Origin of the sequence: Geobacter grbiciae, assembly GCF_018531165.1 — a bacterium.
Lineage (GTDB): Bacteria > Desulfobacterota > Desulfuromonadia > Geobacterales > Geobacteraceae > Geobacter > Geobacter metallireducens.
On record NZ_JAHDIW010000012.1, the window covers coordinates 1 to 57,671 of the forward strand.

At 61.3% G+C, this 57,671-nt stretch carries 49 protein-coding genes and 1 riboswitch (1 of these 50 running past the window's edge); of the genes, 42 read left to right on the top strand and 7 right to left on the bottom strand.

Annotated features, from left to right (window positions below):
- Positions 1-117: 117 nt before the first annotated feature.
- The 6 genes from KJB29_RS13845 (at position 118) to KJB29_RS13870 (ending at position 8,867) form a co-directional block, all read left to right on the top strand.
- Complete coding sequence (locus KJB29_RS13845) at positions 118-873, top strand: hypothetical protein (protein WP_246561495.1); 756 nt, start codon at positions 118-120, stop codon at positions 871-873.
- A 30-nt stretch (positions 874-903) separates the two neighbouring features.
- A complete protein-coding gene (locus tag KJB29_RS13850; protein ID WP_004513999.1) occupies positions 904-1,617 on the top strand; it encodes a DUF4150 domain-containing protein in 714 nt (237 codons plus the stop codon).
- A 33-nt stretch (positions 1,618-1,650) separates the two neighbouring features.
- Positions 1,651-2,655 carry a T6SS immunity protein Tli4 family protein gene (locus KJB29_RS13855; protein WP_004514000.1) on the top strand — a complete coding sequence of 335 codons (1,005 nt, stop codon included), beginning with the start codon at positions 1,651-1,653 and terminating at the stop codon, positions 2,653-2,655.
- On the top strand, positions 2,656-4,713 hold the full coding sequence (locus KJB29_RS13860) for an esterase/lipase family protein (protein WP_004514001.1): 2,058 nt from the start codon (positions 2,656-2,658) through the stop codon (positions 4,711-4,713).
- Between the two features lie 48 nt (positions 4,714-4,761).
- Positions 4,762-5,775, top strand: coding sequence for a DUF2169 family type VI secretion system accessory protein (locus KJB29_RS13865; RefSeq protein ID WP_004514002.1), 1,014 nt, complete (start codon positions 4,762-4,764; stop codon positions 5,773-5,775).
- A 93-nt stretch (positions 5,776-5,868) separates the two neighbouring features.
- A riboswitch (cyclic di-GMP riboswitch) is annotated at positions 5,869-5,945 on the top strand.
- 171 nt (positions 5,946-6,116) lie between these two features.
- Positions 6,117-8,867 carry a hypothetical protein gene (locus KJB29_RS13870; RefSeq protein ID WP_011365648.1) on the top strand — a complete coding sequence of 917 codons (2,751 nt, stop codon included), beginning with the start codon at positions 6,117-6,119 and terminating at the stop codon, positions 8,865-8,867.
- 107 nt (positions 8,868-8,974) lie between these two features.
- Here the strand turns inward: KJB29_RS13870 and KJB29_RS13875 are convergent, their stop codons facing one another.
- From KJB29_RS13875 to nrfH, 3 genes are all read right to left on the bottom strand, one after another.
- Positions 8,975-9,925, bottom strand: coding sequence for a hypothetical protein (locus KJB29_RS13875; RefSeq protein ID WP_238378962.1), 951 nt, complete (start codon positions 9,923-9,925; stop codon positions 8,975-8,977).
- 193 nt (positions 9,926-10,118) lie between these two features.
- Entirely contained in the window at positions 10,119-11,585 is a 1,467-nt protein-coding gene (locus KJB29_RS13880) for an ammonia-forming cytochrome c nitrite reductase subunit c552 (RefSeq protein WP_215735040.1), read from the bottom strand.
- 11 nt (positions 11,586-11,596) lie between these two features.
- Positions 11,597-12,058: a cytochrome c nitrite reductase small subunit gene (gene nrfH / locus KJB29_RS13885; protein ID WP_004514006.1), complete on the bottom strand. Its 462-nt coding sequence runs from the start codon at positions 12,056-12,058 to the stop codon at positions 11,597-11,599.
- A gap of 291 nt (positions 12,059-12,349) precedes the next feature.
- On the opposite strand from nrfH, the gene KJB29_RS13890 reads away from it, so the two are divergent.
- From KJB29_RS13890 to KJB29_RS13930, 9 genes are all read left to right on the top strand, one after another.
- A complete protein-coding gene (locus KJB29_RS13890) occupies positions 12,350-13,807 on the top strand; it encodes an ammonia-forming cytochrome c nitrite reductase subunit c552 (protein WP_215735041.1) in 1,458 nt (485 codons plus the stop codon).
- Positions 13,808-13,878: 71 nt separating this feature from the next.
- Positions 13,879-14,805 carry a 4Fe-4S binding protein gene (locus KJB29_RS13895; RefSeq protein WP_215735042.1) on the top strand — a complete coding sequence of 309 codons (927 nt, stop codon included), beginning with the start codon at positions 13,879-13,881 and terminating at the stop codon, positions 14,803-14,805.
- A gap of 88 nt (positions 14,806-14,893) precedes the next feature.
- The gene (locus KJB29_RS13900; RefSeq protein ID WP_004514009.1) at positions 14,894-15,343 is read left to right on the top strand and encodes a PAS domain-containing protein; all 450 of its coding nucleotides are present in this window, start codon (positions 14,894-14,896) and stop codon (positions 15,341-15,343) included.
- 89 nt (positions 15,344-15,432) lie between these two features.
- Positions 15,433-15,960, top strand: a complete 528-nt coding sequence (locus KJB29_RS13905; RefSeq protein WP_215735043.1) for an HPP family protein — start codon at positions 15,433-15,435, stop codon at positions 15,958-15,960.
- Positions 15,961-16,022: 62 nt separating this feature from the next.
- Positions 16,023-17,138 (top strand): bifunctional molybdenum cofactor guanylyltransferase MobA/molybdopterin-guanine dinucleotide biosynthesis adaptor protein MobB, encoded by a 1,116-nt coding sequence (gene mobAB, locus KJB29_RS13910; RefSeq protein ID WP_215735133.1) that lies wholly within the window; start codon positions 16,023-16,025, stop codon positions 17,136-17,138.
- Positions 17,139-17,163: 25 nt separating this feature from the next.
- Positions 17,164-18,144 (top strand): GTP 3',8-cyclase MoaA, encoded by a 981-nt coding sequence (moaA, locus tag KJB29_RS13915; protein WP_215735044.1) that lies wholly within the window; start codon positions 17,164-17,166, stop codon positions 18,142-18,144.
- Between the two features lie 27 nt (positions 18,145-18,171).
- Positions 18,172-18,612 (top strand): MOSC domain-containing protein, encoded by a 441-nt coding sequence (locus KJB29_RS13920; protein ID WP_215735045.1) that lies wholly within the window; start codon positions 18,172-18,174, stop codon positions 18,610-18,612.
- Positions 18,613-18,842: 230 nt separating this feature from the next.
- Positions 18,843-19,034 (top strand): hypothetical protein, encoded by a 192-nt coding sequence (locus KJB29_RS13925; RefSeq protein WP_215735046.1) that lies wholly within the window; start codon positions 18,843-18,845, stop codon positions 19,032-19,034.
- Between the two features lie 89 nt (positions 19,035-19,123).
- Complete coding sequence (locus KJB29_RS13930; protein ID WP_215735047.1) at positions 19,124-19,564, top strand: GSU0071 family protein; 441 nt, start codon at positions 19,124-19,126, stop codon at positions 19,562-19,564.
- Between the two features lie 27 nt (positions 19,565-19,591).
- Here KJB29_RS13930 and KJB29_RS13935 read toward each other — a convergent pair whose 3' ends face one another.
- Positions 19,592-22,387: a phosphoenolpyruvate carboxylase gene (locus tag KJB29_RS13935; protein ID WP_215735048.1), complete on the bottom strand. Its 2,796-nt coding sequence runs from the start codon at positions 22,385-22,387 to the stop codon at positions 19,592-19,594.
- A gap of 495 nt (positions 22,388-22,882) precedes the next feature.
- On the opposite strand from KJB29_RS13935, the gene KJB29_RS13940 reads away from it, so the two are divergent.
- The 26 genes from KJB29_RS13940 (at position 22,883) to KJB29_RS14065 (ending at position 54,717) form a co-directional block, all read left to right on the top strand.
- Positions 22,883-24,154, top strand: a complete 1,272-nt coding sequence (locus tag KJB29_RS13940; protein ID WP_004514017.1) for an ATP-grasp domain-containing protein — start codon at positions 22,883-22,885, stop codon at positions 24,152-24,154.
- 42 nt (positions 24,155-24,196) lie between these two features.
- Entirely contained in the window at positions 24,197-26,926 is a 2,730-nt protein-coding gene (locus KJB29_RS13945; RefSeq protein ID WP_004514018.1) for a citrate/2-methylcitrate synthase, read from the top strand.
- A gap of 83 nt (positions 26,927-27,009) precedes the next feature.
- Complete coding sequence (locus KJB29_RS13950) at positions 27,010-27,453, top strand: CBS domain-containing protein (RefSeq protein WP_004514019.1); 444 nt, start codon at positions 27,010-27,012, stop codon at positions 27,451-27,453.
- Between the two features lie 27 nt (positions 27,454-27,480).
- The gene (locus KJB29_RS13955) at positions 27,481-29,184 is read left to right on the top strand and encodes an FAD-dependent oxidoreductase (protein ID WP_004514020.1); all 1,704 of its coding nucleotides are present in this window, start codon (positions 27,481-27,483) and stop codon (positions 29,182-29,184) included.
- Positions 29,184-30,218, top strand: coding sequence for a succinate dehydrogenase/fumarate reductase iron-sulfur subunit (locus tag KJB29_RS13960; RefSeq protein ID WP_004514021.1), 1,035 nt, complete (start codon positions 29,184-29,186; stop codon positions 30,216-30,218). Before KJB29_RS13955 ends, KJB29_RS13960 begins: the two co-directional genes overlap by 1 nt.
- Positions 30,215-31,063: a CoB--CoM heterodisulfide reductase iron-sulfur subunit B family protein gene (locus KJB29_RS13965; protein WP_004514022.1), complete on the top strand. Its 849-nt coding sequence runs from the start codon at positions 30,215-30,217 to the stop codon at positions 31,061-31,063. The genes KJB29_RS13960 and KJB29_RS13965 overlap by 4 nt, the downstream gene beginning before the upstream one ends.
- Positions 31,064-31,399: 336 nt before the next feature.
- Positions 31,400-32,179 (top strand): hypothetical protein, encoded by a 780-nt coding sequence (locus KJB29_RS13970; protein ID WP_011365650.1) that lies wholly within the window; start codon positions 31,400-31,402, stop codon positions 32,177-32,179.
- 691 nt (positions 32,180-32,870) lie between these two features.
- The gene (locus tag KJB29_RS13975; protein ID WP_215735049.1) at positions 32,871-33,212 is read left to right on the top strand and encodes a type II toxin-antitoxin system RelE/ParE family toxin; all 342 of its coding nucleotides are present in this window, start codon (positions 32,871-32,873) and stop codon (positions 33,210-33,212) included.
- The gene (locus KJB29_RS13980; RefSeq protein WP_215735050.1) at positions 33,190-33,543 is read left to right on the top strand and encodes a helix-turn-helix domain-containing protein; all 354 of its coding nucleotides are present in this window, start codon (positions 33,190-33,192) and stop codon (positions 33,541-33,543) included. The genes KJB29_RS13975 and KJB29_RS13980 overlap by 23 nt, the downstream gene beginning before the upstream one ends.
- 817 nt (positions 33,544-34,360) lie before the next feature.
- Positions 34,361-34,906 carry a cytochrome c3 family protein gene (locus KJB29_RS13985; RefSeq protein ID WP_215735051.1) on the top strand — a complete coding sequence of 182 codons (546 nt, stop codon included), beginning with the start codon at positions 34,361-34,363 and terminating at the stop codon, positions 34,904-34,906.
- A 72-nt stretch (positions 34,907-34,978) separates the two neighbouring features.
- Positions 34,979-35,761 carry a 4Fe-4S dicluster domain-containing protein gene (locus tag KJB29_RS13990; protein WP_215735052.1) on the top strand — a complete coding sequence of 261 codons (783 nt, stop codon included), beginning with the start codon at positions 34,979-34,981 and terminating at the stop codon, positions 35,759-35,761.
- Between the two features lie 2 nt (positions 35,762-35,763).
- Positions 35,764-37,017 (top strand): NrfD/PsrC family molybdoenzyme membrane anchor subunit, encoded by a 1,254-nt coding sequence (gene nrfD, locus KJB29_RS13995; protein WP_215735053.1) that lies wholly within the window; start codon positions 35,764-35,766, stop codon positions 37,015-37,017.
- A 146-nt stretch (positions 37,018-37,163) separates the two neighbouring features.
- A complete protein-coding gene (locus tag KJB29_RS14000; protein WP_215735054.1) occupies positions 37,164-37,955 on the top strand; it encodes a c-type cytochrome in 792 nt (263 codons plus the stop codon).
- Positions 37,956-41,567, top strand: coding sequence for a nitrate reductase subunit alpha (locus tag KJB29_RS14005; RefSeq protein WP_215735055.1), 3,612 nt, complete (start codon positions 37,956-37,958; stop codon positions 41,565-41,567).
- 4 nt (positions 41,568-41,571) lie between these two features.
- Entirely contained in the window at positions 41,572-43,026 is a 1,455-nt protein-coding gene (gene narH / locus KJB29_RS14010) for a nitrate reductase subunit beta (protein ID WP_215735056.1), read from the top strand.
- Positions 43,023-43,643 (top strand): nitrate reductase molybdenum cofactor assembly chaperone, encoded by a 621-nt coding sequence (gene narJ, locus KJB29_RS14015; RefSeq protein WP_215735057.1) that lies wholly within the window; start codon positions 43,023-43,025, stop codon positions 43,641-43,643. Before narH ends, narJ begins: the two co-directional genes overlap by 4 nt.
- The gene (gene narI / locus KJB29_RS14020; RefSeq protein ID WP_215735058.1) at positions 43,637-44,332 is read left to right on the top strand and encodes a respiratory nitrate reductase subunit gamma; all 696 of its coding nucleotides are present in this window, start codon (positions 43,637-43,639) and stop codon (positions 44,330-44,332) included. The genes narJ and narI overlap by 7 nt, the downstream gene beginning before the upstream one ends.
- 21 nt (positions 44,333-44,353) lie before the next feature.
- The gene (locus tag KJB29_RS14025) at positions 44,354-45,673 is read left to right on the top strand and encodes an MFS transporter (protein WP_215735059.1); all 1,320 of its coding nucleotides are present in this window, start codon (positions 44,354-44,356) and stop codon (positions 45,671-45,673) included.
- Positions 45,674-45,702: 29 nt separating this feature from the next.
- Positions 45,703-47,130 (top strand): NarK family nitrate/nitrite MFS transporter, encoded by a 1,428-nt coding sequence (locus KJB29_RS14030; RefSeq protein WP_215735060.1) that lies wholly within the window; start codon positions 45,703-45,705, stop codon positions 47,128-47,130.
- A 43-nt stretch (positions 47,131-47,173) separates the two neighbouring features.
- Positions 47,174-47,452, top strand: a complete 279-nt coding sequence (locus KJB29_RS14035) for a cytochrome c7 (protein ID WP_215735061.1) — start codon at positions 47,174-47,176, stop codon at positions 47,450-47,452.
- Between the two features lie 106 nt (positions 47,453-47,558).
- Positions 47,559-48,767 carry a molybdopterin molybdotransferase MoeA gene (locus KJB29_RS14040; protein ID WP_215735062.1) on the top strand — a complete coding sequence of 403 codons (1,209 nt, stop codon included), beginning with the start codon at positions 47,559-47,561 and terminating at the stop codon, positions 48,765-48,767.
- 1 nt (position 48,768) lies between these two features.
- Positions 48,769-49,749: a GTP 3',8-cyclase MoaA gene (gene moaA, locus KJB29_RS14045; protein ID WP_215735063.1), complete on the top strand. Its 981-nt coding sequence runs from the start codon at positions 48,769-48,771 to the stop codon at positions 49,747-49,749.
- 129 nt (positions 49,750-49,878) lie between these two features.
- Positions 49,879-50,781 carry a protoglobin domain-containing protein gene (locus tag KJB29_RS14050; protein WP_215735064.1) on the top strand — a complete coding sequence of 301 codons (903 nt, stop codon included), beginning with the start codon at positions 49,879-49,881 and terminating at the stop codon, positions 50,779-50,781.
- A gap of 54 nt (positions 50,782-50,835) precedes the next feature.
- The gene (locus KJB29_RS14055) at positions 50,836-52,215 is read left to right on the top strand and encodes a sigma-54 interaction domain-containing protein (RefSeq protein WP_215735065.1); all 1,380 of its coding nucleotides are present in this window, start codon (positions 50,836-50,838) and stop codon (positions 52,213-52,215) included.
- A 163-nt stretch (positions 52,216-52,378) separates the two neighbouring features.
- Complete coding sequence (locus tag KJB29_RS14060) at positions 52,379-52,579, top strand: cold-shock protein (RefSeq protein WP_004512312.1); 201 nt, start codon at positions 52,379-52,381, stop codon at positions 52,577-52,579.
- Between the two features lie 794 nt (positions 52,580-53,373).
- Positions 53,374-54,717, top strand: coding sequence for an OmpA family protein (locus KJB29_RS14065; RefSeq protein WP_215735066.1), 1,344 nt, complete (start codon positions 53,374-53,376; stop codon positions 54,715-54,717).
- Positions 54,718-54,811: 94 nt separating this feature from the next.
- On the opposite strand, the gene KJB29_RS14070 is transcribed toward KJB29_RS14065, so the two are convergent.
- The 3 genes from KJB29_RS14070 to KJB29_RS14080 are packed head-to-tail and all read right to left on the bottom strand — an operon-like array spanning position 54,812 to position 56,834.
- The gene (locus KJB29_RS14070) at positions 54,812-55,216 is read right to left on the bottom strand and encodes a hypothetical protein (protein ID WP_215735067.1); all 405 of its coding nucleotides are present in this window, start codon (positions 55,214-55,216) and stop codon (positions 54,812-54,814) included.
- A gap of 2 nt (positions 55,217-55,218) precedes the next feature.
- Positions 55,219-56,391, bottom strand: a complete 1,173-nt coding sequence (locus KJB29_RS14075) for a vWA domain-containing protein (protein ID WP_215735068.1) — start codon at positions 56,389-56,391, stop codon at positions 55,219-55,221.
- Positions 56,391-56,834 (bottom strand): YqaA family protein, encoded by a 444-nt coding sequence (locus tag KJB29_RS14080; protein WP_215735069.1) that lies wholly within the window; start codon positions 56,832-56,834, stop codon positions 56,391-56,393. The genes KJB29_RS14075 and KJB29_RS14080 overlap by 1 nt, the downstream gene beginning before the upstream one ends.
- Positions 56,835-57,182: 348 nt before the next feature.
- On the opposite strand from KJB29_RS14080, the gene aroF reads away from it, so the two are divergent.
- Positions 57,183-57,671, top strand: the beginning of a protein-coding gene (gene aroF / locus KJB29_RS14085) for a 3-deoxy-7-phosphoheptulonate synthase (protein ID WP_215735070.1). 531 nt of this gene lie beyond the right edge of the window; only the first 489 of its 1,020 coding nucleotides appear in the window; it begins with the start codon at positions 57,183-57,185; its stop codon lies beyond the right edge, outside the window.

Sequence of the window (57,671 nt, forward strand, 5' to 3'; positions counted from 1 at the left end):
AGATGCCATGAAGTTATCATCATGCTGCGACAGCAAATGTCACATCAGGCGTCAGCGGAAGATCGACGCTAATCAGGTAATTTTATCGATTATGAGCAGCATCTTTTCCCTTCTCTCTTGCAGGAGGCATTCCCCGGCCTCTCCCTTGAGCATGGCCAGAAGCCGATCGAGCTTGGCCGCTGCTCGCTTTTTGAACGGATCATCCAGGCCGGAGGTGAGCTTTTGGCGGGAAATGCTGAGCGTATTCTGGTCGGATGTGTCGATTCCCTCTGCGCTACTTCCTGGCTCATGTCAGTTTGTGATGAGGATGTGTTGAAAGACTCATTGACTCCCGAAGGGATCATTGCCGGAGAAGCGGCGGGAGCTGTTCTACTTGAACGGGAAGCCGCCGCGCGGCGGCGCAATGCGCCGGTTCTGGCCATTCTTTCGTCATGGGGACGGGGGACGGAGCCCAATCTGTGGCACGGTCCCATTCCCTCTACCGGGCGGGGACTCACCGACGCATTCCTTGAAGCGATTTCTCCTCACGGGGATGGAGGAAAAGGTGTCGTAACGGTCATCGCCGACCTTAACGGTGACCGGCACCGTGCCCTTGACTGGGCCTACACCGAGGGGCGGATTTTTATCGATGGTGATCGGGAGCCGGAACTGCGGCATCCCGCTTTCATCGCCGGGGATTGCGGCAAGGCCACGGGAGCGCTTCTCCTTGCCGACGCCTTGGGGCGTTTCGCCTTCCATCCAGGGTTTCGGGGGACCCTTGCCCTCAGCACCTCCGATGAATCGGGCGCCAGACGGGTCATCTGCCTGGAGCACGGTGACCACGAAGAACGGAAGGGCTTTATTGAACAGCTCCGTGCTCAACTTGCCGGTTAATATCCACGTCCGGCACAAGGAGAAAGAAGCATGTCGGCAACCGTAATCGTCAATGGTCAGACCGTCGTCCACAAAGACAGCGGGGGCGTGCTCACCACTGGCCCCGATGTCTGCCTTACCCCCATGGGGCCTTCGGTAGTGCCGATTCCCTACACCAATATCGCGGTTTCCGCCGATACCAGCCAGGGGAGTACCAGCGTTGCCATGGACAGCAACCCCATCATGCTCAAGGGGTCGGTTTTCTCCAAAAGTACCGGCGACGAACCGGGGAAGGTCGGCGGTGTTTCCTCCGGGATTACCAAAGGGAAGGCCAAGTTTGTCAACTATTCCAGTGATGTCTTTGCCGATGGGAAGCCGGTCTGCCGACGGCTTGACCCCATGGTGAGCAACCTCTCGGCTGCGGGAAACACCCCACCCGCGCCACTGCAGCAGGGAAATGCGAGGGCACGGGGCAAGCAGGCGCAAGGCCATCTCTTGTCGGTCGCCTTGGTGTTTGAACACCCCGATGTGGTCACGGGCCGGACGACCCAGCCGCTCGTCGATCTCAAATACTCATTGAACGGCCCCAAAACGATCACTGTAGCTAAGAGCGAACCCTACACTGGAATCCAGGAATACGTCCCGCAGGGTGGGTACGCCCTTGAATTTGACCGCAATGACCTCAAAGAGAAACTCACGGAAAGGTCAGTCAGTGAAAAACAATCATCCAAAGGGGCTGCGTTCAGGAATCACAAGACGAGCTGATTCGGACACAATTGTTTGAACCAAGAGGGATCCATGAAAACTGTATTCAGAAGAGCACTGCTTGTCATAACTGCAACTATACTAACCGTTTCCTTTACCGCGTGCAAAGGGAGCGCTGGAAACGGATCAGATCACAAAGAACCCGGGAAAGGAGCACAAAAGGGGATGAATACCTATAACATCGGACGGTTCTCCATTGATGTGCCGACAGAAATGAAAGAGGCGGGGCGAACCCATGAGTTCCGGTACGCGGAAATCGAGGAGTTTCTCTGGCCGAAGAACGTAGACAGGGAAGAGGCGCGCAAGGAAGCCTGGGCAAGGAGAATTGCGGAAATAAACAGCAATAGACCCCCGCGTGGAATAAAGAAAATCATTGTTGAAACCAAGGAAAGTCTGTCGGTAGGCAAGTGGTCCAAAGGAGTCTTGTATTACGGGAATGACATGAGTAGCAAAGACGGTTTCTGGATGATAATGGCAGATTATGGCCAAGTTGGCGCAATATTTATAATCAAAGGACTAATTGAATACGAGGAACCAATGTTTGATGACTTGCTCGAAATTGCCAGAAACTACGAGCCAATGAAACAAGATAAAGTCGATTCTTTTCATACTGCTTATGGAAACATAACACTTCCCTACCTCGAACAGGAATCCAGCTATGTTCGATTTGAAGGGCATCCTTTGGATTTGATGCTAGAAATAGAAATGACTGAAACCAATAATGTCGAAGAGTCAGGCCCTGTTGAGCGACTTGCTGCTGCAATATCAACAAACTTTGCACCGACGGTGGATGTAAAAAAAATTCGTGCCCGTAAGAAAAATGTGGCTGGACTTGAAGGGGAAGAGCTTGTCGTGAGGTTGACTGACGGCGGAGAATCGGAGTTACATTTCGGATGGGAATATGCCGGAAAACAAGACTCCGGGGAATACCCTCTGATTCAAATCGAGATGGAAAGTCCCGATGGGAGGGTTGAAGAGAAGTTGAAAGTTTGGGATGCGATTCTTGGCTCCATGAAATCGCTTTACAAAGGTAAGTAAATGTCAACAACCCTTAAGGTCAATCATGAGGAGTTAGTGCGACCGATTTCAGAGCTGAAAACTGATGCACGGCAGCGCATTGCTTTTGATCGCAAGGTCATTCCTATTATTTTCATCCCTGGCATCATGGGGAGCAGGCTAAAAAATCGTTTCAACAAAAGGATATGGGACCCTGACAGACCTGGTTGGATGCTTTGGAAATATGGAATATTCAAGGCTGCCACGGCTCAAACAAAAAAGGCCATGCTTGTTGGAAAGGAATTCTCTCCTGAATATCTGAGAGTAATCAATGACGATGGCAGACATAACAAAAAGTATTTTGCACACCAGTACGACACCCATCGGGCCGACCGCGGTTGGGGAGGGGTGTTGTGGAGCAGTTACGGGACGATCATCAAGGAACTGCAGACGCGCCAGTGGGACCGGACCGTAAACCTTTTTGCCGAATTTCCGGTTCATGCTTTTGGCTACAACTGGACTGCTTCCAACCGGCTGGCCGGTGAAAGGCTCGCCGGCTACATCGATGCCGTGATAACCAAATATCGCGGCATGGGGCGTCAGTGTGAAAAAGTAATCCTCGTCACCCACTCCATGGGGGGCCTTGTAGCTCGGGCCGCCTGCAAACTAAGCGGCGCCGACAATAAGGTTCTCGGTGTCATTCACGGCGTGCAGCCGGCCAACGGTTCACCGGCCGGCTATTGGCGGATGAAGGGGGGCTTCGAGCGGCCCCACACGATTCCCGAAACCGATCCGATGCACTGGTTGAAAACGCCCAAGCGCGCTGCAGCTCACAAATGGAACACCCTGGTTACCAAGGGAGTTGAGTTCGCCCCTGGAATCAGTTTCGGCAAGGGCAATATAACCGCATGGGTGCTCGGCACGGATGGGCGGGAAGTGACGGCACTACTCGGCAATATGCCCGGAGGCTTGCAGTTGCTGCCCAACAAGCGTTATCGAGATAATCACGGCTGTGCCCAGTGGCTGGTGCTCAGAGACGAATCGGGAAAGCGTCGGAATCTCCCGAAGTCGGACCCATACAAGGAAATTTACCGAGCGAAAGATGTCTATTGGCGTCTTGTCAATCCGGAGTGGCTAAATCCTGGAGAGAAAGTCAAATCAAACAAAAAATACCGCAGTAAGACTTCCTGGATTAATTATGGTGAATATCTAACAGAGGCCGAATCCTTCCACGACGCCCTTGGCGGCAAGGTCCATCCCAACACCTACCAGTTTTACTCCACCGGAATAGCCAGCCCTGATCGGGTGGTATTCACCCGGATGCGGGATACCCTGAGAAGCAAGGGAAAACGAATCATCGACATGGTTAAGGGAGATCTGCTCGGCAAGGGCGTCGGTGCGGCGGTCGATGCGGCCAGGGGAGAACTGACCAAGCCTGTGGCCGGCGCCGCCAAAACAACGCTGGCAAAGCCGTTTGCCGGTGGATCCTTGACAGAGTACGTACTGCACCCGAGCAAACTGGTGACCGCCGCGAAGGGACTTGCCGGCGCGGCAAAACAGGTGCCGGGCGCCATGGCCGAAGCGGCGAAGGGCCTTCCCAACGCATTGCCCCGGATAGCCTCCGGCATGCCGAAAGCCATCGGCATCAATGCCGCCAAGAAGGCTGCCACTACCGCTATCGGTTTGGTGGTTCGTGATGATAAGCGGTTCATCGATCGCGGCGGTTACCGCGACAAAGTCGATGAATCCGATCTCCTGGTGTTCAAGGAAAACGGTTCTCCGGCGGAGGTTGCATTCCTCATTACCCTGGAAACCCCGGATGGTGCCGGCGACGGAACCGTCCCCGAGTCATCGGCGAAAGCACTCAAACTTGGAGCCAACAGGACGTTTGCCATCGGTGACGTGGATGGCAATGAGGGGAAATTTGTCGAAAAGAAGGCCCCCCGCACAAAGCCCCAAATCCCGCCCGACTTCGATGAAGGGTGGTTTGACCGTGGACATGAACCAATCTACAAGACACGAAGCGCCACCCACATAACCGTTACCGCCATTGAAAACATGGTGCGAGAGTTGGGCCGGAAAGCGCTTGGCCTCCACTAATCCGCGTTCACGAGGTAGTGGAAGTAATAACCGATAATTGGTGTTCGTATGGACCTTCTCAATTCCACCCCCCTCATCGCCTCCCACAACATCCTTACCGACCGCAACGGCGCTGAAACCCTCCTCGTCGTCGTCAAGGGAACCTGGCGCATCGGGAGGAATGGGGCACTCTCGATAGCTGGCGAGCAGGTGCCCATTCAACTTGAGCCACGCTACCTCGGCGATCCCGCGGCATCGAGCCTCATCTACGATACGGACCTGATTCTGGAAAAGCCGGGCACCGACTGCATCCTTCTCGGTTACGCCTGGGCGCCTAAGGTCGGAGTTGGCTCTGTGGACGTCACCTTCGGGGTGGGGCCATTGCGAAAGACTGTGCGGGTCTTCGGTGAGCGGATCTGGATGAAGTGCCTGGGAATGGTCTCGATGTCAAAACCGGCGCCGTTCGAGAAGATTCCCCTCGTCTGGGAGCGGGCCTTTGGAGGGTCGGACACAAGCTGGCCCGAGCCGAAGGAGCACGAGTTCTGCTTGGAGAATCCGGTGGGGACGGGCCTTCTGGCACGAAAGACGAAGCTGGAGATCGACGGCTTGCGGCTGCCTAATCTGGAGGACCCGGCCCATCTCATCAAAAAGCCAACGGATCGTCCCAAACCGGTGGGGTTCGGACCGATCCCGCCCCATTGGTTCCCGCGGGCTGGTTATGCCGGCACCTATGACGACCAGTGGCGAAAGTATGTAAGCCCTCTGCCGCCTGACGACCTGGACCCGCGCTTCTATTTGGCCGCTGCGCCCGGTCTGACAACGGCCCGGCATCTTGCGGGCACGGAGCAGGTGCTTGTGGAAAACGCTTCCCGGGCCGGAAGGCTTCAGTTTCAGCTGCCTGGAGGAACGCCGAGCGTCTCGGTGCAGATCAGAGCGGCGGTCCTGGAACTGGAGATGCGGCTGGGCACGGTTATCGTCGAGCCGGATGAGGAACGGCTTGTCCTCGTCTGGCGCGGCCATCAGAACGTTCACGGAAAAATCCATGACGTGTACGGTGTCCGTGTCGGTTATGGTGGCCTGTAACCCATTAGTAACCATTGTGGATTTTTTTCTTGACGGCGCTGATATTAAATTGCTAGCTTGTGACCAATTGATTTAAGACAAATTCAATTGGATAGACGATAATACTCAACCATCCGCGAGGATGGGGCGGAAAGCCTACAGGGTCTCTTCGAGACAGCCGGGTTGCCGAAATATCTCACAGATATGCGGCCCCGGCTTTTTTGTGTCCAAAATCCTGGGTCGGAACCACAACCGGGATAAAAGGAGATCATGCGCCAGAAAAGAAAAATTCCCAGTACCGATCGATTGAGCGAAAGCAGAACGAGAACATTTTTTGAGATCAGGGGATGAAAGGAGTCAAAATGAAGATTGTCAGTAAGACGTCAGCGCAGTTCCTTTTTGTCGCGGCTCTGGGAGCAGGCGCTCTGACAGCGTTTCAGCTGAAGGGGACGGAGGCGCTGGCCTATCCCGCGTACTTCACGACCAATTGTGCCGGCTGCCATGCGGCACCGGTGGCCGCTACCTGCAATGGATGCCACCACCACGGCCCCGTGTCGCTGAAAGGCGCCACCAACAAAACGTCCTATGCCCCCGGAGAGTCCGTATCGGTAACCATCAGCGGCGGCAGCCAGAGCGGCTGGGTCAGGGCCATCCTGTATGACCAGAACAATCAGCAGGTGGCCATATCGAGCGGCAACGATAGCGGCATGGGGCACTCGACAACGTTCCCTGCGACCCTGAGTGCGCCGGCGCCGACTGTCCCGGGAACGTACACCTGGAAAGCTGCCTGGTTCGGCAACAGTTATGATTCTACCAATCCGACCGCGAGCGCCCATGGCGAGGTGTCGGTGAATACCAATTCGTTCACCGTTGTGGCTCCGGTCGACACCACCGTCCCGGTCGTGAGCGCCTTTACCCTTCCGGCCACTTCTACGAGCCTCACCGTTGCGGTCAGCTCCTTCACCGCCACCGACAACGTGGGCGTCACCGGCTACCTGATCACCACGAGCGCCACCGCGCCCGCAGCAAGCGCCACCGGGTGGAGCGCCACCGCCCCCACGAGCGTCACCGCTGTTGCCGGCAGCAACACCTTCTACGCCTGGGCTAAGGACGCAGCAGGGAACGTCTCCCTCGCCAAGAGCGCCAGCGTGACGGTCACCCTTCCTGACACCGTCGTCCCGGTCGTGAGCGCCTTCACGCTTCCGGCCACCGCCACGAGCCTTACCGTTGCGGTCAGCTCCTTCACCGCCACCGACAACGTGGGCGTCACCGGCTACCTGATCACCAAGAGCGCCACCGCGCCCGCAGCAAGCGCCACCGGGTGGACGGCCACCGCCCCCACGAGCGTGACCGCCGTGGCCGGCAGCAACACCTTTTACGCCTGGGCCAAGGACGCAGCGGGCAACGTCTCGCTCGCCAAGAGCGCCAGCGTCACGGTCACGCTCCCTGACGCCACCGTCCCGGTCGTGAGCGCCTTCACCCTGCCTGCGACCTCCACGAGCCTCACCGTTGCGGTCAGCTCCTTCACCGCCACCGACAACGTGGGCGTCACCGGCTACCTGATCACCAAGAGCGCCACCGCGCCCGCAGCAAGCGCCACCGGGTGGACGGCCACCGCCCCCACGAGCGTGACCGCCGTGGCCGGCAGCAACACCTTTTACGCCTGGGCCAAGGACGCAGCAGGGAACGTCTCCCTCGCCAAGAGCGCCAGCGTGACGGTCACCCTTCCTGATGCTACCGCCCCGGTGGTGAGCGCCTTTACCCTTCCGGCCACTTCTACGAGCCTCACCGTTGCGGTCAGCTCCTTCACCGCCACCGACAACGTCGGCGTCACCGGCTACCTGATCACCAAGAGCGCCACCGCGCCCGCAGCAAGCGCCACCGGGTGGACGGCCACCGCCCCCACGAGCGTGACCGCCGTAGCCGGCAATAACACCTTCTACGCCTGGGCCAAGGACGCAGCAGGGAACGTCTCCCTCGCCAAGAGCGCCAGCGTGACGGTAACGCTCCCTGACACCACCGCCCCGGTGGTGAGCGCCTTTACCCTTCCGGCCACTTCTACGAGCCTCACCGTTGCGGTCAGCTCCTTTACCGCCACCGACAACGTCGGCGTCACCGGTTACCTGATCACCACCAGCGCCACGGCACCGGCGGCATCCGCCACCGGCTGGAGCGCCACTGCCCCCACGAGCGTGACCGCCGTGGCCGGCAATAACACCTTCTACGCCTGGGCCAAGGATGCAGCAGGCAACGTCTCCCTCTCCAAGAGCGCCAGCGTGACGGTTACCGTCGCCCCTGCGGACCTCACCCTGACCATATCCGCCCTGGCCAACGGTTCGTACACCAACAAGGGAACCTTGAACATCAGCGGCGTCGCCATTGATGCCGCCGGCATCAAGTCCGTAACCGTCAACGGGCAGACCGTTACCGTCAATCCGGATGGTTCCTTCAGCTATGCACTGTCACTCCAGTCCGGCGCCAACACCGTAACGGTCGTCGCCACCGACAATGCCGGCACCCAGAAGACCGATATCCGCACCATAACCTATGACCCGGCCGCGCCGGTTCTGACGGTCTCCGCGCCGGCCGACAACAGCACCACCACCCAGTCGTTCATTACCTTGAACGGCACCATCAGCGAAACCTCCACCGTCAGCGTCAGCGTCAACGGCAGCGCCCCGCAAACCGCTGCCATCAGCGGCAACTCGTATACCGCCACCGTTTATCTGGTGAAAGGTGTGAACACCATCAGCATCAGCGCCACCGACCTGGCCGGCAACATCACAACCGCCAAGAGGACGGTAACCTACAGCGGCGTGAGCAATAACCTCGCACTTGCGGTTACCTTCCCCAATCAGGACATTACCACCAAGTATCCGTACCTGGTCCTCAAGGGGACGGTTGTCGACAACGAGAAAGTGGCCGTCAAGATTATCATGGACGGCAAGACCTACATCCCTGTAGTTGATGATGGCGTATTCATGCAGCGTCTCGTTTTCACCACTCCCAAGCTGTATGCCATTACCGTCATTGCCACGGATGCGGCAGGCAACAAGAGCACGGTCACTCGTAACGTGATTTACCGTCCCGGGTATGACCACGATGATGATTAATCTGTACCAGTAGTGACGTAGATGAAAAAAGCCACCCCCGACGGGGTGGCTTTTTTCTTTCGCTGGCATGACGGATAAGCGACACGCCGGGGCGTCCTCATGCCGCGTCAGTGGCCCCGTTCTTCCTCTCTCATCTGGCGCTGTTCCTGCTGTTGACCTCGTTTTTGCGGTTGCTCCCGGTTTTGCATTCTTTGTTCTTGAGGCCTGGGCGTCTCGCGCTGGATATCCCTCCGCTCCTGGCGCTGCTGGGGAGGACGTTGCGAGGGACCGCCCTGCTGCTCCGGTGCCCTCATCCGACGCTCTTCCTGCCGTCGTTCTCTCTGGCCGGGAACCGGCGCACTTTGCTCTCTCTGCTGTGCCGGGGCTCTCATCCGACGCTCTTCCTGTTTTCCCCGTTGCACGGGCAAAGTTTCTCTCGGGCCTCTTTGCTGCTCCGGGGCTCTCATGCGGCGCTCTTCCCGCTGTTCCCGCTGGGAAGTCGCGGGTGCCCCCTTCTCTCCCCGAGGCTGGAAGTGCTGGCGGACCGCCTTGTCGCGCGGCTGGTAACGATAATGCTCGCGGCGTATCGCCTGCTGCTGCTCCACCGTGGGATACCGATCTCCCGAATACTGCCGCTGGTAGACAGGCAGCGGGGCGCGGGGAGGAGCCGAGCCACGTTTCCACTTGTTCCACCCTCTTCGCTCATGCTCCCATTCGCGTCCCCAGTGCTCGCCCCAGCGGGGAGGGGCATCCGGCCGCCACCTGTGAAAGTACGGTGGGGGATGCCGGTAGTAGCGCACGGGGATACGGAGGATGTAGACCGGAACCACGTCCGGTTCCACGATCCACCAGGGGCCGTTGTACCAGTAACTGGCGTACCAGTCGTCGTCGTAGTAAATCCAATACAGGCCGTCATAGAAGAAATAGTTGGCAGCCACCCGCGGCGCGTAATAGACCGGGTAGCCCGGCACCGGGACCAGGTCCGGGTAGAGCGGCAGGTTGATCCCGATGCTTACATGGGGCAAGCCGATGCCGATGCTCACCTGGGCCGGGACCGAAGTCACCGAGCACAACAGCATCCACAGTAAAACGACTCCGCAGCAAATTTTCCGCATATCGTCCTCCATTTCGTCTGAAGCACAACAAGTTTATCCCCTGTTGCCAAGCTGTCAAACAGGACCTTTAGGCGGAAAACATCAGGTAACACAAAGGCCGCCCGGAACACCCGGACGGCCTGTGCTTTCTTAGCCCATGATCGGCGTCAGCAGCGGATCAGAACCGGACCTGCACGCCGTAGGGGTCCTTGATCTCCACCTTCGGGTCAAACGTCAGCTTCTTCTCGCCCCGTTGATCCAGGTACTTGTTCAGCTCCAGGTTGACGGTGAGCGGCACATCGACGCCGGCCTTGGCCAGGGCCTGACGGAGCAGGGCCTCGGCCTTGGTGGCGAAGGCGGTGGCGTCCCCCAGCACCCGCATGGCCTCGGTGGGGTTGTGGAAGCCGACGGAGTTCTCGGCGCCGATGAAGACGCAGCGGTAGAAGGCTTCCTCATAGAGATCTTTCGCCCGGTCGTAGAGGGCCTTGTCGATCTGTTTTCCCTGGGCCTGGGCGGCATGGACCTTCTCGAAGAGCTTGGCCACGGTTGCGGTGGCGTAGCCGGAGCGGAGCATGAGGGAGACGGTCCGGTCCTGGATGGCGATGACCTGGTCCCGGAGCCATTCGGGTTTTTCGGTGTGGCATTGGATGCAGGCCTTCATGTCATTCTTTAGGGGACTCATGACCCGGTGGTCCGATACCTTGAAGGCGCCGACCCGGGTGTAGGGCATATGACAGTCGGTGCAGGCCGCCCCGGCCTTCCAGTGGACGCTGTTGTTGGAGAAGAGCTCATACTCGGGGTGGCGGATGAAGCCCAGCTTGAAGCCGGTGACCGTCTGCGTCCACTCCCCCACGCTGGCATCGCTGCGGATCTGCTTGATGATGTTCTCGACCGAGATGTTCCCCATCTTGCTTCCCTGCCAGGGGAAGTAGACCCCGGTCGACTTCTTGTCGGCGTCCTTGGGGATGTTGTAGGTGACGTGGCACTGGGCGCAGACGAGGCTCCGCATCTCCTGGCGGGACAGCTTCGCCTGGTCGACCCCCAGCTTCTTCAGGGCCTCTCCGAGGGTGAAGCCCCGGGAAATCCTGAGACTCATGTCCTTGTTGTCGTGGCAGTCGATGCAGGCCACCCCGAGGGTCTTATGCTTTTCGGGAATCTTGGCGAGGACATCCTTGAAGGGGGTCTTGAAGTAGTCGATCCCCATCTCCTTTTCGAGTTTGGGCGCGTAGGGGGTCTTGCAGGTGAGACAGACGCCCCCCGCCTTGAGGCGGGCCGAGTCGATCTCCAACTGGTCTCGCACCATGTTGGCGTGGCCCCGGGGCTCGTTGTAGGCGATGCCGAACCCCCAGCCGTTGAAGAGGAGTGCCATGTAGGGGAACTCGGAGAGCTTGTCGTAGGTGACGTGATCGGCGTCGAAACCCCGCTTGTACTTGCTCTTGCCAGGAGGCTCCGGCTCCTCGGTCTTTTTCCACATTTCGTATTCGGTCGGATAGGCCTTGCCCCAGACGGCCGGGTCGACTTCGCCATCGGGGATCTGGACCGTCTTTACCGGCTGGGCTTTCTCCGGGGCGCATCCCCCGAGGACAAACAGGGTTGCCGCGGCAGCCAGCGCGATCAGGGGTGCAACAGGATTCAGTCGTCTCATTGTTGAGCCTCCTATAAGGTTTCCATGGCCCCGCTCCGCGTGTGGGAGACGCGGCGGTGGCATTTCCAGCATTGGCGTTCAGTATCGATGTGGGTCACGGTGGTGTCGTGGCAGCGGACGCAGTTCTTCTGGAGAACCTCTTCTCCGTGCTTCGAGAGCCTGATGATCTCCGGCACGTGTCCCGAATAGAAGAAGATGGCGTCCTTCGCGCCGTCGATGGATTTCCAGATATAGTGGACCGCGAGGTTCTCGTTGGGGAGGTGGCAGTCGACGCACTTGACCCGCCGGTGGGCACCGGTGTGGATCCATGCCTCGTATTCATTTTCCATGGGGTGGCACCCGACGCAGAAGTCGGGGGTGTCCGATTTGGCCAGCAGCTTCGGCGGCCCGAAAAGCACGAAGAGCGCCACCGCCGCTACGATTACGCCGATCGCCAGGTAGATGGCCTGGTTTCCGGTCCCGGGCAATCCCATATCGTTCACCTCCTTCTTGGTGATGTGCCGATTGTAATGATATGTGACTAACAGTATATCTTCCAATCTTCGCCTCGCAACGGTGAAATTCTTCCCCTTGACTTATGTCAAAGCGACTAATTGAAGAGGTCGTATTCTAATGAAGGTCGGACGCTCACGTCAGGGAGCAACCGGCACATCCGGGGTCTGGGCTGCTCCCGGCAGCTGCGGCACATTTTGTCGGCACATGATGAAAGGGGCAGGACCAGAGGATGCAAATCTCCCACGAAAGGAGCAAGAGAGGTGAATGAAATGCTGATGAGTAATGTGAAGCGGTGGGCCGCCGTCACGGCTTTTACCGCAATGGCGGCGGTCGGTACGGGGTGTGCCCCGAAAAAGGTGGAACAGGACAAATCGGCGAGCGTCGCCGACGGGACCATCGATCCGGCCGGATGGAAAAAGGCCTATCCGGCCCAGTACGAGCTCTGGAAAAAGACCGAGGAGCCGACCCCGACGGGCAAAAGCCGTTACAAGAAGGGGTATGACGAGGACGGGGTTTTCTACGACAAGCTGGATGAGTACCCCTTCCTGGCGCTTCTCTATAACGGTTGGGGGTTCGGCGTCGAGTACAAGGAGCCCCGGGGCCACGCCTACATGATCCATGACCAGTTCGAGGTGGACCCGGCACGGCTCAAGGCTGGCGGCTCCTGCCTCACCTGCAAGACCCCCTATGCGCCGGAGCTGCAGCAGCGGCTCGGCAAGGACTACTTCTCGAAGCCCTATAAGGAAGTTCACGCCCAGATTCCCAAGGAACACCAGATGCTCGGTGTGACCTGCATCGACTGTCACAACGGCAGTGACCTGTCGCTGAAGATTTCCCGTGGCTTCACCCTCGGCAAGGCCCTGGAGAAGCTCGGCGTCGACCGGGCCAAGCTCTCGGCCCAGGACAAGCGGACCCTCGTCTGCGCCCAGTGCCACGTCACCTATGCCATCCCCAAGGATGGGAACATGAAGTCCACCGATGTCTACTTCCCCTGGGACGGCAGCACCTACGGCGGCATCACCATCGAGAACATCATCAAAAAGCTCCGGAGCAGTCCGGCTAACGGCGAGTGGACCCAGGGAGTGACCGGCTTCAAACTGGCCTTTATCCGCCACCCCGAGTTCGAGCTTTTCTCCAACAACAGCCCCCACTGGCAGGCGGGTGTCTCCTGCGCCGACTGCCACATGCCTTCTACTACCGCGGGGAATCAGAAGGTTTCCGACCACCGGGTCATGAGCCCCCTGAAGAACGACCTCAAGGCCTGCGCCCAGTGCCACACCGAGACCCCGGACCAGCTCCGCGGCAAGGTCTACGCCATCCAAGACCGCACCATGTCCCGGTTCATCCGGACGGGCTATGCCACCGCCACCGTGGCCAAGCTCTTCGAGATGACCAACAAGGCCGGGGCCCAGGGGAAACAGATCGATAAGACCCTCTACGCCCAGGCCAAGGACCACTACGAAGAGGCATTCTACCGGGTGGTCTTTATCGGCGCCGAGAACTCGGTTGGCTTCCACAACCCGACCGAGGCCACGCGGGTGCTGGAAGATGCGGCTATGCACGCCGGCAAGGCCGACGGGCTCCTGCGGCAGGCCCTGGCCAAGGCAGGGGTGACGGTTCCCGCAAAGGTCGACCTGGAACTGGAGAAGTACGTGAACAATCGCGGAAGCAAGAAGTTGATGTTCAAGCCCGAGCACGAGATCAAAGACCCCCTTGCGGGGAAGTAAAGAAAACGGGAATGGGAACCGGAGCCGGTAGAGCAATCTGCCGGCTCCGCCCTTTTCCGAACGAGGTACCAATGAACAAACCGAATTTTCACTCACGCATCCCCACTTGGCGAGCCCTGGTCCAGTGGGGCTTTTTCGCCTGGGTAGTCGTCATCGGCATCCGCTTCGGCGCCTTTGTCCGCCACTTCGAGACAGGGGGAGCCACCCCGCTGGTCACCCGGCCGCCGGGGGTGGAGGGGTTCCTTCCCATCGGCGCCCTGGCCAGCACGAAGCTCTGGCTCGCCACGGGGACCGTCAACCCGGTCCACCCCGCGGCGCTGGTCATCTTCCTCACCATCGTCGGCATGAGCCTGGTGGCGAAAAAATCGTTCTGCTCCTGGCTCTGCCCGGTGGGGACCCTTTCGGAGGCTGCCTGGAAGCTGGGGCGGCGCCTCTTCGGGCGCAACTTCCGCGTCTGGCCCTGGCTTGACGTCGCGCTGCGGGGGGTGAAGTACCTCCTCCTGCTCTTCTTTGTGAAGCTTATCCTCATCGACATGCCGGCCCTGGCCCTTTCGGCCTTTCTCGATGCCCCCTACTGGGCCGTGAGCGATGTGAAGATGCTCCACTTCTTCACCAACATGTCGGCCACCACGGTGGTGATCCTCGCCATTCTCACCGGCCTGTCGTTTTTTTACAAAAATGCCTGGTGTCGCTACCTCTGTCCCTATGGCGCGCTCCTGGGGGTGGCGAGCTACCTGAGCCCCTTCAAGATCCGGCGCGATACGGCCGGCTGCACCGGCTGCCTTACCTGCGTGGCCAGCTGTCCCGAGCGTGACGTGCTCCGGATGGCGCCCCCTTTCTGGCGCCGCCCCCTTCCCGCCTGGGTCTTCCCGGCCCTGGTGGTGCTCCTCTTCGTCGCCGGCATCGGCACCGGCATGGCCACCGGGAACTGGCACAGCTCCCTTTCCGCCGACGACTATCGCCGGCTCATACCGATGGTGCCGTACCTGAGCCATTGAGGCCGCAATAAATTCGGCACAGCTTGACGCAGGTCAAGGAACAGGTACCGTATTATCTCGTAAGGTAGCAAAAACAGGAGGTGGTCCCATGCCAGACACTACGAACGACAAGCTCTTGCGCCTCATCGCTGAAGGAGTCCCCGACGCCGTCATCTTCGCCGACCGGGAAGGAATTGTCCGGATCTGGAGCCCCGGGGCCGAGCGGATGTTCGGCTTCACCGCCGCCGAGGCGGTTGGGCAGTCCCTGGACCTCATCATCCCCGAGAACCTCCGGGCCCGGCACTGGGAAGGGTACCGCAGGGTCATGGAAACAGGAGAAACCCACTACGGGACAAAGCTCCTGTCGGCGCCGGCCCTGTGCAGCGCCGGCGGCCGCATCTCCACCGAGTTCTCCATGGCGCTCGTGCGCGACTGCGAGGGAGCCATGGCCGGCAGCGGCGCCATCATCCGCGACGTGACCGAGCGCTGGCAGAAGGAAAAGGCCATGAAGGAGCGGTTGGCGGAACTGGAGCGGCACGAGGCGGAGAGGAACGGGTAGGTGGAATACTTCATTGCAGCACACGCCCTCTGCTGGGGGCTCGTGGCGGTCGTCGCTCTTTTCCGACCGCTATACGGCGAAAGCGACCGATGAAGCGTCGGATCGTGCAACTTCCCCGCAAGATGAGGGGGCGGGGGGGACGGCCCTCCTCGCCCCCTTTGTCGCTTAAGTACGCCATCTGGGGCTTTCTGAGCAGTACGGTGGGAATCCTTGCCATTTTCACCGTGACCCGCATGGCGGGACACCCCTACCTGATCGGCTCCTTCGGGGCTTCGGCGGTACTCCTCTTTGGTGCCCCTGATGCAACCTTCGCCCAGCCCCGTAACCTGATAGGAGGGCAACTCCTTTCCGCCGCCGTTGCCGTGGCGGTGGTGGCCTGCGGCGGAAGTGGCCCCGTGGCCATTGCCCTGGCGGTGGGGCTGGCAAACCTCCTCATGTATGTCACCCGAACCGTCCATCCTCCGGGGGGCGCCATTGCCCTCCTCGGGGTGCAGGGGCACGTGGGGGCCTCCTACCTCATCGACCCGATCCTTGTGGGAGTACTGATCCTCCTGACGGTCGCCCTCTTCACCAACAACATCGTCCACCACCGGCAGTATCCCAAGTACTGGTGGTAATGGTGGCGGCGACGAGGGAAAATACCTTTGACTCCCCCCGTTCCCCCCTTTACAATTTCACCATGGATATCCGGCTCCTGTCAGACGTCGCCGGCGTGATCCTCGTCGGCGGCCGGAGCCGTCGCATGGGGCGCGACAAGGCGCTCATCCCCCTTGGGGGCAAACCCCTCGTGGAGCGGGTCATCGATGCTTTTCGCCCTCTCTTCGAGCGGACCCTCCTCGTGGGTGATCGCGGGGAGCGGTTCGCATCCTACGGTCTGCCGGTCTTTCCCGATATCCATCCCGGAAGCGCTCTGGGCGGTCTCTACACAGGCCTGGTCCGGGCGGGGACTCCCCATGTGTTCGTCTCGGCCTGTGACGTGCCGTGGCCCGACCCGCGGGTGATCGCCCGGCTCTGCTCCCTGCGGGAAGGGTTCGACGTGGTGGTCCCCCGCACCGTGGGGGGAAGCGAACCCCTCTTTGCCGTCTACGGCACCGGATGTCTCCCGGCCATGGAACGGATGCTCCGGGAGGGGAACTACCGGATCTACGATTTCTATCCCGAGGTGCGGACCCGCTACGTGGAACAGGCGGAGCTGGCCGACCTGGTGACGCCGGCGCGGACCTTCGTCAACGTCAACACCCCGGAAGAGTTTGAAACCATTCGAAACAAGGAGGAAGGGATGGCGATCAAGGCGGTATCGTTTGTGGCAAAATCGGGGACCGGCAAGACGACCCTCCTCGAAAAGGTGATTGCGGAGCTGAAGGGACGGGGATACCGGATCGGGGTCATCAAGCACGACGCCCACCGCTTCGATATCGACCATCCGGGAAAGGATTCCCACCGCCTCACCGCGGCCGGGGCCGACACCATGCTCATCGCCTCGCCGGAGAAACTGGCGCTGGTGAAGAAGTATGACGAAGCCCCCTCCCTCGATGATCTCCTCGCCACCTACTTCGGCGATGTGGACATCGTCCTGACCGAGGGATTCAAGAAGAGCGGCCTGCCGAAGATCGAGGTGCACCGGATGGAACGGAGCGCCACGCTCCTCTGTCGGGGCGAGGAGCACGACCCCACCCTCGTGGCTGTGGCCAGCGACGCGGCCTTGGCGCTGGACGTGCCGGTCTTCGACCTGAACAATCCGGCCCAGCTGGCCGACTTTGTGGAGCGGACGTTCCTTGCCGCGGGTGCAGCCTGATGGATGGCATCTTTCGAGGAAACCGATGAAACTCGTTGACAGCCATGGGCGGAGGATCAACTACCTCCGCCTCTCGGTCACCGACCGCTGCAACCTCCGCTGCCGCTACTGCATGCCGGCCGAGGGGGTGGAGATGTTGAGCCACGGCGAAATCCTCTCCTACGAGGAACTCTCCCGGATTGCCCGGGCCGCGGTGGCCATCGGCATCGAGAAGATCCGGATCACCGGCGGCGAACCCCTGGTCCGCAGGGGGATCGTACCGTTCCTGGCCGGAATCGCGGCGCTGCCGGGACTGCGGCAGCTGGTCCTCACCACCAACGGCATCCTCCTGCCGGAGATGGCGGCGGATCTGCGCCGGGCCGGGGTCCAACGCCTCAACATCAGCCTCGATTCCCTGAAGCCGGAGACGTTCCGCGACATCACCCGCACCGGCAATGTGGAGCGGGTCCTGGCCGGCATCGACGCGGCCGTGGTTGCCGGCTTCCCCCCCCCGAAGATCAACATGGTGGTGATGCGCGGGGTGAACGACGACGAGGTGGTGGATTTCGCCCGCCTCACCCTCGACCACCCCTACACGGTCCGCTTCATCGAATACATGCCGGCCACCCGGGAGGAGAACTGGCAGCGGCTCTGCATCCCGGCCCAGGAGGTCCTCGACCGGATAGCCGCCAGTCACGAGCTGGAGCCGGTGGAAAGGGGGGACATGGCCGGCCCGTCGCGGGATTTCCGCATCTGCGGCGCCGCCGGGACCATCGGGGTCATCTCCGCTGTTTCGGGGCACTTCTGCGGCGAATGCAACCGGATCCGGGTCACCTCCACCGGCATGGCCAAGAGCTGCCTCTTTTCCGACGAGGGGCTTGACCTGAAACCGTTTCTGGGGGAGAACGCCCCGGCGGTGCTGGAGGATGCCCTGCGGCGGCTGGTGGGATGCAAGCCGGCACGCCATGGGATGGATGGGGAGAAGGCGGAGCATGCGGCCTTCTCCATGGCGAAGATTGGTGGGTAGGACTACGTTACTAACCGCGAGGTTCATATGTCTGCAAAAGTGATAGCCGTCTGCATCAGCGAGAACAAGGGTGAGCGGAAGACGCCGGTGGCGAGCGTGGAGCTTCGGGAGAACCACGGCATTGTGGGCGATGCCCACGCGGGGGAGTGGCACCGGCAGGTGAGCCTCCTGGCCGCGGAGAGCATCGAAAAGATGCGCAAGATGGGGCTCGACGTGGACAGCGGCGACTTTGCCGAGAACATCACCACCGAGGGGATCGACCTTCCCGCGCTCCCGGTGGGGACGCGGCTCGCGGTGGGGGAAACGCTCCTGGAGGTGACCCAGATCGGCAAGGAGTGCCATACCCGCTGCGCCATCTACCACCAGGCCGGCGACTGCGTCATGCCCAAGGAAGGGATCTTCGCCAGGGTCATCACCGGCGGGGTGGTAAAACCGGGTGATCCGATTGCCGTGGTTCGCGGGGGGTAATGTTACCGTTTCTCCCCGCATGTTACCCATACGTAATACCCTTTGAATCAGGTCGTTCCCTCCTGAATATCCCTGCCTGAAAAAATCGCACAAAAATAGACAGTTGCGGAATCCATGGTTTTTTGCCCTTTTGGTAGGTTCCTTGCTAAACGGAAGGGTGAGGCCATGTTCTGCGGCCTCTGAGCGCCGTTCGAACAGGGACAGTATCGAACCATTACAGGAGGTAATGTATGTGCGGGAGCAAACATCACGACAAACATCTCTGCACCCTGAAGAGTAACGGCGAGCCCCACAGGTCCGGCACGGTCAGGGTGGAGTGCGGTCACTGCGGGGCACGGACCGATGACCCGGGAAAGGTCTGCGACCCGATAACGCGACCAGTCATAGGATGGTTCAGCAATGGTTCCGACTATCTCGACTAGGAGACACTAACACAACAAGGCCACTTCGCTGACGGGAAGTGGCCTTTCCTTTTCCTGCGAGACCGAACAGAACGTTGAGGAACAGGGCCATGAATGTGACTGCCATTGACGAAGCGATCGACAAATATGTCCATGAACGGATGATGAACAAGGGAAAGCAACCAGCCGCGACACGATTCCTCTCCTACGCGTACCTGAAGTACGGGGGAGACGATCTGGCTGAATTCATGAAAAAGGTGGAGGGGTTGCTATGCTACTACATCGACTATCTCAAGGTCATGGGGAACCCGCTGAAAGGGCCGGAACTGGCGTGGTTTCTGTCCATGCTTGTGGTAGGCGCGGCCAGTTGCTACCTGATGAATTCGGAAGAGTTGTGGCCTGTCGGAATAGCGGTTTTTGCCGGCACGCTGGTTCATGCCGGTTCACTCCTCTGCCATGCTGCCCGCAAATGGTGTGAGGCAGGGGTCATGATCGCCATTTACCGGGAGATCCTGGAGCTTGCCGAAGGTGAGGCCAGGGGGGCAGTGTAACCCTTTTTCCTTTCCCTCCGGGCCCTGTCACCCCGTGTTCCGCAGCCCCGCGGCAATGCCGTTGATGGTGGCCGCCAGGACGTAGTTCAGCTCGTCGCTCTCTTCCCCGGCCCGCTTGCGCCGCAGCAGCTCGATCTGGATCATGCTCAGGGGGTCGATGTAGGGGTTCCGCAGCCGCAGCGACGCGGTCAGGGCCGGGTTCTTTTCCAGAAGCCGCGCCTGGCCCGTGACCGCCAGAACCATCCGCCGGGTCCGTTGGTATTCCTCCACAATCATGGTAAAAACCCGCTCCCGGACGTCAGCGTCGGTCACCAGGGATGCGTAGAGCCGGGCAAGGGGGAGGTCCACCTTGGTGAGGGCCAGTTCCACGTTCCTGATCAGGTCGAAGAAGAAGGGGAAGCGCCCCATCATGGAGCGGAGGAGCTCCATCCGTTCCTCCCCCCCGGCGGCGAAGCGCTCCAGGGCGAAGCCGACCCCGAACCACCCCGGTATCACGTGGCGGCTCTGTATCCAGCCGAAGCCCCAGGGGATGGCCCGCAGCTCCGCTATGTCCCGGCTCCGGCTCCGGCGCGCGGGGCGGGAGCCGATCTTCGCCAGCTCGAATTCCAGGACCGGCGTGGCCTGCTCGAAGTAGGGGAGGATGTCGGGGTTGCCGGTGATCCGCTCCCGGTAGAAGGCGAAGGCGCTCCCCGACATCTCCTCCAGGGCTTCCTCCCATGCCGGTTCGGGCCGTGTCTCCACGAGGCCGGCGCGGGCCAGGGTCTCCAGGGAGGCGGCCACCATCAGCTCCAGGTTCCGTTTCGCCAGGGACGGGTCGGAGTATTTCCAGTTGATGACCTCCCCCTGCTCGGTGATCTTGAGGGCGCCGGAGAAGCCGTCGGCCGGCTGGGCGATGATGGCCCGGTGGGTGGGGCCGCCCCCCCTCCCCACGGTGCCGCCGCGGCCGTGGAAGAGGCGCAGGCGCACCCCGCACTCCTGGGCCACCCGCTGGAGATCACGGTGGGCCTTGTGAATCTCCCAGGTACTCGTGAACATCCCCCCGTCCTTGTTGGAATCCGAATAGCCGAGCATCACCTCCTGCCGGCGTCCCCACGAATCGAGAAACGGCCCGTATTCGGGCGAGCACCAGAGGGCGCGGCAGATCTCCGGCGCGTGGCGCAGGTCTTCGATGGACTCGAAGAGGGGGACCGGCATCACCCCCGGGTCCTTCCCGTCCGGCGAGGCGGCCACGCGGATGCCGCAGAGCTCCATGAGCCAGATGAGGGAGAGGGTGTCCCGGGCCGAGGAGGCGCCACTGATGACGTAGCTCCTGATTGCCCTGGGGGAGTAGTGCTGCTTCAGCTTCGCCACGGCCCGGAGGGTGTCGAGGAGTTCGGTGGTCTCGGCGGACGGGGGGGGAGGGACGGGGTGGACCCCCTCCCCGCAGCTGCCGGCGCCGGCGGCAAGCTTTGCCACGGCCCGGGCATGGATCCGGGCATGCTGTCGGATATCGAGGGCGTGGAGGTGGAAGCCGAAGGTCTCCACCTGCCGCAGGAGCGGGTCCACGTAGCGGCGGGCCAGCCGCTCCCCTTCCCCCTGGGCGAGGCTTGTGCGCACCAGCATGAGGTCGGCGGCGAAGGTACCGGCATCGGGATAGGCGTCGGGGTGGTCTTCCCCGTCGCGGGTCTGCATGAGGCGGTGGTGGACACACCGGAGGAATTTCCGGTATGGCTCGCACTCGGGGTAGATGCCGGTTTCCGCGGCGGCTCCGGCCAGGGCAGCGACATAGCGCTCCAGGGCCTCCCGGAGCTGTGGCGAGACCGCCACCCGGTTGGTTGACGGCGTCAGGAGCTCCTTCAGTTCCTCCACCCCGTCCAGGTAGCGGGCGAGGATCATCTGCCGGGCTGATTCCAGGGCGTGCCGGGTGGACTCGGCCGTTACGTTGGGGTTGCCGTCCCGGTCCCCGCCGATCCAGGAGCCGAAGCGGATTACGGTGGGGAAGGCAGCATCGGGGAGGTCCGCGCCGTAGACCTGGCGGAAATCCTCGGCCATTTCTTCATAGAGGCCCGCCAGGGGCGCCATGAGGGAGCCGGGATAGTGGTCGAGCCCCATCCTGATCTCGTCGGTCACCCCCTGGGGACGGCGGCGCACCTCGTCCGTCTGCCAGAGGGCGGTGATCTCCGCGAAGATGGCCTCCTGTCGCCGGTCAGCCTCGTCGCCGGCCAGGGGGAGGAGGTCAAGCTCCGCCAGCTCCCGGGCGATCCGGCGTCGCTTGAAGAGGACCACACGCCGCGCCACTTCCGTCGGATGAGCGGTGAAGACCGGCATGATCTCCACCTGCCGCAGCAGATCGAGGGCTTTTTCGGCCGTTATTCCCCCATCCCGCATCCGCATCAGGGTGCCCAGCAGGGAACCGGGCTTCACGGGGGCAGCGGGTGAAAGTTGCGTGGCCCGGCGCCGGCGCATCCGGTGGTTGGTCTCCGCCAGGTTGGTGAGCTCGAAGAAGGTCCCGAAGGCCTTGACGATCTGGTAGGTCTCGGCCACGGTCATCGTTCCCACGATCCTGACGGCCCGTTCCTGGAGTTCCTGCTCGGCGGGGCTGTCGAGGACCGCTTCCTCCTGGTCGGCGAGTGCCCGATGGCTGATGGCCAGCCGACGGAGCTCTTCCTCGGCATCGTAGGCAGCCGGCCCCGCCTGCTCCTTGATCACCTCACCCAGCAACCGACCCAGGGAGCGGACATCGCGCCGCAGCGGGATATCCTTCAGGGCCGGGTCCAGGGTCATCAGCTCGTTCAGCCGCACGGCCTGGTCGTCCGCCTTCCAGAACAGCTCTCGTTCCGCCATGATTTCATCCTCCGGTGATGGTTGTGTCCCTGTTGTTGCTGCTGTGATTCAAATGCCGTGCCGCTGGGTTGGCATTCCCACGTGAAGGGGTGGCGCTTGCTCTGCCAGTAGGGGCGCGGCAAGCACCGCCCCTACAAATGTACCCCATTTCGAACCATATGAAAGAACGCGGATCATCCGAATCCGCGTAACCCTTCTCACCCGCCACGTTACGCTATGGAAACATCTGCTTGTGCCCGCCGGCACCTCCTGCCAGTGAGTGCCCTTAAAAAACTCCGCAAAATCAGATAGTTAATTTTTTTTATGGTGACCATCACTTTTGGTATGCCGATTGCCATTATATCGGCAACCTGCTCTTCCTGGTGTATGGTCAGCCGCCTGATCTCTGTGTCAGGGCCGTGGCAGACTGTCAAAATCCGGAAGATTAGTTGGCTGCAGCCGATGCAGCACTATCAAAAGCTGAGCGACGTTAACAAAGGGCATGAGGAGGTCTCTATGCAGTTGACAGGATTAAAGTATGGAAGAAGGCTGCTCGATCTGGTGGAGTTTCCCGTGTCGCAGGTTCTGACAGAGGATGCTTCCCACGATGAGATCAATGAGCTGATTGCATCCCATGGCGGCAAGTGTATTGTCAAACCGGTGTTCCTCGGTGGCGTGGGGAAAAAGGGTAAGGCTGGTCTAGTGCGCATTTGTTCCAATGTCTTTGACGCGATGGTCGCCAAGCGTGACCTCTTCTTTGCCACCCATCACCAGGGGAACCGCGAGGTGCAGGCCTGTGGCGTGACCTTTGAAGGATACATCGCCTCGGACATCGAGATCTACGTGAGCATCTCCGAGTCCAGTGAATACCGGATGCCGGTCCTCCTCCTGACCACCAAGGGTGGGGTCGACGTGGAAGATGTCCCCCCCGAGGACAAGCGGACCATCGTCTTCAACCCGGTCACCGGCGTGAAGTCGTTCCATATCAACGATGCCCTGCGGGAGCTGAAGTGCCCCCCCCAGTACATCAGTTCCCTCGTTCAGCATCTGCCGAAGCTCTGGCAGGTCTATGACAACTACGGCCTCACCACCCTGGAGCTGAACCCCATCCGGATGGGGAAGGTGAAGGGGCGCTACGTCCCCTTCGCCTGCGACATCAAGGCCTCCTTCGACCAGGACAACCCGGCCTGGAAACGGCTCGGCTACCCGGAGGAGATCTTCTCCACCACCATCACCCAGTTCGAGTCGGAGATCAATGTCCTGCGGACCCACCAGGGGCAGAGCGACGTGACGGAGGTGAACCCCAAGGGGACGATCCTCCCCTTCATCTTCGGGGGCGGGGCCAACAGCGCTGCCACGGAGATCCTGGCGGACCGGGCCATCATCTCCTCCGACTTCGGCGGCAACCCCCCCTACGAGAAGATCAGGGCCATTGCCGACATCACCTTCAAGCACTGGCTTCCCCAGGCGAACGTGGTGCTCCTGATCGGGGGACGGGCCAACAACACCAACATCTTCACCACCTTCAAGGCGATCTTCGATTCGCTTCGGGAGCACATCCGCCTGAACCCCGACGTCTTCGTGGTGGCGGGGCGGGGCGGTCCCATGGTGGTGGAGGGGATGGTCTACGGCAGGGACGTCCTCGACTCCCTTCGTGTCCCCTACCGCTTCTTCGGCCATGACAGCAGCATGATGAGCGTTCTGCAGCATGCCATCGAGATCGATTCGTTTCTTGAGCCGAAACCGGTCGCGGTGGCGCCGAAGCAGATCAAGGCCAAGGCGGCGTGAGCAGCGTCGCGAGACGGAACGACTTCACGAAGGAGATAACCAATGAACTATCAAAATAATCCCTTTCCCTACCACGTCGGTGTCCAGTCGCTCCACGAGCTGGCCAACAAGCATTCCCGGGTCTGCATCATGAACATCCGGGGGACCGAGAGCTCACTCGTCACCCCCGTCTCCCACGCTTACAGCGGCGGGAACGTGGTTGCCGGGGTCCAGTACGGTGAGTCGGGCGGAACCTTCGAGACCCCCGTGGGGGACATCCCGGTCTTCGGCAGCATCTCCGACGTCATCAGGGCTGGCATCCACTTCGACACCGGCGTGGTCTATCTCCCCCCCAGCGCCGTTTCCCACGCGGTGTCGGAGATGTGCGCCCGTAACGTCAACCTGAAGCGGATCGTCATCGTGACCGAGAAGGTCTCGGCCCGGGATTCGCGCCTGATCCGCTACGGCTGCCAGAACGCCAAGGTGGACGTGATCGGGGCCAACACCCTGGGGATTGCCAACTCCTGGGATCAGGTGCGGATCGGCGGCGCCCTGGGGGGGGACGTTCCGGCCCAGAGCCTGCGGAAGGGGAGTGTCGCCATCTACAGTAACTCCGGCAACTTCAGCACCACCATCTCCGAGTACCTGAAGACCGCCGGGTTCGGAACCTCCACCATCCTCAGCAGCGGCAAGGACGTCTACATCCATTTCGCCCTGGCGGAATTCCTCTACTGCGCCGAGAACGACCCCCGCACCAAGGCCATCGTGGTCTACGTGGAACCGGGGGGGTACTACGAGAAGCAGGCCCTTGACTGGATCAGCGAGGGGCGCTTCAAGCTGACCAAGCCGATCATCGCCTGCGTGACCGGGCGGTGGAAGAAGAACCTGACCCGCTCCTGCGGCCACGCCGGAGCCATGGCGGGAAGCGGCGACGACGCCGAGGCGAAGGAGATCTGGTTCGATGACTTCTTCGGGGTGCCGGTCTTTGATCCGGAGCGGCCAGAGGTCTCCAAACGGGGGATCCGGATCAGGACCATCCAGGATGTGCCCGAGGCGGTCACCGCCTGCATGGAGCTCATGGGCGAAAATCCCGACTTTCCCTCCACGGGGGATCTGAGCCTCAAGCCGTGGTTCGTAAACGATCAGGATCTGACCATGCCCCAGCAACTCCGGATGCATCCGGTGCGGGCCATCTCCCCCTACGGGGAGGAGATCGAGAAGTTCAACAAGCTGGTGGGGGCCCGCATCATGCGGGAGCCCATGCGCAACCGCTCCGGCGCCAGCGCCATCGACCCGGCCGACTTCACCATCTCGCTCCACGGCCGCAAGCTCCTGGATCTCATCGAGGAGCCCTTCGGCGCCGTGACGGCCTACTCGGTCCTGAAGACCATGCCCGACGCCGGTCAGATGGCCGTCATCAACCCGCTCCTCAACTGGTTCGCGGCCCGGGGAAGCGAGAATATCGCCACTGTGGCTAGGGGGAGGGCCAACGGCTGCACCCCCAACGCCGCCATCGGCGCCGAGGTGCTCCTTGCGGGGAACAATCCCCTCTTTGAGTCGCTGCGGGCCACGAGCTCCTGGCTCATCGACCGGTTCTTCCACGAGACCGGGGGAGATCTCTCCATCAACGAGGAGCTCATCGAGAAAGCATGCAGCGACGGCGAGGGATTCCCCGCCGCCGTGGAGGACCCCCGTTCGGAACAGCTGGCGGAGTATTTCGGAGCACTGCTCCGGACCCATGGCCAGGAGACAATCCTCACCCGTTTCGCCCAGGTGTATAGCGAGAAACGTCGCGCCGAGGGAGAACCCGTTGATTCCTTCACGCTTCTCGCCTCCGCCATCCTCCTGGGGCTCGCCTGGAAACCCCTGGCGGAGCGCCGCATCGCCCGGGAGGTTGCCCAGGATCTCGGGACGTACCTGGGGCTGAACGGGATCATCGTTGGCGTCTCTCCCGTGAACCCGGAGCGGAATCCCTTCTGGCAGAAACTCCACGCGCTCATGGATCCGACGATCCTCTCTACCGATTTTGCGTCCACCTGCTTCCAGGTGCTTTTCAACCGGGTTCCGCAGGAGCAGGAGCTCTTCACCTACAACGCGCTCCTCAACCTCACCGTCACCAACGGCCCGGGAACCCTCAGCGCCAAGGGAGCCAAGGAAAGCATCAGCGCCCGCAACCACATCGCCACGGCCTATGCCGGCTTCCTGGCCAACACCGGCCTGGCCCACGGGGGGAATGGCTTCGAATCGGTGAGCTATCTCCTGGACATCTTCTCGGAGACCGACCCGTACCAGGGAACCCCGGTGGAGTTGGACCCGGTCCTCAAGGGGCTGGCAGCCCGGGCAACCCAGGAATTCGTGGTCCGGAAGAAGAAGGCGAAGATCGAAGGGGCGACGGAGCGGATTCCGTGCATCAACCATCCGGTGTTCCGCGACAAGGCCGAAAACCACGACCCGCGAGAGGTCTTCATCCGCAATCTTCTCAAGGGGAAGGAGATCCAGAATCCCTTCCTGGAGTTCTACCACCACCTGGTCACGGAGCTCCACGCCGAGGGGATAACGAGCAACGTCTACTGCGTCAACGTCGATGCGGTCATCGCGTGCATCGCCCTGGATCTCCTCTGGAAGCAGCTCCGGGACGGCGAAATCAGCGAGCAGGATGCCCAGGAGATCGTCTTCATCATGTTCCTCTACGGCCGGATGGCGGGGGTGTCGGCCGAAATCGCCGACCACCTGGGCAGGGGACAGGATCTCGACTGCCGCACCAATCCCGGCGAGCTGGTGTATCTGGCGTAGCGTACCCCTCACCCGCCCTTCGGGCACCCTCTCCCCCGGGGAGAGGGGGAAGAAAACGACCGTTGGAACAAGGAGGTGGCTCCATGGAGGCATTGAAAAAAATCCGCAACACCCCCGTATCCGAGTACATGCAGCGGGAAGTGGCCAGCATTGAAGGGAGCCAGACCGTTGCCCAGGCGATCCAGCTCATAAAGACGAGAAAGGTTGCCAGCCTTGTGGTCCTTCCCCGCAACGAGGACGATGTGTACGGCATCCTCACGGTGCGGGACATCCTCGGCAAGGTCATCGACCCGGGGGAGAACATCTACCGCGATATCTGGAACACCCAGGTGCACGACATCATGACCAAGCCGGTCTACAGCATCGACCCGACCATGCGGGTGAAGTACGCGCTGCGGATGATGAACCGGCTCGGCGTCCGGCGGCTCGTGGTGCTCCGGGGGAACGAACTGGCGGGGATCATCAGCGAGATCGAGATCTTCCGGGCAGTCGAGGATTTGCCGGCAGTGGCCCAGGTGGCCCTGTAGCCGCAACACCCACGCAGGGAGGCAGTCATGGAGCACAAATTCGACATAGTCATCGTCGGGGCAGGGGGAGGAGGGCTGTTCGCCGCCCTGGAGGCGGTGCGCACCAACCCGCGGGTTTCCGTGGCCGTCATCTCCAAGGTCTACCCGACCCGCTCCCATACCTCCGCGGCCCAGGGGGGGGTCAACGCGGCCCTGGGGAACAAGGACCGGGACGACACCGTGGATCTCCATGTCTTCGACACCGTCAAGGGGAGCGACTACCTGGCGGACCAGGATGCCGTCGACTACCTCTGCAGCCAGGCCCCGTCGGTGGTGCGGGAGCTGGAGAACCTGGGGGCGCCGTTTTCGCGATTCGCTGATGGCACCATCGCCCAGCGCCCCTTCGGCGGGACCGTGAAGGACCGCTGCTGCTACTGCGCCGACAAGACCGGCCATACCCTCCTCCACACCCTGTTCGAGCAGTGCCTCCGCCGGGGGGTGACGTTCTTCAACGAATATTTCCTCCTCTCCCTGGAGCATGCCGACGGCGACTGCCAGGGGGTCATCACCCTGAACATGGCCACGAGCGCCATCGAGACCTTTGTGGCCCCGGTGGTCATCCTGGCCACCGGCGGCCACGCCAAGATGTACTGGAACCGCTCCAGCAACGCGGCCGGCAACACCGGTGACGGCCAGGCCGCGGCCCTGCGGGCCGGCATTCCCCTGAAGGACATGGAGTTCATCCAGTTCCACCCGACGGGGCTGCGCAAGAGCGGGCTCCTGGTGACGGAAGGGGCGAGGGGCGAGGGGGGGTATCTCCTCAACCGCCACGGGGAGCGCTTCATGGTCCGCTATGCCCCCCAGAAGATGGAGCTGGGTCCCCGGGACCTGGTGGCCCGCTCCATGGAGACGGAGATCATCGAGGGGAACGGCTTCGAGAGCGATGCCGGGAGCTACATCGAACTGGATCTCCGCCACCTGGGTGCCGAGGCCATCAAGAAGAAGCTCCCCCAGATCAGGGAACTCTCCATGCACTTCGAGGGGGTGGACCCCATCGCGGAGCCGATCCCGGTCCGTCCCACGGCCCACTACTCCATGGGGGGGATCGACGCCCACATGGCGAAGACCGCGGTCCGCGGCGTCTTTGCCGTGGGGGAGTGCGCCTGCGTCTCCGTGCACGGGGCCAACCGGCTGGGGGGAAACTCGCTCCTGGACATCCTGGTGTTCGGGAAACGAGCGGGACAGGAGGCGGCCGAGGAGGCCCCCCGGCGCAGGGCGCTGGGGATACCCCCGGGCGCGGTTGCGGGGATGGCCGACGAAATCAGGTCGTACGCCAATCCTGAGCGCTACGAGCGTTACGGCATCATCAGGGAGGAGATGGGAAAGGCCATGGGGGACAACGTGGGGATCTATCGGGTCGAAGAGAGGCTCCGCACGGGGGTGGAAGAGATCCTGGCCCTGCGGGAGCGCTTCCGGCGCATCCGGCTCTTCGACACGGGGACCGTCTACAACACCAACCTGATTCAGATCCTGGAGCTCAAGAACATGCTCGACCTGGCCTCCTGCGTCGCCATCACCGCCCTGGCCCGGCAGGAGAGCAGGGGGTCCCATTACCGCGAGGACTTCCCCCGGCGTGACGACGGAGCGTGGCACATCCATTCCCTCTGCACCATGGAGCGGGATGGCGAGGTCCGTCTCGGCCACAAGCCGGTCACCATGGGGAAATACTCCCTCGAGACAAGGAGTTACTAATGGAACGGCGAGAGGTTTCATTCCGCATCTACCGCTACAACCCCCAGGTTGACCGCACTCCTTTTTACGACAACTTCAGGATTGCCGTCGAGAAGGGGATTACCATCCTGCGCGCCCTGAACCACATCAAGGAGCACCTGGAGCCGCGCCTTACCTTCCGGGCCTTCTGCCAGGCGGGAATCTGCGGTTCCTGCGCGGTCCGCATCAACGGGGTCTCGAAGCTTGCCTGCACGACCCAGGTCTGGGACGAGCTGGGGGGGGACGGAGAACACACGATCCTCATCGAGCCCCTGAACAATCTGGAAGTGATCCGGGACCTGGTGGTGGACATCGACCCGATCATGGACAAGCTGAAAGAGAATTACAGCTGGGTTAAGCCGGCGATCCCCCAGGAGGAAATGGGGCGGAAAGAGCATCTCGTGAGCGACGGGGAGTTCGAGGCCATCAACGCGGCATCGGACTGTATCCTCTGCGGGTCGTGCTACTCGGAGTGCAGCATGATGGAGGTGAACCGGAGCTACATCTCGCCGCCGGTCCTCGTGAAGGCGTTCCGCATGAATAACGACTCCCGCGACACCCTCGCCTGTGAGCGGCTGGAGCGGGTCTCCTCCGACCACGGCCTGTGGGACTGTGCCCACTGCCACAAGTGCATGGAGCACTGCACCAAGAACATACCGATCATGGACGGCATCCACCGCCTGCGGGAGGAAGCCTTTGAGCGGGGGATGACCGACTCCGAGGGGGCCCGTCACGCCCAGGCATTCTTCGACGACATCCGCGACCTCGGCAGGCTGAGGGAGGTCACCTTGCCGCTCCGCACCAAGGGGATGATCGGGAGCCTCAGGATGGTACCCCTGGCGGTCAAGATGGGGCTCAAGGGTCGGACTCCACCCCTGTGGGTGCGGCCGATTCCCGACATCGACCGGGTCAGCGACATTTACAGCCGCCTGGAGGCAAATCCGGGCGGGGAGGCTGTAGGGGCAATTCATGAATTGCCCCTACGGTCGGCGCCACGAAGCGGAGAGTGCCTATGAGATACGCTTATTTCCTGAGTTGCATCAACGAGTCCATGACCAGGGAAGTGGACCAGTCCCTCCACCTGTGGAAAAAGGACCTGGACCTCGAACTGGTGACCCTGGAGAACGGGACCTGCTGCGGGGGGAGCAACCTCGATTACGTGAGCCCCGACCACTTCATCATCGTCAACGGGCGGAACATCGCCCTTGCGGAGCAATTGGGGCTCGATCTCGTGACCTCCTGCAGCACCTGCCTTCTGACCCTGCGCCGCGCCAAGCATCTCCTGGGCACCTCCCCCGAGAAGCGGGAGCTGGTGAATGCCCATCTGGCGGACGAAGGGCTCCGCTATGAAGGGGCCAGCGACGTGAAGCACCTCCTCTGGGTCATCAACGAGGATTACGGACTGGAGAGGCTTGCCGGCAAGGTGACCGCCCCTCTCTGGGGGGTCCGCTTCGCCCCGTTCTACGGCTGCCACATCCTGCGCCCCTCCTCCCTCCTGGGGAGGGACAACCCCGCCGCCCCCTCGTCCCTGGACCGCCTGGTTGAGGCCCTTGGCGGGAGCCTGGTGGAGTACGGCTCCAAGAACAAGTGCTGCGGCTTCCATACCCTCCTGGTGGCGGAGAAGCAGTCCCTCGCCATGACGGGGAACGCCCTTGAGGATGCGCTCCGGGCCGGGGCCGACTACATCGTCACCCCGTGCCCCCTCTGTCACACCGCCCTCGATGCCTACCAGGACAGGGCTCTGTCGGGACGTGCCGCGGCCGGAAACATTCCGGTCCTCCACCTCTCCCAGATGATCGGCCTCGCCTTGGGATATTCAAAAGAGGAGCTCGGCATAGACCGTCATATGGTCGCCGCATAGTCAGTCCGATACATTTTTGAGTGGACGAGCACTTACAGCCATGGGTGCTCCTTTCTCTGGCCGGGGGACGCTCCGGCCTTTTTTATCCTTTCCCTCTTCGGTTCCTTATGCAGGAACGAGGTAACTCTTCTCTCCCACTCTGTTACCGTACGGTAACGACGGTACGGCTCTGTATCCCTTTTTCCGCGCGCTGTATTCTGAATAATCCAATATTATCAACCCGATGCAATTTTTTGAGTGGCTCGAAGTATTTGGTACACCACTTGCCATTAGTCATGGCAAGGAATCTCGATGGCTCGTCTGTCACCCGTCCGGTTTTCGCAGGAGGTGAAAATCATGGGAAAAATTCTGGAATTGGTTGGCGGCCCCCCCGCATCGGGGAAAACAACGTACATTCGAACAAACTATGAAACCAAGGGTAGCGGGGAGTTCGTGCATCTTGATTACGACGCAATGGTCGTCAAGGAAGCGGGGAGGTGCCGCGGAGATGTTCAGGAACAGGATGTCAGGGATCATGTCAGCATGGTGTACGGTCGCGAGCGCTCCACGGTAATTTACGGTGATGCCGGGAGAGTGACGGTGGATTGGCCCTTTTGCGTGTCGAAAAGGGCTGAGGAGTACATCTCGATTGGCCGTAATGCCGGCCGTCACATTGAATGCAACTTTTTTACGGCACAGGCCACCGAAGCCTGGAAACGGTCGCTGACCCGGCATGTGGCCGGCGAATACAACGCGTTTACGGTCTTTCTGAATAAACACGCCGACATTGGAGAATCATTGCGGCCGAGTTTTCAGGACTTTCTGGAAGCCCACCGTGACATGCCGGCATCCGTCGAGCGGATTTTCCCCCAGGCCGACGTGGCGTATCTCTGGGACAACAACGAGCGGGATGCCGTGCCGGTGCTCATCGCAACGTGCAAAAAAGGCGAAAAAATTCACGTCATCGACCAGGGCCGGTGGGACCGGTTTCAGTACAAGCGGGAGATTGACATTGATGCCGAATTCGAGGTGCTGGACAGTCGTGTCGAGGAATTCCAGGGAAAGCCGAGAACTCTGTTCAAGGTGCAGTATGCCAATGTAATACGGAGTGGGAGAGAGAAGGAGTTTTTGATTTAGCCCGGGAGTGTAACAGGGAAGTATCTTTCCCGTTGCGATTTGGGACATTTATCCACTGTTTCCGGCACTTGTTCCGTTACCTGTTCCAACCCTGAAGCAGTCTGAAGTGTATACACGGAAAATTTGTTATTGACACGTGATTTCATGTGGTTACGCGTGGTGCTTATTCGTTGTGCAGGATGCAGAAGTGCCCAATGATACGTGACAATCCTGAAACATATCCACAGTTGCGCGCGACTTATCCACACCCGCCGTGGAAAGCGTGTGACGCACCGGTTTTCATGGCAATTTACTCATATTGGGATTCCTTCCGCCCCGATGGTCGCCGTCGCTCACCTCACCCCCGGCAATCCCGCGTTTCGGGGCCGGTGATGGGGCTCCCCTCCTCTTCCTCGTGCTTGAAAAAGACGAAAGCTTTTTCCCATCGTTGCGAGCCCGAGCCCCTCCCCTAGAACCGACAGGGTTCTGAAGAAGCAGCCGTCCTCCCCCTTGTGGGCATTTTCATGCCCCCCATGGGAATGTATTGCCCCAATTGTCTGTTGCCCATTAAGGGCTCCACGCTGCCGCTTCCCTCTATTATTTTCTGTGACGGCCTCTGGTTTCGTTTTTCAGGCATTCTGCGCTGGAAGGAGGCGCGCTGCGTATAGTACAAAAGCCTGGATTGAGTATAGCAAATGTGCTATGTTTTTTCATGGTTTGGACAATCACCTATTACAGCGAATCGCTTCAAGAGGAAATACTGGCAATGCCGGCGGGCTTTCTAGGCAGGTATCTTCGGTATACTGACCGCATGGAGGTTTACGGTCCGGACCTCGGCATGCCGCACACCCGCGCTATGGGGGAAGGGCTGTTCGAACTGCGGCTTAAGGCCTCGGAAGGTATAGCGCGGGTGTTCTACTGCACCATGGTCGGCAAGAAGATCGTGATGCTGCATCAATTCACGAAGAAAACGGACAAGACTCCGCCCAGAGAGCTTGAACTGGCGCGGAGGAGGATGAAGGAGGTTAAGAATGCTCACGCACAAAAAACTTAAAGCCCGTGCGCTCGAACGCCCGGATGTGAAAGCCGAATATGACCGGCTTGACGAGGAATTTGCTTTTCTGGAAGAATTTCTGAAAGCGCGTGCAGCTGCTGGAGTTACACAGGCGGAAGTTGCCGAACGCATCGGTACAACACAGTCGGCAATTGCACGGCTTGAGTCAGGAGGAGGAAAACATTCTCCCTCGCTGGCCACGCTGCAGAAGTACGCACACGCCCTCGGTTGCCGTCTGGAGTTGCGGCTCGTCAAAGAGACTAAAGCTCGGGAAATTGAAGGAAGGGCCAGCCACCCAGGTCGGGCCGCCACGAAGCGGGTGGCTGGGTAGCTTCGCTACTGTCAGCGAGAAGTATGGTGTGTTTGGTCGTCGCACGGGGACGTTGTCTATTTGTCAATGATACTGAGTTGGCAAATAAACAACTTGTTGCTGAGCGGTTCACGCACGCGCATGAATCGCTTACCTACCCATATTGAATATTTAGTTAGTGAGCATGAAAAATATTAAATTTGTCTTCGCGAGGGCCGACCGCGATATTTTAGTCGAGCGTCATGCAACCCACTACTCAGCTTCTTCGAGACGTGCTTCAAGGCATTTCGGAGATGCTCAACGGTAAAGCGATTAGCAGCGGTTTCAGCATCTCGGTCTCAATGTTCAACCAGCCAGCTATGCAATTTCTACCCTGCGCCTGTTGTAGCCAGCAGGCGGCCGGATGTCAAACATTAAGAGTTTGCCATTCAGGCAAGCGTTCCTGCGCCACCATGAATTCTGGCCGGCACCCGGCAGCTCCCGTCCGTCCGGCCCTCTCTTCCCCTGTTGCCAGTGCTTTGAACGAAACCGGGGCACGTAACGTTTCCCACCCATCCGTTACCGCAAAGTAACGTCATCCCTGTCCCCGCGCATCCCTCCCGTGGCTTCTTTCTTTGATTAGTTTATTAGTATCACATGGTTATGATTCTTTATTTTGGTTGGCGCATTTGGTACGTCACTTGCCATTGTGATGTCAGGTTGTTGGTTCATAATGTCAGGGACGGCGGGAGTTTTGACGGAAGGGTGCTTTAGGTAGAACAATATTTTATGCCGGTTGTAGGGGCGATGTCCCGTTGTCCCGAAATATGATGAGACATCGAAGAAAGGGGAGTATTCCATGGGGAATCACGTCTGGCGGCCGCTCTTCATCGCCGTGGCCCTGATCGCACTGGTCCTCGTTGCCAGAACGTTCCTGGTGCCGAAAGACTTCGGCGTCCACGAACGAGGGTACATGTACGGCTGGCACCGCAAGGGTAACGAAAACGAATGGAAGGCCGTGACGGTGAAGTACCGGACGGCCGCGTACTGCAAGGAATGCCACGCCGACAAGGCGGAGAGCCTGGCTCGCACCCCCCACGGGATCATCTCCTGCGAGAACTGCCACGGGCCGGCCCTGAACCATCCCGAGGACCCGCCCACCCTCACCATCGACCGGAGCCGCAAGCTCTGCCTCCGCTGCCATGCAGCCCTCACCACCCCCACCAGCGGCAGGGCCTCCATCGCCGGCATCAACCCCGAGACCCACAACCCCGAGGCGGAATGCGTTCTGTGCCATGATCCCCACAACCCGGTCGTCAAGGAGGCTCATGCAAAACGAGATGAGGAGGCCGGGATGCTAGGCGCAAGTGAGCGAGGAAGCGAGGCGTACCCGTTGGTACGTTGAGCTTTCGAGTGAGCGGCAACAACGCAGACCGGCCCCGCAGTAGTTTTGCATGAGCCTCAAGGAGGAGCAGCAATGAACAGGCGAGATTTTCTCAAAAATAGCATCACGGTCATCGCGGGGCTGGCGGTGCCCCTCTCGGCCCTGGAACTCATCAGTCCGAGGAAGCTCCTTGCCAATAAGGGAGACGAATCGCCGGTCCGGTGGGCCTTTCTGGTGGACACCCAGGCCTGCGTCGGGTGCGGCTTCTGCGTCAAGGCGTGCAAGACGGAGAACGAGATCCCCCACGAGACCAACATCACCCGCACCTGGGTGGAACGGTACGTGGTCACCCGGAAGGGGAAGACCTACGTGGATTCTCCCCGGGGAGCCCGGGACGGCTTCACTACGGACCGGGTCGACCAGGGGGAGGAAGGGTATCGCGAGGTGAAGGCGGAGGAGATCGAAAAGGCGTTCTTCGTGCCGAAGCTCTGCAACCAGTGCGATAACCCCGCCTGCGTCCAGGTCTGCCCGGTGGGGGCCACCTACCAGACCCCCGACGGCGTGGTGCTGGTGGACCGGAAGCACTGCATCGGCTGCGCCTACTGCATCATGGCGTGTCCCTACGGGGTACGCTCCTTCAATCCGGCCTACAAGACGGCGGAGAAATGCACCTTCTGCTACCACCGGATCAGCCAGGGGATGAAGACGGCCTGCGTGGACGCCTGCCCCTTTGGCGCCCGGAAGATCGGCAACCTCCGGGACCCCGACGATCCCGTGACGAAGACCATCATGTCGGGACGGGTCGGCGTCCTGAAGGAGCAGTACGGCACCAAACCGCAGGTCTACTATCTTGCCCTTTCCCGGGAGGTGAAATAGCCATGGTACACGGTGAAGCATGGACGCTGAAAGAGCTGTTCGTCTACCCCAACGAGTACATCTACTGGACCATCCAGATCGTCATGTACCCGTTCATGACCGGCCTCGTGGCCGGCGCCTTTGTCCTCTCCTCCCTCTATCACGTCTTCGGGATCAAACAGCTGAAGGATATCGCGCGGTTTTCGCTGGTTTTCTCCTTCGCCCTCCTCCCCGTGGCGATGATACCGCTCCAACTCCATCTCCAGCACCCGGAACGGGGGATCGAGGTGATGCTGACACCCCACTTCACCTCGGCCATTGCCGCCTTCGGCATCGCCTTCTCCACCTACGGCATGATCGTCGCCTCGGAGCTCTGGTTCGTCTACCGGCGGCACTTCGTGGAGACGGCCCTGGCGCTTAGGGAAAAGCGGGACAAGACCATCCCCGAGCGGGGACGGCAGCTCCTCTTTTCGGCCCTCACCCTCGGCGCCTGGGACATCAGCGAGCACGCCCTGGCAAAGGATGAACGGGCAGTGAAGATCATGGCGACCACCGGTATTCCGGTGGCCTGTCTCCTCCACGGCTACGCCGGTTTCATTTTCGGCTCCGTGAAGGCCAATGCCCTCTGGACCACCCCCCTCATGCCCTTCATCTTCATCTGCTCCGCCGTGGTGTCGGGGATCGCCCTCTGCGTCCTCTGCTACATCGCGACCATGGAGATCCGCAAGCTCATCGTCGCCTGGAAGCGAAAGAGCGACCCGAGCCTCCCCACCCCGGAGGAGATCCGGACCGTGGAGATGTACGAGGTCACCATGACCGCTAAATACCTGGTTCTGGCCCTCCTGGCGGCCCTGGGGCTGGAGCTCCTGGACCTCCTCTTCCGGGACTACGCCAAGTTCAGCTCGTGGGAGATCGTACGGAGCCTCATCTACGGCAAGGATTTCGTCAACGTCTTCGTGATCCAGTACGGCATCGGCAACCTGGTCCCCCTGGCTCTCTTCCTCCTGCCGCGGCTCACGGTGCGACGGGCGGTCGTGGCCACGATTCTGGTCCTCATGGGGGTCTTCATGATGCGGTGGAACCTGGTCATCGGCGGCCAGGCCTTCTCGGCCTCCTTTTCCGGCTACATGCACTACGAGCTTCCGATCATCCCCCGCGACATCGAGACCTTCAAGGAGGGGCTCCTGGGTGCCCTGCTGGTGGGGGTGCTGCCGTTCATCTTTTTCTGGGGGCTGAACAAGATTTTCCCGGTTTTCAAGTGCGAGGATACCCATTGAATAAAAGTTTGGAGCCATTTTCGATTACTTGACTAAAGTCAAGGTGGCATGGTTGCAAAACGCTATTTTACGGATAAACTTTGCTTAGACTAATATGTTGAATTGATTAGATATTGCACACTTATCCACGTAACGGGAGGAACGTCATGGCGAGAGGAATTCTCCGAGCAGCAGTCAGCCGCGTATGTCTGATTCTGGTGCTGTCCTTTGCGGCGCACGCGTACGGTGATCCGGGCAAGGACCTGTTCGACAAACAGTGTTCAGGCTGCCACACCGTCGGCGGCGGCGATTCGGGAGGGCCGGACCTCAAGGGGGTGACCGACAGGAGGTCCGAGGAGTGGCTCGAGTCGATCATCATTCATCCGGATGCGATGGCTGCGACCGATCCGGCCCGGAAGGAGCTGATCAAGAAATACGGCTACGAGATGCCGACCCTCGGCATCAGCCATGATGACGCCATTAAAATCATCGCCTGGCTCAGGGGAGGGGGGGGTGGCGCCGCCCAGGCGGGTGCCCCGCCGGCGGACGAGCATCCGGAAGTCGTGGTGACGCCGGCCCTGGTTGCCAAGGGTAAAGCGCTCTTCACCGGGCAGAAGCCACTGGCCAACGGGGGCGCGCCGTGCATCGCCTGCCATCGGATCTCGACCCCGGGTATCACGGGGGGGAACCTCGCCGTCTCCAACCTGAGCGCCTCCTACCAGAAGATGGGAGAGAAGGGGATGCGGGGGGCGCTCAAGGCCCTCAAGTTCCCGACCATGAAGAAGATTTACGAGAACCGCCCCCTGACCGATGACGAAGTAACGAGCCTGATCGCCCTGTACAAGGATGCTGCCCTCACTAAGAGCACACCATCTGCGTCCTTCTTCCCCGCCTACGGCGCGGGGACTTTCGTCGTGTTCCTCGTCGGCTTGACTCTCTACAAAAGGAGGACCAGATAAATGACACAGGAAAGGCTCAAGGACGACCGGTGCGGATGTGACCGCGGGTGGGAAGAGTTCTACCGGAACCGCTGGCAGTACGACAAGGTGGTGCGGAGCACCCACGGGGTGAACTGCACCGGCAGCTGCAGCTGGATGGTCCATGTGAAGGACGGCATCGTGGGGTGGGAGCTCCAGGCCAACGACTATCCCCAGTTCGACGGGACCATCCCCAACCACGAGCCCCGTGGCTGTACCCGGGGGATCAGCTACTCCTGGTACCTCTACAGCCCCTTGCGGGTGAAGTACCCCTACATGCGCGGCGCTCTCATCGATCTCTGGCGCGATGCCCGGAGCCGTCACGAAGACCCCGTGGAGGCCTGGAAGAGCATCGTGGAGAACCCGGAATCCCGCCGGGCCTATGTGAGCAAGCGGGGGACCGGCGGCATGCGCCGGGCCGACTGGGACGAGGTGACCGAACTGATCGCCGCCTCCTCCATCTACACGGCGAAGAAATACGGCCCGGACCGGGTCATCGGCTTTTCGCCGATCCCGGCTATGTCCATGATCAGCTATGCGGCCGGCACCCGGTTCCTCCAGCTCTTCGGCGGGGTCGCCATGAGCTTCTACGACTGGTACTGCGACCTGCCGCCCGCATCGCCCCAGGTCTGGGGGGAGCAGACCGACGTCAATGAGTCGGCCGACTGGTACAACGCCTCCTACATCGTGCTCTGCGGCTCCAACGTCCCCATGACCCGGACCCCCGATGCCCACTTCATGACCGAGGCCCGCTACCGGGGGACCAAGGTGGTGGTCATGTCCCCGGACTACAACATTGCCACCAAGTTCGCCGACAACTGGCTCCCCGTGGAGCAGGGGCACGACGGCGCCTTCTGGATGGCGGTGAACCACGTGATCCTCAAGGAGTGCTACGCCGACCGCCAGGTCCCCTTCTTCCAGGAGTACGCCCTGAAATACACTGATCTCCCGTTCCTGGTGAAGCTCACCCCTTCTTCCCCTCTCCCTGAGGGAGAGGGCCAGGGTGAGGGTGGGGTTATCCTCAAGCAGGGGGAATTCCTCCGGGCCGCCGAGTTCGAGCGGAGCGCCTCCCTTGAGCATGCCGACTGGACCCTCTGCGTGGCCGACGGGGCCGGGGACGTGAAGATCCCCCACGGGAGCCTCGGCACCCGCTGGAGCAAGCAGGAGGGGAAGTGGAATCTGGACATGACGGATCTCGTGGATGGTACCCCCATCGACTGCCGCCTGACCCTCCTGGGTGGCGAGACCGGGAAGGTTCGCTTCACGTTCGAGGCTGAAGGGGAGAGCGTCCGCGAGGTGCCGGTCCGGCGGATCGAGACGAAGAACGGCCCGGTGACGGTAGCCACCGTGTACGACCTCCTCATGGCCCAGTTCGGGGTCTCCCGGGGGCTCGGGGGGGACTACCCCAAGAGCTACGAATCCGACAAGCCCTTCACCCCCAAGTGGCAGGAGAAGTACACCGGCATCGCCGCCGACTCCCTCATCAAGATCGCCCGGGAGTGGGCCGAGAACGGGGAGCAGAGCGGCGGCCGGAACATGATCATCATCGGCGCCGGGGTCAACCACTGGTACCACAACGACCTCATCTACCGGGCCGCCATCACCGCCCTGATCCTGACCGGGAGCGTCGGCCGCAACGGCGCCGGCCTCGCCCACTACGTGGGGCAGGAGAAGGTTGTGCCCTTGGCCCCCTGGACCTCCATCGCCATGGCCCAGGACTGGGTGAAGCCCTCGCGCCTCCAGAACACCCCGAGCTTCTGGTTCATCCACTCGGACCAGTGGCGCTACGACCGGACCTTCGTGGACTACTTCAAGCCCGAGACCGGCGAGCGGATGCCGCTCCACGCCGCCGATATGAACGCCAAGGCGGTCCGGCTCGGCTGGCTCCCCTTCGCCCCCCACTTCAACGAGAGCCCCTTGAGGCTCGTGGAGTCGGCCAAGGCCGCCGGCGCCCAGAACGACGACGAAATCCGCTCCTGGCTCGTGAATCGCCTCAAGAGCGGCGAGACTCGCTTCGCCATCGAGGACCCGGACGGGCAGGGGAACTCCCCCAAGGTCTGGTTCATCTGGCGGGCCAACGCCATCTCCTCCAGCGCCAAGGGGCACGAGTTCTTCCTGAAGCACGTCATCGGCGCCCCCAACAGCAGCGTCAGCGCCAAGGAGGTGGCCAAGGGGCAGGTGAAGGATCTCGTCTGGCACGACAAGGCCCCGGAGGGGAAAATGGACCTGGTGGTGGACCTGAACTTCAGGATGGACACCTCCACCCTCTACTCGGACATCGTCCTCCCCACGGCCACCTGGTACGAGAAGTCGGACCTGAACACCACCGACATGCACTCCTTCATCAACTGCCTGGACGCGGCCGTGCCGCCGTCCTGGGAGTCCAAGTCCGACTGGAAGATCTTCACCCGCATCGCCAAGAAGGTGAGCGAGCTGGCGGTGAAGCACCTCCCCACGCCGGTGAAGGACATCATCGCCGCGCCGCTCCTCCACGACACTCCCGGCGAGATCGCCCAGCGATCGGTGAAGGACTGGAAGCTCGGCGAATGCGAGGCGATCCCCGGCAAGACCATGCCGAACCTGGCCATCGTGGAGCGGGACTACGTGAACCTCTATAACCGCTACGTGTCGGTGGGGCCCCACATCGGGCACCTCCATGCCCACGGGGTGAGCTGGGAGGCGGACGACGTCCACGAGCAGCTCCTGGAGACCATGCCGACCCGGAACTGGAACGGCAAGTCGTTCCTCGACATCGAGGACGAAAAGACCGTGGCCGACGTGCTCCTCTCCTTCGCGCCGGAGTCCAACGGTGAACTGGCCTACCGGGCCTACCAGAACCTGGAGAAGCGGGTCGGCAAGCCCCTGGCCGGGATCGCCGCCGGAAGCCGCGACCTGCGGATCAAGTGGGAGCACGTGACCCAGAAGCCCCAGCGCTACTGCAGCACCCCAGTCTGGAGCGGCCTCGTGAACAACGGGCGTCCCTACGCCCCCTATACCCTGAACGTGGAATACGACGTGCCGTGGCGCACCCTCTCGGGGCGCCAGTCCCTCTACCTGGACCACCCCTACTACGGCGAGTTCCACGAGGGGCTCCCCACCTTCAAGGCGAAGCTCAACCCGGCGATTCTGGACGAGACCGAGGGGGAGAAGGGGCTTGTCCTCAACTTCCTCACCCCCCACGGCAAGTGGAGCATCCACTCCACCTACAGCGACAACCTCCGGATGCTCACCCTGGGCCGGGGGGGACCGGTGGTCTGGCTGAACCACGAGGACGCGGCCGGGGCCGGCATCGAGGACAACGAGGAGATCGAGGTCTACAACTTCAACGGCGTGGTGGTCTCCCGGGCCTGTGTCTCCTCCCGGATCCCGAAAGGGGCCGCGGTGATGTACCACGCGCCGGAGCGGACCATCAACATCCAGAAGTCAAAGAAGACCGGCAAGCGGGGCGGGGTCCACAATAGCCTCTCCCGCATCCGCCTGAAGCCGACCCTGATGCTCGGGGGCTACGCCCAGTTCAGCTACTACTTCAACTACTGGGGACCGACCGGCGTGAACCGGGACAGCTACGTGGTCGTCAGAAAGCTGAGGGGGTGAGACAATGGATGTCAGAGCACAACTGGTAATGGTGTTCAACCTGGACAAATGCATCGGCTGCCACGCCTGCAGCCTCTCCTGCAAGAACATCTGGACCGACCGCAAGGGCGCCGAATACATGTGGTGGAACAACGTGGAGACGAAACCCGGCGTCGGCTACCCGAAGAAGTGGGAAGACCAGGAGGCGTTCAAGGGGGGGTGGGTCGCCGACGGGCATAACCTGCGGCTCAAGGCCATGGGGAAGGGGCCGACGCTCCTCAACATGTTCTTCCAGCCCAACATGCCGAAGCTGGAGGATTACTACGAGCCCTTCGACTTCGACTACGGCAACCTCTACGGGGCCAAGGGGGGTGACGACCAGCCGGTGGCCGAGGCCTTCTCCCAGATCTCCGGGGAGAAGATGGCCCACATCAAGGCCGGCCCCAACTGGGACGACGACCTCTCCGGCTCCCAGGTCTACGCGGCGGCGGACGTGAACCTGGAGGACAAGAAGATTATCGAGCAGTACAGCACGATGTTCATGCAGTACCTCCCCCGCATCTGCAACCACTGCGCGAACCCCGCCTGCGTCGCCTCCTGCCCATCCCGGGCCATCTACAAGCGGGGTGAGGACGGGGTCGTCCTGGTGGACCAGGAGGTCTGCAAGGGGTGGCGGTTCTGCACCAGCGCCTGCCCCTACAAGAAGGTCTACTTCAACTGGAACAGCGGCAAGGCGGAGAAGTGCATCTTCTGCTTCCCCCGGACCGAGACCGGCCAATGCAACGCCTGCGCCCACAGCTGCGTCGGTCGTATCCGCTATGTCGGCGTCCTCCTCTATGACGCCGAGAAAGTGGAGCAGGCGCTCCTGAAGCCCGACAACCAGCTCGTGGAGGCCCACCGGGCCGTGATCCTCGACCCCCGGGACGAGGCGGTCCGGGAAGGGGCGAGGAAGAACGGCGTCCCGGAGCAGTGGCTGGAGGCGGCCGAGAAGTCGCCGGTCTACGCCCTCGTCAAGGAGTTCGGCCTGGCCCTGCCGCTCCACCCCGAGTTCCGGACCATGCCCATGGCCTACTACATCCCCTCCCTTTCGCCGGTTCTTTCCGCCGCCGGCGAGCTTCACGAGCTGGTGGAGCACGGGACGATCCCGACCCGGGAGGCCCTGCGGGCCCCCATCGGGTACCTGGCGAGCCTCTTCGGCGGCGGCAACCGGGACGTGGTGGCGGCGGCCCTGGAGAAGCTCATCGCCCTTCGCATCCACATGCGGGCCAAGAACCTCAACCAGCCCACGGACGAGGCGAGCCTCGGGAAGGCAGGGCTCGACGAGGCAGGGGCGAAACGTCTCTACCGTCTCTTCACCGTCGGCGGCTACAGCGAGCGGAACATCATCCCGCCCCAGCAGCGGGAAGAGCTCGATCCTCACACCCGCAAGGGGGCCAGCGGCTTCGGCATTCTCAAGAAGACGGGGAGGGGGAGACGATGATTGCGGATATCTATTCATCCCTGGCCCGGATGCTCGACTATCCCCAGGAGAAGAAAGGCCTCCTGTGGGCCATCGGCACCGTCCAGGGGTATCTGAGCGAAGAGGGGCTGGAGTGCCCCCTCGACACCTTCGGAGAGTTCATGGCCGCATCGACCCTGGCGGAGCTCCAGGAGGAATACGTGGCGACCTTCGATTTCAACCCGGCGGTGGCCCCCTATCTGGGGCACCACCTCTTTGGCGACAACCAGAAGAAGGGGGCGTATCTCATTGCCCTGAAGGGGGAGTATGGCCGCCACGGCTACACCCCCCTCGGCAACGAGCTTCCCGACCACCTCCCCGTCATCCTCTGGTTCCTGGCCCATCTGGCCCGCGGGGGGGAGGACGACGCACGGAGATCGTTCATTGACCGGCACGTATTGCCGGGGGTCGAGAAGCTCAGTGACAGCTTCGCGGCATCCCGCCGGGATTCCCCCTGGAGGCCCGCGGTCGAGGCTGTCCGCCTCATCTGCGGCGAGGACTCCGCCCGGGGAGAGCACCCCGCGGAAGGGATCGGCGATGGCGTTCTTGAAAAAAACCGCCCGAAAACGGCGGCGCATCCGGAGGTAAGCCCATGCTGAACACCGTGCTGAATACCTTTATCTTTGTGGCCCTTCCCTATGTGGCCCTGGCGATGCTCATCGTCGTCACCCCCTACCGCTATTACTCGAACCGTCTCACCTGGTCGGCCTACTCCACCCAGTTCCTGGAGCGGAAGACCCTCTACTGGGGGGCCAACCCCTGGCACTACGGGATCATCCCCATTATCCTGGCCCACGCCCTTGGCGTTGTGGCCCCCGGTGCCATGAAGTCGCTCCTGGGGAACGTGGAGGTCCTGGTCTTCCTGGAGAGCGTGGGGCTCGGCCTGGGGCTCTTCGCGCTCTTCGGCTGCGTGGTGCTCCTGCTGCGCCGCGTCAACGCTCCCATGCTGAAACGGGTAACCTATCCCGCCGACTGGGTGCTCCTCATTCTGCTGACCTTCCAGACGCTCACCGGGGTCTACATCAGCCTCTTCATGCGCTGGGGCTCCCAGTGGTACCTCCACACGGCGGTTCCCTACCTCTATTCGCTCCTCTACTTCAACCCCAAGGTGGAGTACCTGGCCGACTTCCCTCTTATCCTCAAGCTGCATGCGGCAGGGGCATTCCTGATCGTGGCGCTCCTGCCGTTCACCAAACTGGTCCACCTCCTCTACTGGCCCCTCGATTTTCTCAAGGATCCGCCCATCCTCTACCGCTGGCGCTCCCGGCCCGAGGGGAAGGTGGAGTAACGGCATTTCAAGGAGAACGCCATGGAAAGGCATGAGCATGAGACGGCAACGGCGGCAACGTGGGGGACCCAGGTCAGGACTCGCGCCATGGCGACCCACAGGTACAGGCAGATCTCGGTCCTGACGATGAATACCTTCGCCTTCACCGTCTGCTTCGCGGTCTGGGTGATGTTCTCCATCATCGGGATTCCGATCAAGGCCGCCCTGGGCCTGAACGAAACCCAGTTCGGCATCCTGGCCGCCACTCCGATCCTCTCCGGCTCATTGATCCGGCTGCCACTCGGGATGTGGACCGACAAGTACGGCGGACGCATCGTCTTCTTCATCCTGATGCTCTGCACCATCGTCCCCATCTACCTGGTGAGTGGAGCCACGGCGTACTGGCACTTTCTCCTCCTGGGGCTCTTCATCGGCCTTGCCGGCGGCGCCTTCTCGGTGGGGATCAGCTACACCGCCCGCTGGTTCACCAAGGCCCGGCAGGGGTTCGCCATGGGGATCTTCGGCGCCGGGAACGCGGGGGCCGCGGTCACCAAGTTCCTGGCCCCCTCCCTGGTGGTGGCCTACGGCTGGCAGATGGTCCCCAAGGTTTACGCCGCGGCCATGCTCGTGACGGCCATCCTGTTCTGGGCATTCACCTTCACCGAGCACAGCCACAAGGTCGGCTCGTCCGTGACCATCAGGGACCAGCTGGCGGCCCTCAAGGACCCGAAGGTCTGGCGCTACTGCCAGTACTACGCCATCGTCTTCGGGGGCTACGTGGGGCTCTCCCTCTGGATGACCAAGTACTACATCAACGAGTACGGCTTCGACATCCGGACCGCGGCCCTGGTGGCCGCCATCTTCGTCCTCCCCTCCGGCGTGATCCGCGCCCTGGGAGGGTGGCTGTCGGACCGTTTCGGCGCCCACACCGTCACCTGCTGGGTCATGTGGATCTCCGGCGGGTGCCTCCTCCTCCTCTCGATCCCCCACTTCGATGTGGTTGTCACCACGGTGAACGGTCCCGTCGCGCGCCACGTGGGGCTCAACGTATGGGTCTTCACCTCCCTTCTCTTCGTCGTCGGCATCGCCTGGGGGTTCGGCAAGGCATCGGTGTTCAAGCACATCTCCGACGAATACCCCCACAACATCGGCGTGATCTCCGGCATCGTGGGGCTCATTGGCGGGCTCGGCGGGTTCGCCCTCCCCATCATGTTCGGCGCCCTGGTGGACCTGACCGGTGTCCGGAGCACCGCTTTCATGCTCCTGTACGGCTCCACGTGCGTCTCCCTGTTCTGGATGTACCTGGCCCTGAAGAAGGAAAACGTTCATCGCAAGCTGAAGACCGCCGACATTCTTGAATAACAGCCAATTCCCATGGAAGGAGAACAACGATGCCAACGGACGTATTGACATCAACGGAAACGAAAAAAAGTACATCATCGCACGTTCTGACGGAGTGGAACCCGGAAGACAAGCACTTCTGGGAGACAAAGGGGAAGGCCATCGCCACCCGCAACCTCTGGATCTCGATCCCGGCCCTCTTTCTGGCCTTCGCGGTCTGGATGGTCTGGAGCGTGGTCTGCGTGAACCTCCCCAACATCGGCTTCAAGTACGACACCAACAAGCTCTTCTGGCTGACGGCCCTGCCGGGGCTGGCGGGGGCGACGCTTCGCATCTTCTACTCCTTCATGGTCCCCATCTTCGGCGGCCGCCGGTGGACCGCCATCAGCACCGCATCGCTCCTGATTCCCGCCCTGGGGATCGGCTTCGCGGTGAGGGACCCCATGACCAGCTACTCGACGATGCTGATCCTGGCCGTCCTCTGCGGGTTCGGCGGCGGAAACTTCGCCTCCAGCATGGCCAACATCAGCTTCTTCTATCCCAAGGCCCTGAAGGGGACCGCCCTGGGGCTGAACGCCGGCCTCGGGAACCTGGGGGTGAGCGCCATGCAGTTCCTCGTGCCGCTGGTCATCTCCACCGGCATGTTCGCCGCCCTCTGCGGCGATCCGCAGCAGTGCGTCATCAACGGGGTGACCAAGTCCATGTGGCTCCAGAACGCCGGCTTCATCTGGGTGCCGTTCATCGCCCTCTCCGCCCTGGTCGCCTGGTTCGGCATGAATGACATCGCCAGCGCCAAGGCATCCTTCAAGGATCAGGCGATCATCTTCCGGCGCAAGCATAACTGGCTCATGTGCATCCTCTACCTCGGCACCTTCGGTTCGTTCATCGGCTACTCGGCGGGGCTCCCGCTCCTGACCAAGTCCCAGTTCCCCGGCATCAACCCGATCAAATATGCCTTCCTCGGGCCGCTCGTTGGTGCCCTGATCCGCCCCGTCGGTGGGTGGCTGGCCGACAAGCTCGGTGGTGCGCGGGTCACCTTCTGGAACTTCATCATCATGGCCGCCGCCGTGTTCGGGGTGCTGGCGTTCCTCCCCCATGGCGGTGTCGGCGGCAACTTCTGGGGCTTCCTCGCCATGTTCATCCTCCTCTTCGCCACTACCGGCATCGGCAACGGCTCCACCTTCCGGATGATCCCGGTGATCTTCCTGACCGAGCGGCAGCGCGATGCGGCGGGAAGGGGGAAGGAGGCGGAGGAGCAGGCAATCAAGGACGCCAACAAGGAGGCGGCCGCCGTCCTGGGCTTCACCTCGGCATTCGCGGCCTACGGCGGGTTTTTCATCCCCAAGAGCTTCGGCACCTCCATTGCCGCAACGGGGGGCCCCCAGGCGGCTCTCTACGGATTCATCGCCTTCTACGCGAGCTGTATCCTCCTCACCTGGTGGTATTATTCGCGTAAGAACGCTGAAGTCCCCTGCTAATGCCGTTTCGCAGCAGGCATCTAACCAACAAAAGGAGAACAATGTGAAAAAAACAGCTATCACCATCGCCTTCGTCGCCACTTCTGCCTTTGCCGCACATGTTTTCGCCGCCGACGTGATTGAATTTCCCGCATCCATGGGTAAAGTGACATTTCCCCATAAAAAGCACCAGGAGATGCTGAAGGACTGCAAGAAGTGCCACGAAAACGGACCGGGCAAGATCAAGGAGTTCGGCAAGGACTGGGCCCACAAGACCTGCAAAGGGTGCCATACCGAACTGAAGAAGGGCCCTGTCGGCTGCACGGACTGCCACAAGAAGTAATATGGGAACCTGCGGTAGGGGCGCTGCCTGCCGCGCCGCGATTGGGCGGAGCAAGCGCCGCCCCTACCGTTTAGCCACCGAAGCAATGGCCTAAAGAGGTGATGCCATGATCTCCATTGAAGAAGCGCAACAGATCATCCTTTCCCACACGGGGCTTCTGGGAACCGAGGAGGTCCCCCTGTTGCACGCGCTTCACCGGGTGATCGCGGAGGATGTCTACGCGCCGTGGGATATCCCGGGGGCCGACCATTCGGCCATGGATGGCTACACCTTTGCCTACGACGACGTGCAGGGGGGAAGCCTCGAGGTCTGCGGCTTCCTTCCTGCCGGCGTGGCACCGACGGAGCCGGTTTCCCCCGGCTGCGCCATGAAAATCATGACCGGCGCCCCGATTCCCCCCGGTTGCGACACCGTTGTTCCCGTGGAGGATGTGCTGGAGGAAGGTACAACCATTCGCCTGCGGGGGATGGTCAAGCGGGGCGACCATATCCGCCGCCGTGGCGAGGAGGTGAACGCCGGTGATCTGGTCGTTGCCTCTGGAAGCCTCCTGCGCCCTCCGGAGATCGGCATCCTCTCTTCCCTGGGGAAGACGACAGCCACCGTGTTCCGCAAGGCCCGCGTCGCGGTTCTCTCCACCGGCGACGAACTGTTGCAACCCGGCTCCATCCCTGAGCCGGGCAAGATCATCAACAGCAACAGTACCAGCATTGCCGCCCAGCTTCTGGAGGCGGGGGCCGAGCCGCTCATGCTCGGCATCGCCCGGGATGATCTGGAGACTACCCGGCGCAAGATCAGCGACGGGCTCCAGGCCGATCTCCTCGTCACCACCGGCGGCGTGTCGGTGGGGGACAGGGACTTTGTCCGCGAGGCGCTCCTGGACCTGGGGGGAGAGATCAAATTCTGGAAAGTGGCCATGAAGCCGGGGAAACCGGTGGCCTTTGCCATGGTCCGGGGGAAACCGGTCTTTGCCCTGCCGGGGAACCCGGTGGCGGCCATGGTCGCCTTCGAGCAGTTCGTCCGTCCTGCCCTTCTGACGATGATGGGGCACGCCCGCATCCTTCGGCCCGTGGTCCGGGGGACCCTGGAGGAGGCCATCAGGAACCGGGGAGGGAGGCCGCACTTTGTGCGGGTGTCGGTCCGCCTCGAGGAGGGGCGCTACCGGCTGGCCGCCACCGGCGACCAGGGATCGGCGCGGCTTTCATCCCTCACCAGCGGCAACGGGCTCGTGAAACTCCCTCCCGACGCCGCCATCGTCGCCGGCAGCGAGGTGGAGGTGCTGCTCCTGGACCGTCACTTCGAGATGGGGCACCCCTGAGATGGAACTGATCGATACCTACGGACGGCGAATCACCTACCTGCGCCTCTCGGTGACCGACCGCTGCAACCTCCGCTGCCGTTACTGCATGCCGGCCGCGGGGGTGGAGAAGCTCGGCCACGGCGACATCCTGAGCTACGAGGATCTCTTTCGGATCGCCCGGGCCGCCGTTGCCGTGGGGATCGAGAAGATCCGGGTGACGGGCGGGGAGCCCCTGGTGCGGAAGGGGATTGTCCCGTTCCTTGCCCGGCTCGCAAAACTCCCGGGGCTTCGGGAACTGGTCCTCACCACCAACGGGTTCCTCCTGCCGGAGATGGCGGGGGAACTGCGCCGGGCCGGGGTGCAGCGGCTCAACGTGAGCCTCGATTCGTTCCGTCCCGGCACGTTCCGGGCCATCACACGAGGTGGCGACGTGTGGCAGGTGCTTGCCGGGATCGCCGCCGCGGAGGCGGCCGGATTTCCGCCCCCCAAGATCAACATGGTGGTGATGCGGGGGGTGAATGACGACGAGGTGCTTGACTTCGCGCGGCTCACCATGGAGCATCCCTACGCGGTCCGCTTCATCGAGTCCATGCCGGCCACGAGGGAGAAGAACTGGCAGAATCTGACCATTACGGGGGAGGAAATCCTTGAACGGATAGGGACGCAGTTCCCCCTGGAACCGGTGGAGAAGGGGAGCCTGGCGGGGCCGTCCCGGGATTTCCGCCTGAGGGGGGCTGCCGGCACCATCGGAATCATCACGGCCCTCTCCGGCCACTTCTGCGCCGACTGCAACCGGATTCGGGTCACCGTCACCGGCATGGCAAAGTCGTGCCTCTTTTCCGACGGCGGAATCGACCTCAAGCCCTTTCTCAGGCGCGAGGGTCCGAGGCCTCTGGCCGAGGCGCTCCGGAACCTGGCCTGCGCCAAGCCGGCGTGCCACGGCATGTCGATGGAGAGGGCCGAGCACCAGGCCTTTGCCATGGCGGCGGTGGGGGGGTAGGATCACCTCTTTCGCCCTTTCGTCACGTTTCCGTTCTATTTCCTGAATTCATTCACAAGCCGTGTATAATGAAAAATATAGTAATTTCGGGAAACGTCAGGACTGCCTGCCGATGAACGGAGTGCCTCTATGTATTCCATGCAGGAAATCAAAGCACATTATCTGTTCAGCGACGAAGATGCCGAAACGCTGAAGTCGCTGTTCTCCATAGCCCAGGCAAACCGGGCGCTGATGATTGAGGACTTTTACGACTATCTCCTCGGCATTCCGGAAACGGCCGCGTTTCTCCAGGACGACACGGTCCTCCAGCGGCTCAAGCTGAGCCACGGCGGATGGTTCGTCAACCTCTTCCGGGGCGTCTACGACAATCAGTACCTGCACGATCTCCAGCGGGTCGGCCACGTCCATGTCAAAATCGGGCTTAACGCCCACTTCGTGAACGCGGCCATGCAGAGGGTGCGGCGTTTCGCGGTCGGCATGATCCGGGAGAACTTTCCCGACCGGGACGAGCGGCGGAAGAAAACAGAGGCGGTGGAAAAGATTCTCGATATCAACCTTGACATCATGACGGCCTCCTACATCGAGGAGGAACTGAAGAAGGTTTTCATTTCCAAACGGCTCGAATCGCTGCTGGTCAGGGCAACGGAGCGTTTCACCTACGGCCTCAACCTGGTCCTGGTGCTCGCCCTGGTCGGCGTGTCCCTTTCGGTCGTTGGTCTGTTTTTCTGGGAGATATTTCATGTCTTCAGGGGCTCCGTCGAGAAAGGGATCCTGAGCGCCCTCGGTACGCTCCTCATCCTCTGGATGATGATCGAGCTCATGGACAACGAGATCAAGACCCTGAAAGGGGGGCGCTTCAACATCCAGGTGTTCATCGGCGTGGTCATTATCGCCATTATCCGGGAAATCCTGATTTCGACGCTCCGTCACGATCCCCTGGAGACCCAGGTCTTCCTGGCCGGGACGCTGATGGTCCTGGGAGTCGTGTACTATCTGGTCGCCCGAAGCCAGCAGATATCGCCCATACGCTGAGTGGGGAGCGGGACTTATGCTACTCTTTGAAATACAATGACGTGAGGGTGAGCCATGGGGAGTGAAAAAGGAACTATTGATCCCGCTGTGTACCGGGCGATTCTGGCAAGTATGGGGGATGGAATCGTCTTCCTGGATACGGAGGACTGTTTCGCCTACATCAACGCGGCTGCGGAGAAGATCCGCGGCATCCGGGCGGAAAACTACCTGGGGAGCCATATCCTTTCCATCTTCGGCACCCATTCCAACCATACGTCCGAGCGGGTGCGCAAGCTGCTGGCCGCCCTCAGGAGCGGCGTGCTCCCCTTTCATGTCCATGTCATCGAGACGAGGGGGAGGATTTTCGAGAACAGCTATTACCCCATCCGCGATAAGGGAGGCAACTATCTCGGAACTTTGATGATGAGCCGCGACATCACCGAGAAGGAGCGGCTCAAGGCGGAAAACCTCACCCTCCGCGAGCAGGTGCTGTCGGAATTCGGCTGCTGCGACCTGGTGGGCTCCAGCGATGTCATGCGCCCCATCTTCCAGATCATCAATGCCGCCGCTGCCGTCGACTCCACCATCCTGATCACCGGCGAAAGCGGCACCGGCAAGGAACTGGTGGCCCGGGCCGTCCACCAGCACAGCGCGCGCAAGGATCTCCCCATGATCAAGGTCAACTGCGCGGCCCTCCCCGATACCCTCCTGGAATCGGAGCTCTTCGGCCATGAAAAGGGGGCGTTTACCGGTGCCATCAAGGAGCGCAAGGGGAAATTCGAGCAGGCCCACGGGGGGACCATCTTCCTCGACGAGATCGCGGAGATGCCCCTGGCGGCCCAGGCCAAACTGCTCAGGGTGCTGCAGGAGAGGACCGTGGAGCGCCTGGGAAGCACCCGGGAGATCAGGGTGGACGTGCGGATCATCGCCGCCACCAACCGCGACCTGCGCCGGGAGGTGACGGCGGGACGGTTTCGGGAAGACCTCTTCTATCGTCTCAACGTCATCCCGATCCATATCCCCCCCCTGCGGGAGCGGACCGAGGATATCCTCGCCCTGGCCCGGCAGTTCCTCAACCGGTTCGCCGAGAAGATGCACAAGCCGGTCATGGAAATCGCCCCGGAGGCCCAGAAGGCCCTCCTGGAATACAACTATCCGGGCAATGTCAGGGAACTGGAAAATGCCGTCGAACGGGCCGTTGCCCTCTCCCTTGGCAGTAATCTGCGCCTCGGAGATCTCCCGTCGGAGTTCACCGCTCCGCGCCCAGCCGGTGCTCAGCCGCTTTCTCAGCCTGCCAGTCCCGCTTCCCTGGCCGATAGTGTTCATTCCATGGAAAAAAACGCTATCGAAGAGGCCTTGCGCTCCACTGGCAACAAAAAGGGAGATGCCGCTCGACTCCTCGGCATCTCCCGGAAAACCCTGTGGGAAAAAATGAAACAGCTGGGGGTCACGTAGCGGAAGCAGATGGTATGGGGTCCGGAGGCTTCCCTGGCATCGGGAAAAATTTTCCTTCTGTGAAAATTATTCGTGGACTTTTGGGTGGAAAAGCTGGTAGAGTGCCCTATGTCCGTGGATGTACCCGGACGAACTAACAACAGCAGCAGGAGAAAAAAAGAACATGGCAAACGGTACGGTAAAGTGGTTCAACGACAGCAAGGGGTTTGGTTTTCTGGAGCAGGAGAACGGCGAGGACGTATTTGTCCACTTCTCGGCCATCAACGGCGACGGTTTCAAATCCCTTACTGAAGGTGATAGGGTAACGTTCGACGTCGTCAAGGGCCCGAAAGGCCTGCAGGCGGCCAACGTAACCAGGGTGTAACTGATACGAGCCCTGCGAAACGAAGAAGGCTCCGGAGCAATCCGGGGCCTTCTCTTTTTATTCAACATTTACATCTCGCCCCTGTCGCCGTTGCGACCCTGGTGAAAGTTTCATTCCTCCCGTGAACAGGCTAGTCTCAATCTTTCTTGTCGTTTTCGTCATCGCCCTGGTTTCCTTCGGGACTTGGCAGCTGTTTCTCGGCAATTTCGAGGCAGCCTTCTCGTCCGCCCCATTTCTGCTCATCGTCTATCTGTTCCTCAGGCCGTGGCGTAAATAAACCTCTCCTGCAGTTCTCTGCAGGGCGCCGTGAGTGACAAGGGACGTTTGTTCTTGACTTTGACTTTGTATCTAGTGTAAGAACTGGCCCATTAATTTTTGCAGTGATTCGTGTAATGGTTCCAGGGAAGGGACCACCTTTCCCTGCGCAGAGCAGCCCCATCGGCATTCAGTCGTGGGGCTGTTTTCGTTTCTGAGCCTTGGTTTGACTGGGCGTGAAGCATAGTTGACCGGTTTGCGGTCCATCGGCTTTGGCAAGATATTGACGCTGGAGTGCCGCGCCGCCGAGAGAGCAGATAGATTGAAAGGGAATTTGTATGAGTTGTATTGTGTTGAAATTTCAAGCCTAGTGCGCTCTCTTTAATAATGGTGTCACATTGATTTGAGTTCAATAATTGACTTTTCGATAAAAGCTTTTATCATGTCATTTGAAATGATTAAATGATCTCTGTTTGCTTGCCTTTAGGTAAAAGGTGTTGCATCCACGAGGTATGAATTCAACGTCAAGGAGGTATGGAATGAAGAAGCAAGTAGCAATTACCGTTGCCGCGGCGTGTCTGGCATTCTCCGCTACCGCCCACAGTGAGAGCCGCATCAAGGAAGGTGCTTTGTCGGTGAGCCCCTTCGGTGGGTACACGTTTTTCGACCGGGACTCTGATCTCAAGAGCCGGCCCACCGGCGGTCTCAGGCTCGGCTACAACTTCACCGAGAACGTGGCAGTCGAGGGTTCGGGAGCCTATACCGACACCAAGTACGATAACGGCAATGGAAGCTCCAATGTGTATCGTTATGGCGCCGAGCTCCTCTATCACTTTATTCCCCAGTCACGGGTTGTGCCGTTCCTGGCAGCGGGGCTCGGCGGTATTACCTACGAAGGCCGTGAAGGTGTGCCCGATGCAGATCGGACCGACGGGATACTCACTGCCGGCGGCGGTGTGAAGCTCTTCCTTGTGGATCGTATTGCGCTTCGCGCCGACGGCCGCAACATTTTCACCTTCAACGATGCTCTGAATCATCAGGAAGTCACCGCCGGCCTCGATTTTCAGTTCGGCGGCGGCAAGGCTGCTCCGGCTCCGGTCAAGGTTGAACCGAAGCCCGAGCCGAAGCTCGAGCCCAAAAAGGTTGTCGCTGCTGCACCTCTCGACAGTGACGGCGATGGCGTACCCGACAATCTGGACAAGTGCCCCGATACCCCGGCCGGCGTCAAGGTCGACAGCGTCGGCTGTCCGCTGGACAGCGACGGTGACGGCGTACCCGATTACCTGGACAAGTGCCCCGGCACCCCGGCCGGCGTGAAGGTCGACAGCGTCGGCTGCCCGCTGGACAGCGACGGTGACGGCGTACCCGATTACCTGGACAAGTGCCCCGGCACCCCGGCCGGCGTGAAGGTCGACAGCGTCGGCTGCCCACTGGATACGGATGGTGACGGCGTACCCGACTACCTGGACAAGTGCCCCGATACGCCGAAAAACGCCGCCGTCGACAAGAACGGCTGCCCGGAGAAGGTCTGCATCACCCTGAAGGTTGAGTTCGACTTCGATAAGGCCAAGATCAAGCCCGAGTTCCGCGATGAGATCAAGAGAGTGGCCGACTTCCTCAAAGAGTATCCCGACGCCACTGCGGTGATCGAAGGGCATACCGACAGCAAAGGAACTGTGAAGTACAACCAGAAGCTCTCCGAGCGCAGGGCCAAGGCCGTCATGAAGAACCTGGTCGACGAATTCGGAATCTCCGCCAAGCGTCTTTCTGCCAAGGGGTATGGCGAGACCAAGCCGGTTGCCGACAACGCCACCGAAGAAGGGCGCCAGAAGAACCGCCGCGTAGTGGCCAACATCGACTGCGGGCTGAAGAAGCGCAAGTAACCGTAACAGTACAACTGACGTCATCAAAAAAACGCACTGCTTTCGGGCAGTGCGTTTTTTTGTGGCCTGTGATCCTGAACGATACCTGGATGGGCTACAAGTCCCCCGTCAGTTCCTGGAGAAGATAGACCTTCGGATTCAGCCCCTTGACGCAGCCAATAATCTCGCGCAGTCCCTTCTCGTCAATTCCTCCCTCCTGGTCGGTTCCCTGGAACCAGGGGTATCCCTTGGGGAAGGGCGAGTAGGAGCCGTCACGGAGAAGCGACACATCCACCATGTCGTTCACCCGGCCTGCGGCCTCCCATGGGTCCCGGTAGTTGAACTGACGCGCCACGATATGGAGCCCCATGCCGTTGGGAAAGAGGGCCTTCACCTCGAAGGAGAAATCCCGCGGCGCTCCGTAGCTGTCACTTCTCCCCTCGCGGGCAAATACCTCCGCTCCTTCCCTCACGAGAATCTCCCGCACCGACTCGGCAGTCATTGGCGTGAATTCTTCCATAGTCATACCTCCAGTCTAACCTCCGCCCCCCACGGCGCCGGCTTTTCACCATCCCGCGTCAGCACCCAGAGGGTAGGGAATTCCATCCGTTCCGGCACCGGACCAATGCCGTCGGTAAGGTAGATAACCGCAGCAGGGAGGGGGTGCATGGTCCGCGCAAAACTGAAAACCGGCCGCAGATCGGTGAACCCTCCCCCTTCGTAGATTTCAACTACCGACGCAACTCCACGGAAAGCATCGATCCTCTGGATTCGGCTGTTGGCGTAAAGTACGATGATAGTTGACTCCCGTCCCCGGGAGATCCGGACCAACTCCTGGGCGAAGGCCTCCCGCAGTTCCACGCTGTTGGTTGAATCGCTCACGTCGATTCCGATCAGGAGGTTCAGGCGCCGCATTTTTCGGGCCCCGGGCGTGATATGAACAAAACGGCGATGCTCCTTCATCCAGGTGGCCTGCCGGCCCGTTCTCCCCGCCGTCGCCACGAACTGCCGGAGCACCTGACGCCACGGGATCGGCGAGGGGGCGAGCATCCCCGCCACCACCTGCCGGATGTCGGCCGGCACCTCTCCGTCACAGGCCCGGTAGGCGTCGCGCACCATCCCCCGCACCACTTCCTCGGCAAGACGCACCGGCGTGGCATCGGCATCGTCCCAGATGGCGTGGTCGTCCACTGTCGCTACGGACTGCTCCTCGTCCTCCCCGGACTCCTTCTTTCCCCCGCTATCCCGCGAGGCGTTTCCCGTGCCATACCCCTTGAGGCTTCCCGTGTCGAAGGGGTCGACGAGGAGGGCGTAGTACTCCTCAGCCGCAAGCCCTTCCTCCAACTTGAAGGACCGGGGGAGGAGCGCATCGGCGGGGAGGTGCTCGATGGAGGGGTTAATGGCCAGGTCGCAGGCCAGGTCCCAGTCGTGGCTGTTTCTTCCCTTGCGGCGAAACATGTGGAGGTGGATCAGGTGCTTGATGGTGTGCTCCAGGAGCCCTTCCTGAACCTGCGGGGGCTCGGCCCCGAAGAGAGGGGCGTTCACAGCCAGGGTTGGCACCCCGTCCCGCACCGTCACCCCGAGGGGGTGGCCGCCGTTCCCTCCCTCCCGGCGAAGTCCCAGGAGGAACCGGCCGTAGAAGGGCTTTCGCTTCAGCATCCGAACAATGGCGTTTTCGATATTCCGCTTGGGCATCACATCCCCTTCACGGTGATCCAGGCGATAAAGGCGTAGCGGGCCAGTTTTCCGCTCCCCACGAGGAGCGAGAACCGGACGAACCTCACCCGGAGGATTCCCCCTACAAGGCAGAGGGGGTCGCCGATGACCGGCAGCCACGAAAAGAGAAGGGACCAGGAGCCGTACCGGCCATAGAGACGGTCGGCCCGGCGCTCCGTCGCCTCGTCGATCCTGAGGACTCTGCGCACCAGAAAGGGGCCGCCCCACATCCCGATGGCGTAGGTGGTGCAGGCCCCGAGCCAGTTGCCGACGGTTGCCACACCCACCGCCAGCGCCGGGTCATGATGCTTGAGGAGGAGCGTGACCAGAAGCCACTCGGAACCGATGGGGACCAGGGTAGACGCAAGGAAACTCAGGCCGAAGAGGGCCGGAAGGCCATGGGTTGTCAGGAGCTGCTCCATTGTGTAACCCTAGCGGAAGGGGACGGAAAATGTCAAAGGGTTTGCATCTGCAGAAATTAAGGCTTGACATATTCTAATGGGTTGGGCGACTATACGACCCATGATCAATTTCGGCTTCTTCTCCTACGTTAGCTTTTACTTTTGGTGCGGCTTTTATTTTAGGCCGTCTGCCCAGGGTAGGGGTTTGTTGTAGGGAAGCTGAAAAACACTACACACTAAACCGGAAGCCGAGGGTGGACAGAGAGACCACCCCCGGCTTTTTCAGTTTTTAAGACCAATATCGTGACAGTCAAAGGCCGGGGGAAATCCTCCGGCCTTTCGTCTTTCCGGGACCACAGGGAGGAAAGGATGATCATCGTCATGAAAGCAGGTGCAGCGAAAAAGGACCGGGACGAGGTAATCAAGCGGATCAAGGAGCTGGGGTACAAGCCCCACGTGATCCACGGAACCACGCGGGACGTGATCGGGGCCGTAGGGGACGAGCGGGGGAAGCTGGTGCTGCAATCGATCGAGTCGATGCACGGGGTGGAGAGCGTGGTCCCGATCCTCAAGCCTTACAAGCTCGCCTCTAAGGAGGTGAAGGTGGAGCCGAGCATCATCCGGATCAGCGATGTGGTGAGCATCGGCGGCAAGGAGATCATCGTCATGGCCGGCCCCTGTTCGGTGGAAGGGGAGGAGCAGATCATCGAGACGGCCAGGGCGGTGAAAGCCGCCGGCGCCCAGGTGCTCCGTGGCGGGGCGTTCAAGCCGCGCACTTCTCCGTACTCATTCCAGGGCCTTGAGGAAGAAGGACTCAAGCTTCTGGCCAAGGCCCGGGAGATCACCGGCCTTCCCATC

Coding starts and splice junctions, on each gene's coding strand:
- KJB29_RS13850 (WP_004513999.1), top strand. CDS start 904: ATGTCGGCAACCGTAATCGTCAATGGTCAGACCGTCGTCCACAAAGAC.
- KJB29_RS13855 (WP_004514000.1), top strand. CDS start 1,651: ATGAAAACTGTATTCAGAAGAGCACTGCTTGTCATAACTGCAACTATA.
- KJB29_RS13860 (WP_004514001.1), top strand. CDS start 2,656: ATGTCAACAACCCTTAAGGTCAATCATGAGGAGTTAGTGCGACCGATT.
- KJB29_RS13865 (WP_004514002.1), top strand. CDS start 4,762: ATGGACCTTCTCAATTCCACCCCCCTCATCGCCTCCCACAACATCCTT.
- KJB29_RS13870 (WP_011365648.1), top strand. CDS start 6,117: ATGAAGATTGTCAGTAAGACGTCAGCGCAGTTCCTTTTTGTCGCGGCT.
- KJB29_RS13875 (WP_238378962.1), bottom strand. CDS start 9,925: ATGCTGTTGTGCTCGGTGACTTCGGTCCCGGCCCAGGTGAGCATCGGC.
- KJB29_RS13880 (WP_215735040.1), bottom strand. CDS start 11,585: ATGAGACGACTGAATCCTGTTGCACCCCTGATCGCGCTGGCTGCCGCG.
- nrfH (WP_004514006.1), bottom strand. CDS start 12,058: ATGGGATTGCCCGGGACCGGAAACCAGGCCATCTACCTGGCGATCGGC.
- KJB29_RS13890 (WP_215735041.1), top strand. CDS start 12,350: ATGCTGATGAGTAATGTGAAGCGGTGGGCCGCCGTCACGGCTTTTACC.
- KJB29_RS13895 (WP_215735042.1), top strand. CDS start 13,879: ATGAACAAACCGAATTTTCACTCACGCATCCCCACTTGGCGAGCCCTG.
- KJB29_RS13900 (WP_004514009.1), top strand. CDS start 14,894: ATGCCAGACACTACGAACGACAAGCTCTTGCGCCTCATCGCTGAAGGA.
- KJB29_RS13905 (WP_215735043.1), top strand. CDS start 15,433: ATGAAGCGTCGGATCGTGCAACTTCCCCGCAAGATGAGGGGGCGGGGG.
- mobAB (WP_215735133.1), top strand. CDS start 16,023: ATGGATATCCGGCTCCTGTCAGACGTCGCCGGCGTGATCCTCGTCGGC.
- moaA (WP_215735044.1), top strand. CDS start 17,164: ATGAAACTCGTTGACAGCCATGGGCGGAGGATCAACTACCTCCGCCTC.
- KJB29_RS13920 (WP_215735045.1), top strand. CDS start 18,172: ATGTCTGCAAAAGTGATAGCCGTCTGCATCAGCGAGAACAAGGGTGAG.
- KJB29_RS13925 (WP_215735046.1), top strand. CDS start 18,843: ATGTGCGGGAGCAAACATCACGACAAACATCTCTGCACCCTGAAGAGT.
- KJB29_RS13930 (WP_215735047.1), top strand. CDS start 19,124: ATGAATGTGACTGCCATTGACGAAGCGATCGACAAATATGTCCATGAA.
- KJB29_RS13935 (WP_215735048.1), bottom strand. CDS start 22,387: ATGGCGGAACGAGAGCTGTTCTGGAAGGCGGACGACCAGGCCGTGCGG.
- KJB29_RS13940 (WP_004514017.1), top strand. CDS start 22,883: ATGCAGTTGACAGGATTAAAGTATGGAAGAAGGCTGCTCGATCTGGTG.
- KJB29_RS13945 (WP_004514018.1), top strand. CDS start 24,197: ATGAACTATCAAAATAATCCCTTTCCCTACCACGTCGGTGTCCAGTCG.
- KJB29_RS13950 (WP_004514019.1), top strand. CDS start 27,010: ATGGAGGCATTGAAAAAAATCCGCAACACCCCCGTATCCGAGTACATG.
- KJB29_RS13955 (WP_004514020.1), top strand. CDS start 27,481: ATGGAGCACAAATTCGACATAGTCATCGTCGGGGCAGGGGGAGGAGGG.
- KJB29_RS13960 (WP_004514021.1), top strand. CDS start 29,184: ATGGAACGGCGAGAGGTTTCATTCCGCATCTACCGCTACAACCCCCAG.
- KJB29_RS13965 (WP_004514022.1), top strand. CDS start 30,215: ATGAGATACGCTTATTTCCTGAGTTGCATCAACGAGTCCATGACCAGG.
- KJB29_RS13970 (WP_011365650.1), top strand. CDS start 31,400: ATGGGAAAAATTCTGGAATTGGTTGGCGGCCCCCCCGCATCGGGGAAA.
- KJB29_RS13975 (WP_215735049.1), top strand. CDS start 32,871: ATGGTTTGGACAATCACCTATTACAGCGAATCGCTTCAAGAGGAAATA.
- KJB29_RS13980 (WP_215735050.1), top strand. CDS start 33,190: ATGCTCACGCACAAAAAACTTAAAGCCCGTGCGCTCGAACGCCCGGAT.
- KJB29_RS13985 (WP_215735051.1), top strand. CDS start 34,361: ATGGGGAATCACGTCTGGCGGCCGCTCTTCATCGCCGTGGCCCTGATC.
- KJB29_RS13990 (WP_215735052.1), top strand. CDS start 34,979: ATGAACAGGCGAGATTTTCTCAAAAATAGCATCACGGTCATCGCGGGG.
- nrfD (WP_215735053.1), top strand. CDS start 35,764: ATGGTACACGGTGAAGCATGGACGCTGAAAGAGCTGTTCGTCTACCCC.
- KJB29_RS14000 (WP_215735054.1), top strand. CDS start 37,164: ATGGCGAGAGGAATTCTCCGAGCAGCAGTCAGCCGCGTATGTCTGATT.
- KJB29_RS14005 (WP_215735055.1), top strand. CDS start 37,956: ATGACACAGGAAAGGCTCAAGGACGACCGGTGCGGATGTGACCGCGGG.
- narH (WP_215735056.1), top strand. CDS start 41,572: ATGGATGTCAGAGCACAACTGGTAATGGTGTTCAACCTGGACAAATGC.
- narJ (WP_215735057.1), top strand. CDS start 43,023: ATGATTGCGGATATCTATTCATCCCTGGCCCGGATGCTCGACTATCCC.
- narI (WP_215735058.1), top strand. CDS start 43,637: ATGCTGAACACCGTGCTGAATACCTTTATCTTTGTGGCCCTTCCCTAT.
- KJB29_RS14025 (WP_215735059.1), top strand. CDS start 44,354: ATGGAAAGGCATGAGCATGAGACGGCAACGGCGGCAACGTGGGGGACC.
- KJB29_RS14030 (WP_215735060.1), top strand. CDS start 45,703: ATGCCAACGGACGTATTGACATCAACGGAAACGAAAAAAAGTACATCA.
- KJB29_RS14040 (WP_215735062.1), top strand. CDS start 47,559: ATGATCTCCATTGAAGAAGCGCAACAGATCATCCTTTCCCACACGGGG.
- moaA (WP_215735063.1), top strand. CDS start 48,769: ATGGAACTGATCGATACCTACGGACGGCGAATCACCTACCTGCGCCTC.
- KJB29_RS14050 (WP_215735064.1), top strand. CDS start 49,879: ATGTATTCCATGCAGGAAATCAAAGCACATTATCTGTTCAGCGACGAA.
- KJB29_RS14055 (WP_215735065.1), top strand. CDS start 50,836: ATGGGGAGTGAAAAAGGAACTATTGATCCCGCTGTGTACCGGGCGATT.
- KJB29_RS14060 (WP_004512312.1), top strand. CDS start 52,379: ATGGCAAACGGTACGGTAAAGTGGTTCAACGACAGCAAGGGGTTTGGT.
- KJB29_RS14065 (WP_215735066.1), top strand. CDS start 53,374: ATGAAGAAGCAAGTAGCAATTACCGTTGCCGCGGCGTGTCTGGCATTC.
- KJB29_RS14070 (WP_215735067.1), bottom strand. CDS start 55,216: ATGGAAGAATTCACGCCAATGACTGCCGAGTCGGTGCGGGAGATTCTC.
- KJB29_RS14075 (WP_215735068.1), bottom strand. CDS start 56,391: ATGCCCAAGCGGAATATCGAAAACGCCATTGTTCGGATGCTGAAGCGA.
- KJB29_RS14080 (WP_215735069.1), bottom strand. CDS start 56,834: ATGGAGCAGCTCCTGACAACCCATGGCCTTCCGGCCCTCTTCGGCCTG.